At 58.6% G+C, this 57,671-nt stretch carries 47 protein-coding genes and 1 pseudogene (2 of these 48 only partly in view); 35 read left to right on the forward strand and 13 right to left on the reverse strand.

The window, feature by feature from the left end:
* From ftsE to rpoH, 3 genes are all read left to right on the forward strand, one after another.
* A protein-coding gene (ftsE, locus tag ABLV64_RS20855; protein WP_004202097.1) for a cell division ATP-binding protein FtsE crosses the window boundary here: on the forward strand, nt 1–427 show its 3' portion. 242 nt of this gene lie to the left of the window's left edge; only the last 427 of its 669 coding nucleotides appear in the window; the start codon falls outside the window, past its left edge; the stop codon is at nt 425–427.
* Nucleotides 420–1,472: a permease-like cell division protein FtsX gene (gene ftsX / locus ABLV64_RS20860; protein ID WP_040178039.1), complete on the forward strand. Its 1,053-nt coding sequence runs from the start codon at nt 420–422 to the stop codon at nt 1,470–1,472. The genes ftsE and ftsX overlap by 8 nt, the downstream gene beginning before the upstream one ends.
* Nucleotides 1,473–1,740: 268 nt before the next feature.
* Nucleotides 1,741–2,595 (forward strand): RNA polymerase sigma factor RpoH, encoded by an 855-nt coding sequence (gene rpoH / locus ABLV64_RS20865; protein ID WP_002920815.1) that lies wholly within the window; start codon nt 1,741–1,743, stop codon nt 2,593–2,595.
* A gap of 45 nt (nt 2,596–2,640) precedes the next feature.
* On the opposite strand, the gene ABLV64_RS20870 is transcribed toward rpoH, so the two are convergent.
* Nucleotides 2,641–4,164 carry a PLP-dependent aminotransferase family protein gene (locus ABLV64_RS20870; protein WP_348842975.1) on the reverse strand — a complete coding sequence of 508 codons (1,524 nt, stop codon included), beginning with the start codon at nt 4,162–4,164 and terminating at the stop codon, nt 2,641–2,643.
* 118 nt (nt 4,165–4,282) lie between these two features.
* On the opposite strand from ABLV64_RS20870, the gene ABLV64_RS20875 reads away from it, so the two are divergent.
* The 3 genes from ABLV64_RS20875 (at nt 4,283) to livJ (ending at nt 8,301) form a co-directional block, all read left to right on the forward strand.
* Nucleotides 4,283–5,548: a 4-aminobutyrate--2-oxoglutarate transaminase gene (locus ABLV64_RS20875; protein WP_023319267.1), complete on the forward strand. Its 1,266-nt coding sequence runs from the start codon at nt 4,283–4,285 to the stop codon at nt 5,546–5,548.
* A 147-nt stretch (nt 5,549–5,695) separates the two neighbouring features.
* Nucleotides 5,696–6,940 carry an amino acid permease gene (locus ABLV64_RS20880; RefSeq protein ID WP_017899980.1) on the forward strand — a complete coding sequence of 415 codons (1,245 nt, stop codon included), beginning with the start codon at nt 5,696–5,698 and terminating at the stop codon, nt 6,938–6,940.
* A 257-nt stretch (nt 6,941–7,197) separates the two neighbouring features.
* Nucleotides 7,198–8,301 carry a branched chain amino acid ABC transporter substrate-binding protein LivJ gene (gene livJ / locus ABLV64_RS20885; protein WP_002920812.1) on the forward strand — a complete coding sequence of 368 codons (1,104 nt, stop codon included), beginning with the start codon at nt 7,198–7,200 and terminating at the stop codon, nt 8,299–8,301.
* A gap of 72 nt (nt 8,302–8,373) precedes the next feature.
* Here livJ and panM read toward each other — a convergent pair whose 3' ends face one another.
* Nucleotides 8,374–8,757, reverse strand: a complete 384-nt coding sequence (gene panM / locus ABLV64_RS20890) for an aspartate 1-decarboxylase autocleavage activator PanM (protein WP_004202106.1) — start codon at nt 8,755–8,757, stop codon at nt 8,374–8,376.
* Between the two features lie 423 nt (nt 8,758–9,180).
* On the opposite strand from panM, the gene livK reads away from it, so the two are divergent.
* The 10 genes from livK to ugpQ all read left to right on the forward strand — a co-directional run bounded on the left by livK (nt 9,181) and on the right by ugpQ (nt 19,264).
* Complete coding sequence (gene livK / locus ABLV64_RS20895; RefSeq protein ID WP_032456690.1) at nt 9,181–10,290, forward strand: high-affinity branched-chain amino acid ABC transporter substrate-binding protein LivK; 1,110 nt, start codon at nt 9,181–9,183, stop codon at nt 10,288–10,290.
* 61 nt (nt 10,291–10,351) lie between these two features.
* Complete coding sequence (gene livH, locus ABLV64_RS20900; RefSeq protein ID WP_002920807.1) at nt 10,352–11,278, forward strand: high-affinity branched-chain amino acid ABC transporter permease LivH; 927 nt, start codon at nt 10,352–10,354, stop codon at nt 11,276–11,278.
* Nucleotides 11,275–12,552, forward strand: coding sequence for a branched chain amino acid ABC transporter permease LivM (livM, locus tag ABLV64_RS20905; RefSeq protein ID WP_004202111.1), 1,278 nt, complete (start codon nt 11,275–11,277; stop codon nt 12,550–12,552). Before livH ends, livM begins: the two co-directional genes overlap by 4 nt.
* A complete protein-coding gene (gene livG, locus ABLV64_RS20910; RefSeq protein ID WP_002920803.1) occupies nt 12,549–13,316 on the forward strand; it encodes a high-affinity branched-chain amino acid ABC transporter ATP-binding protein LivG in 768 nt (255 codons plus the stop codon). Before livM ends, livG begins: the two co-directional genes overlap by 4 nt.
* Nucleotide 13,317: 1 nt before the next feature.
* On the forward strand, nt 13,318–14,031 hold the full coding sequence (gene livF / locus ABLV64_RS20915) for a high-affinity branched-chain amino acid ABC transporter ATP-binding protein LivF (RefSeq protein ID WP_004145133.1): 714 nt from the start codon (nt 13,318–13,320) through the stop codon (nt 14,029–14,031).
* 271 nt (nt 14,032–14,302) lie between these two features.
* The gene (ugpB, locus tag ABLV64_RS20920; protein WP_004174008.1) at nt 14,303–15,619 is read left to right on the forward strand and encodes a sn-glycerol-3-phosphate ABC transporter substrate-binding protein UgpB; all 1,317 of its coding nucleotides are present in this window, start codon (nt 14,303–14,305) and stop codon (nt 15,617–15,619) included.
* Between the two features lie 106 nt (nt 15,620–15,725).
* Nucleotides 15,726–16,613 (forward strand): sn-glycerol-3-phosphate ABC transporter permease UgpA, encoded by an 888-nt coding sequence (ugpA, locus tag ABLV64_RS20925; RefSeq protein ID WP_002920792.1) that lies wholly within the window; start codon nt 15,726–15,728, stop codon nt 16,611–16,613.
* On the forward strand, nt 16,610–17,455 hold the full coding sequence (ugpE, locus tag ABLV64_RS20930) for a sn-glycerol-3-phosphate ABC transporter permease UgpE (protein WP_004202115.1): 846 nt from the start codon (nt 16,610–16,612) through the stop codon (nt 17,453–17,455). The genes ugpA and ugpE overlap by 4 nt, the downstream gene beginning before the upstream one ends.
* A gap of 1 nt (nt 17,456) precedes the next feature.
* Nucleotides 17,457–18,527, forward strand: a complete 1,071-nt coding sequence (locus ABLV64_RS20935; protein WP_004150074.1) for a sn-glycerol-3-phosphate import ATP-binding protein UgpC — start codon at nt 17,457–17,459, stop codon at nt 18,525–18,527.
* The gene (ugpQ, locus tag ABLV64_RS20940) at nt 18,524–19,264 is read left to right on the forward strand and encodes a glycerophosphodiester phosphodiesterase (protein WP_004202117.1); all 741 of its coding nucleotides are present in this window, start codon (nt 18,524–18,526) and stop codon (nt 19,262–19,264) included. Before ABLV64_RS20935 ends, ugpQ begins: the two co-directional genes overlap by 4 nt.
* Nucleotides 19,265–19,288: 24 nt before the next feature.
* On the opposite strand, the gene ABLV64_RS20945 is transcribed toward ugpQ, so the two are convergent.
* A complete protein-coding gene (locus ABLV64_RS20945) occupies nt 19,289–19,609 on the reverse strand; it encodes a DUF2756 family protein (protein ID WP_004202118.1) in 321 nt (106 codons plus the stop codon).
* A gap of 123 nt (nt 19,610–19,732) precedes the next feature.
* On the opposite strand from ABLV64_RS20945, the gene ggt reads away from it, so the two are divergent.
* Nucleotides 19,733–21,475, forward strand: coding sequence for a gamma-glutamyltransferase (gene ggt / locus ABLV64_RS20950; protein ID WP_348842976.1), 1,743 nt, complete (start codon nt 19,733–19,735; stop codon nt 21,473–21,475).
* 89 nt (nt 21,476–21,564) lie between these two features.
* Here ggt and yhhY read toward each other — a convergent pair whose 3' ends face one another.
* Nucleotides 21,565–22,041 carry an N-acetyltransferase gene (gene yhhY / locus ABLV64_RS20955; RefSeq protein WP_231793161.1) on the reverse strand — a complete coding sequence of 159 codons (477 nt, stop codon included), beginning with the start codon at nt 22,039–22,041 and terminating at the stop codon, nt 21,565–21,567.
* Between the two features lie 239 nt (nt 22,042–22,280).
* Nucleotides 22,281–22,922 carry a polymer-forming cytoskeletal protein gene (locus ABLV64_RS20960; RefSeq protein ID WP_017899974.1) on the reverse strand — a complete coding sequence of 214 codons (642 nt, stop codon included), beginning with the start codon at nt 22,920–22,922 and terminating at the stop codon, nt 22,281–22,283.
* A gap of 264 nt (nt 22,923–23,186) precedes the next feature.
* On the opposite strand from ABLV64_RS20960, the gene ABLV64_RS20965 reads away from it, so the two are divergent.
* The 5 genes from ABLV64_RS20965 (at nt 23,187) to gntU (ending at nt 28,329) form a co-directional block, all read left to right on the forward strand.
* Nucleotides 23,187–24,224 (forward strand): oxidoreductase, encoded by a 1,038-nt coding sequence (locus ABLV64_RS20965; RefSeq protein ID WP_348842977.1) that lies wholly within the window; start codon nt 23,187–23,189, stop codon nt 24,222–24,224.
* Between the two features lie 121 nt (nt 24,225–24,345).
* Nucleotides 24,346–25,041, forward strand: coding sequence for a pirin family protein (locus ABLV64_RS20970; RefSeq protein WP_002920779.1), 696 nt, complete (start codon nt 24,346–24,348; stop codon nt 25,039–25,041).
* Between the two features lie 239 nt (nt 25,042–25,280).
* On the forward strand, nt 25,281–26,276 hold the full coding sequence (gene gntR / locus ABLV64_RS20975) for a gluconate operon transcriptional repressor GntR (RefSeq protein ID WP_002920777.1): 996 nt from the start codon (nt 25,281–25,283) through the stop codon (nt 26,274–26,276).
* 182 nt (nt 26,277–26,458) lie between these two features.
* On the forward strand, nt 26,459–26,989 hold the full coding sequence (gene gntK / locus ABLV64_RS20980) for a gluconokinase (protein ID WP_004202126.1): 531 nt from the start codon (nt 26,459–26,461) through the stop codon (nt 26,987–26,989).
* The gene (gntU, locus tag ABLV64_RS20985; protein ID WP_004202127.1) at nt 26,989–28,329 is read left to right on the forward strand and encodes a gluconate transporter; all 1,341 of its coding nucleotides are present in this window, start codon (nt 26,989–26,991) and stop codon (nt 28,327–28,329) included. Before gntK ends, gntU begins: the two co-directional genes overlap by 1 nt.
* Here the strand turns inward: gntU and ABLV64_RS20990 are convergent.
* Nucleotides 28,326–28,688 (reverse strand): annotated as a pseudogene (locus tag ABLV64_RS20990) (hypothetical protein). The gene gntU and the pseudogene ABLV64_RS20990 overlap by 4 nt on opposite strands.
* A 103-nt stretch (nt 28,689–28,791) precedes the next feature.
* Here ABLV64_RS20990 and asd point away from each other — a divergent pair.
* The 6 genes from asd (at nt 28,792) to glgP (ending at nt 39,568) form a co-directional block, all read left to right on the forward strand.
* The gene (asd, locus tag ABLV64_RS20995; protein WP_017899971.1) at nt 28,792–29,898 is read left to right on the forward strand and encodes an aspartate-semialdehyde dehydrogenase; all 1,107 of its coding nucleotides are present in this window, start codon (nt 28,792–28,794) and stop codon (nt 29,896–29,898) included.
* Between the two features lie 237 nt (nt 29,899–30,135).
* A complete protein-coding gene (gene glgB, locus ABLV64_RS21000) occupies nt 30,136–32,322 on the forward strand; it encodes a 1,4-alpha-glucan branching enzyme (protein WP_017899970.1) in 2,187 nt (728 codons plus the stop codon).
* A complete protein-coding gene (gene glgX / locus ABLV64_RS21005; RefSeq protein WP_023319259.1) occupies nt 32,319–34,295 on the forward strand; it encodes a glycogen debranching protein GlgX in 1,977 nt (658 codons plus the stop codon). Before glgB ends, glgX begins: the two co-directional genes overlap by 4 nt.
* A gap of 79 nt (nt 34,296–34,374) precedes the next feature.
* Nucleotides 34,375–35,670 (forward strand): glucose-1-phosphate adenylyltransferase, encoded by a 1,296-nt coding sequence (glgC, locus tag ABLV64_RS21010; RefSeq protein ID WP_002920566.1) that lies wholly within the window; start codon nt 34,375–34,377, stop codon nt 35,668–35,670.
* Nucleotides 35,670–37,103, forward strand: coding sequence for a glycogen synthase GlgA (gene glgA, locus ABLV64_RS21015; RefSeq protein WP_004202133.1), 1,434 nt, complete (start codon nt 35,670–35,672; stop codon nt 37,101–37,103). The genes glgC and glgA overlap by 1 nt, the downstream gene beginning before the upstream one ends.
* A 17-nt stretch (nt 37,104–37,120) precedes the next feature.
* Complete coding sequence (glgP, locus tag ABLV64_RS21020) at nt 37,121–39,568, forward strand: glycogen phosphorylase (RefSeq protein ID WP_004202135.1); 2,448 nt, start codon at nt 37,121–37,123, stop codon at nt 39,566–39,568.
* An 89-nt stretch (nt 39,569–39,657) separates the two neighbouring features.
* On the opposite strand, the gene glpD is transcribed toward glgP, so the two are convergent.
* Nucleotides 39,658–41,166 (reverse strand): glycerol-3-phosphate dehydrogenase, encoded by a 1,509-nt coding sequence (gene glpD, locus ABLV64_RS21025; protein ID WP_004202136.1) that lies wholly within the window; start codon nt 41,164–41,166, stop codon nt 39,658–39,660.
* A 204-nt stretch (nt 41,167–41,370) separates the two neighbouring features.
* Here glpD and glpE point away from each other — a divergent pair, with 204 nt between their 5' ends.
* From glpE to ABLV64_RS21040, 3 genes are read left to right on the forward strand one after another with little or no spacing between them, the layout of a single operon-like run.
* Complete coding sequence (glpE, locus tag ABLV64_RS21030; RefSeq protein WP_004202138.1) at nt 41,371–41,700, forward strand: thiosulfate sulfurtransferase GlpE; 330 nt, start codon at nt 41,371–41,373, stop codon at nt 41,698–41,700.
* Between the two features lie 50 nt (nt 41,701–41,750).
* Complete coding sequence (glpG, locus tag ABLV64_RS21035) at nt 41,751–42,581, forward strand: rhomboid family intramembrane serine protease GlpG (RefSeq protein ID WP_264975641.1); 831 nt, start codon at nt 41,751–41,753, stop codon at nt 42,579–42,581.
* A gap of 49 nt (nt 42,582–42,630) precedes the next feature.
* Entirely contained in the window at nt 42,631–43,389 is a 759-nt protein-coding gene (locus ABLV64_RS21040; RefSeq protein ID WP_002920548.1) for a DeoR/GlpR family transcriptional regulator, read from the forward strand.
* A 15-nt stretch (nt 43,390–43,404) separates the two neighbouring features.
* Here the strand turns inward: ABLV64_RS21040 and malT are convergent, their stop codons facing one another.
* Nucleotides 43,405–46,110, reverse strand: a complete 2,706-nt coding sequence (gene malT / locus ABLV64_RS21045) for an HTH-type transcriptional regulator MalT (RefSeq protein WP_004202139.1) — start codon at nt 46,108–46,110, stop codon at nt 43,405–43,407.
* Between the two features lie 624 nt (nt 46,111–46,734).
* Here malT and malP point away from each other — a divergent pair.
* Together malP and malQ are read left to right on the forward strand one after the other, a co-directional pair.
* On the forward strand, nt 46,735–49,125 hold the full coding sequence (gene malP / locus ABLV64_RS21050; protein WP_004202140.1) for a maltodextrin phosphorylase: 2,391 nt from the start codon (nt 46,735–46,737) through the stop codon (nt 49,123–49,125).
* 10 nt (nt 49,126–49,135) lie between these two features.
* Nucleotides 49,136–51,229, forward strand: coding sequence for a 4-alpha-glucanotransferase (malQ, locus tag ABLV64_RS21055; protein ID WP_348842978.1), 2,094 nt, complete (start codon nt 49,136–49,138; stop codon nt 51,227–51,229).
* Nucleotides 51,230–51,331: 102 nt separating this feature from the next.
* On the opposite strand, the gene gntT is transcribed toward malQ, so the two are convergent.
* The 3 genes from gntT to gntX all read right to left on the reverse strand — a co-directional run bounded on the left by gntT (nt 51,332) and on the right by gntX (nt 54,293).
* Nucleotides 51,332–52,648 (reverse strand): gluconate transporter, encoded by a 1,317-nt coding sequence (gene gntT / locus ABLV64_RS21060; protein ID WP_004202142.1) that lies wholly within the window; start codon nt 52,646–52,648, stop codon nt 51,332–51,334.
* 336 nt (nt 52,649–52,984) lie between these two features.
* Nucleotides 52,985–53,560 carry a Fe-S biogenesis protein NfuA gene (nfuA, locus tag ABLV64_RS21065; RefSeq protein ID WP_004202143.1) on the reverse strand — a complete coding sequence of 192 codons (576 nt, stop codon included), beginning with the start codon at nt 53,558–53,560 and terminating at the stop codon, nt 52,985–52,987.
* 58 nt (nt 53,561–53,618) lie between these two features.
* Nucleotides 53,619–54,293 (reverse strand): DNA utilization protein GntX, encoded by a 675-nt coding sequence (gene gntX / locus ABLV64_RS21070; RefSeq protein ID WP_048295667.1) that lies wholly within the window; start codon nt 54,291–54,293, stop codon nt 53,619–53,621.
* 39 nt (nt 54,294–54,332) lie between these two features.
* Between gntX and bioH the strand changes: the two genes are divergently transcribed.
* Together bioH and ABLV64_RS21080 are read left to right on the forward strand one after the other, a co-directional pair.
* Entirely contained in the window at nt 54,333–55,106 is a 774-nt protein-coding gene (gene bioH / locus ABLV64_RS21075; protein ID WP_004202147.1) for a pimeloyl-ACP methyl ester esterase BioH, read from the forward strand.
* Nucleotides 55,107–55,226: 120 nt separating this feature from the next.
* Nucleotides 55,227–55,496, forward strand: coding sequence for a YdgH/BhsA/McbA-like domain containing protein (locus ABLV64_RS21080; RefSeq protein WP_004202149.1), 270 nt, complete (start codon nt 55,227–55,229; stop codon nt 55,494–55,496).
* Between the two features lie 87 nt (nt 55,497–55,583).
* Here ABLV64_RS21080 and feoC read toward each other — a convergent pair whose 3' ends face one another.
* Nucleotides 55,584–55,823: a [Fe-S]-dependent transcriptional repressor FeoC gene (gene feoC / locus ABLV64_RS21085; RefSeq protein WP_004202151.1), complete on the reverse strand. Its 240-nt coding sequence runs from the start codon at nt 55,821–55,823 to the stop codon at nt 55,584–55,586.
* A gap of 9 nt (nt 55,824–55,832) precedes the next feature.
* On the reverse strand, nt 55,833–57,671 hold the 3' portion of the coding sequence (gene feoB / locus ABLV64_RS21090; RefSeq protein ID WP_117263978.1) for a Fe(2+) transporter permease subunit FeoB. 480 nt of this gene lie beyond the right edge of the window; the window shows 1,839 of its 2,319 coding nt (coding positions 481–2,319); its start codon lies off the right edge, out of view; its stop codon occupies nt 55,833–55,835.

The following is a 57,671-nucleotide window of genomic DNA, read 5'->3' on the forward strand; positions in this document are numbered from 1 at the left end:
CGGCATGATTTTCCAGGACCACCATTTGCTGATGGATCGCACCGTGTATGACAACGTGGCGATCCCGCTGATTATCGCCGGCGCCAGCGGCGATGACATTCGTCGCCGCGTCTCGGCGGCGCTGGACAAGGTCGGGCTGCTGGACAAAGCGAAGAACTTTCCGATTCAGCTCTCCGGCGGCGAGCAGCAGCGCGTGGGGATCGCTCGCGCGGTGGTCAACAAGCCGGCGGTACTGCTGGCGGATGAACCGACCGGTAACCTCGACGAGGCGCTCTCGGAGGGGATTTTACGTCTGTTTGAAGAGTTTAACCGCGTCGGGGTGACGGTACTGATGGCCACGCACGATCTGGGGCTTATCTCCAGCCGTCCGTACCGCGTGCTGACGCTCAGCGACGGCCATCTGCATGGAGGCATTCGGGGTGAATAAGCGCGACGCAATGAACCAAATCCGCCAGTTCGGCAGCAAGTTCGATCGCCTGCGCAACGCGGCGGGCGGCGGCGGCGGGCGCAATGCGCCAAAACGGCCGAAAGCGGCGCCTAACCCGGCCTCGCGTAAGAGCAACGTGTTCAACGAGCAGGTGCGCTACGCCTGGCACGGCGCGCTCCAGGATTTAAAAAGCACACCGCTGGCCACCTTCCTGACGGTGATGGTTATCGCCATCTCGTTGACCCTGCCAAGCGTCTGCTACATGGTCTACAAAAACGTCAGCAGCGCGGCGTCACAGTACTATCCCTCGCCGCAGATCACCGTGTATCTGGAAAAAACGCTGGATGACGACGCCGCGGCGCGGGTGGTAGGTCAGCTGCAGGCGGAGCAGGGCGTCGACAAGGTGAACTATTTGTCACGTGACGAGGCATTGGGTGAATTCCGTAACTGGTCCGGCTTTGGCGGCGCCCTGGATATGCTGGAAGAGAACCCGCTGCCGGCGGTCGCCATCGTGGTGCCGAAGCTGGATTTCCAGAGCACGGAAGCGCTGAATACCCTGCGCGATCGGGTATCGCGGATCCAGGGGGTCGATGAGGTGCGGATGGACGACAGCTGGTTTGCCCGCCTCTCCTCGCTCACCGGGCTGGTGGGCCGCGTGTCGGCGATGATTGGCGTGCTGATGGTGGCGGCGGTGTTCCTGGTGATCGGCAACAGCGTGCGCCTGAGCATCTTCGCCCGCCGCGATACCATTAACGTGCAGAAACTGATCGGCGCTACCGACGGCTTTATCCTGCGTCCGTTCCTCTACGGCGGGGCGATGCTGGGCTTCTCCGGCGCGTTTTTATCGCTGATCCTGTCGGAGATTCTGGTGATGCGTCTCTCGTCGGCAGTGACCGAAGTGGCGAAGGTGTTCGGCACCCAGTTTGAGCTAAGCGGCTTAGGCTTTGACGAGTGTCTGCTGATGCTGATCGTCTGCTCGATGATCGGCTGGGTAGCCGCCTGGCTGGCGACAGTGCAACATTTACGTCACTTTACTCCCGATTAAAAAAAGCGTGATATAATCTTTCCCTGCTGCAATGAGTTCCTGTTCGCAGGGAAAGATACGCAAGCTTGTTCTCCTTTTCCTGCCCTCACTTTTTCATCGTGGTGTCACATTTTGTGCGTAATTTATTCACACCGTTGCATGGAACTTGTGGATAAAATCACTGTCTGATACTAATGTGAGTGATATTCTCGTTGCTCATAAATGCTGGCATGCTTGTTGCCTGATGGGGACAAGACCACGTCAGAAGATATCAATTGAGAGGATTTGAATGACCAAAGAAATGCAAACTTTAGCTTTAGCCCCCGTTGGTAACCTGGAATCGTATATCCGGGCCGCTAACACTTGGCCGATGCTGTCGGCTGATGAAGAGCGGGAGCTTGCTGAAAAGCTGCATTACCAGGGCGATCTGGAAGCAGCGAAAAAGCTGATTCTGTCTCACCTGCGCTTTGTTGTTCACATTGCTCGTAACTACTCGGGCTATGGCCTGCCGCAGGCGGATCTGATCCAGGAAGGCAATATCGGCCTGATGAAAGCCGTGCGTCGCTTCAACCCGGAAGTGGGTGTGCGCCTGGTCTCCTTCGCCGTGCACTGGATTAAAGCCGAAATTCACGAATACGTGCTGCGCAACTGGCGTATCGTGAAGGTCGCTACCACCAAAGCACAGCGTAAGCTGTTCTTTAACCTGCGTAAAACCAAACAGCGTTTGGGTTGGTTCAACCAGGATGAAGTGGAAATGGTGGCCCGTGAGCTGGGCGTGTCGAGCAAAGACGTCCGCGAGATGGAATCCCGTATGGCGGCCCAGGACATGACCTTCGACATGTCGTCCGACGATGAGTCCGACAGCCAGCCGATGGCGCCGGTCCTGTATCTGCAGGACAAAACGTCAAACTTTGCCGACGGCATCGAAGACGATAACTGGGAAGAGCAGGCGGCGAATAAGCTGACTGACGCGATGCAGGGCCTGGACGAGCGTAGCCAGGATATCATCCGCGCCCGCTGGCTGGACGAAGACAACAAGTCCACGCTGCAGGAGCTGGCTGACCGCTACGGCGTCTCCGCAGAGCGCGTGCGTCAGCTGGAAAAGAACGCCATGAAAAAACTGCGTGCGGCGATCGAAGCCTGATACGCCACCCCTGCCTGACGCCAGGCAACCCGATAACGCCCCGCCTCAGGTTGGGGCGTTTTGTTTTTCTGCGCCATCCATGGGCCGCAGCACCTCTGGACAGTGCGTCCGCAGGCAGCCGATCAGCACGCTGAATGCCGGCGCCATCTGCTCCTCGGGCTGGCTGGCAAATCCCATCAATAATCCTTTCTTACGCGCCGCCGTCAGGTAGTAGCGCGAGAGCGGCCGCACCAGAATGTGGCGCGCATTGGCCTCGCGGGCGATCGCCACATCGTCAGCCTCTTCCGGTAAATTGAGGATCAAATGCAGCCCGGCATTATCGCTGAAGTCCGACAGGGCGTCGGGCATACAGTGCCGCTGAATCAGCTCGGTTAAAAAGGCGCGGCGACGGCTGTAGAGCAGGCGCATGCGGCGGATATGGGCCGAGTAGTGACCAGCGGTAATAAACTCCGCCAGCGCCATCTGGATCAGCGAATGGCCGCCGCGGTAAAGCTCGGCGTGGGCGTGCTTCAGATCGCTGACCAGCGGACGGGGGATCACCACATAGCCCAGACGCAGGCCGGGATAGAGCGTTTTACTGAAGGTGCCGATATAGACCACCGGCGCGTCGGCCACCAGCCCCTGCAGGGCGGGGATGGGCTGGCCGGAAAAGCGAAACTCGCTGTCATAATCATCTTCGACGATCCAGCTCCCCTGCTGGCGGGCGAGCGCCAGCAGCCGCTGACGACGTTCAAGGCTCATCACTGCGCCCAGCGGATACTGGTGAGAGGGGGTGACAAAGATGAGCCGCGGCGCATCGTCAACCTTTTCCGGCGGACACAGGCCGTTGGCATCGACGGTCAGGGGCTCCGCCCGGACGTCGTTCATCGCCAGCAGGTGGCGAATGCCCCAGTAGGAAGGCTCCTCCACCCACGCCAGATCGCCGCTGTCGCACAGCATGCGGGTGACCAGATCGATAGCCTGGTGGATCCCCTCGGTGATAAGAATTTGATCTGCCTGACAGTGGACGCCGCGCGATACCCGCAGATAATCCACCAGCGCCTGCTGCAGCTCCGGGGTACCGCCGTTGCAGCTGTAGCTGAGCCGCTCCGGCTTTGGCCGACGGCTGATGCGCGCCTGGATCTTGCTGAACAGCGGATGGGGAAAGGCGTTAACGTCCGGTACGCCGGGAATAAACGCTCCCCACTGGCGCGGGCTGGCGCTGACCTGGCCGAGCAGGTGCTGGCCGCGGCGTGAAAGGTGCGCCGTCGATGTCGCGATGCTGCTGTTTTCCCGCTCACCCTTAGCGGTCAAGGAACTTTCAGAGGCGGTTTGGGCAACGAATGTTCCGCTTCCCCGACGGGAAACCACATATCCTTCCGCCAGTAATTGTTCATAAGTTGTTAATATAGTGTTTCTTGATACGCCGAGTTCTCCCGCCAGGTCCCGCGACGGCGGCAGGCGGCTTTGCGGTGCCAGCGAACCGTCAAGGATCGCGCGGCGAAGCGCGTTGTATAAGCGTTTGTGCAGAAGAGGGTCGCGCTCTTCCTGCAGACGGACCAGCACCAGGTCACCCACCAGCGAACGCAATTGGATCCCTCAGATATTCAAAATTGGTACTCGATTATAGGGCCAACTCCTGTGTAAATAAACGACATCGTTTCTAATTTGTTGCGATAACGTGACATACACGACAGGAGATTCGCAGGTGAAAAGCTCAGAACTGAATCAACGTCGCCAGCAGGCGACGCCGCGCGGCGTAGGCGTAATGTGTAACTACTTTGTCGAGAAGGCGGAGAACGCCACGCTTTGGGATATCGAAGGCAATGAGGTGATCGATTTCGCCGCCGGTATCGCCGTGTTAAATACCGGTCACCGTCATCCGAAGGTGGTTGCCGCGGTCGCTGACCAGCTGCAGGCGTTCACCCACACCGCCTATCAGATTGTGCCGTACGAAAGCTATGTCACGCTGGCGGAACGTATCAACGATCTGGCGCCGATTGACGGGCCGGCAAAAACGGCCTTCTTCACCACCGGCGCGGAAGCGGTCGAGAACGCGGTGAAAATTGCCCGCGCTTACACCGGTCGTCCGGGGCTGATAACTTTCGGCGGCGGTTTCCACGGCCGTACCTTTATGACCATGGCCCTCACCGGTAAGGTCGCACCCTACAAAATCGGCTTCGGGCCGTTCCCGGGCTCGGTGTATCACGGTGTCTACCCGAATGCGGCGCATGGCGTGACCACCGCGGATGCGCTGAAAAGCCTGGAGCGCATTTTCAAAGCGGATATTGCGCCGGATCAGGTCGCGGCCATCATCCTCGAGCCGATCCAGGGGGAAGGCGGCTTTAACGTCGCGCCGGCCGATTTCATGCAGGCGCTGCGCGACCTGTGCGATACCCACGGCATTCTGCTGATCGCCGATGAAGTGCAAACCGGTTTCGCTCGTACCGGCAAGCTGTTCGCCATGCAGCATTATGATGTGAAACCGGATCTGATGACGATGGCGAAAAGCCTCGCCGGCGGTTTCCCGCTGTCGGGCGTCGTTGGTCGCGCCGAGGTAATGGATGCCCCAGCGCCAGGCGGACTGGGCGGGACCTATGCCGGTAACCCGCTGGCGGTGGCCGCGGCGCACGCGGTGCTGGATGTGATTGCCGAAGAGCAGCTGTGCCAGCGCGCTGAGCAGCTGGGTAGCCATCTGCAGGAAGTGCTCAACCAGGCGCGCGCCACCTGTCCGGCGATTGTCGATGTCCGCGGCCGGGGGTCGATGGTGGCAGTGGAGTTTAACGATCCGCAAACTGGCGAGCCGTCGCCGGAGTTCACCCGCCAGGTGCAACAGAGAGCGCAGGAGAACGGCCTGCTGCTGCTGAGCTGCGGCGTCTACGGCAACGTGATCCGCTTCCTCTATCCGCTGACGATTCCGGACGCCCAGTTCTCGAAAGCGCTGGATATTCTGGCGCGCGTACTGAAGAGCTAACGTCTCACCGGCGGGCTGCGGCGGCAGGGAAGCCGAACAGAAACAGGACGCCGCAGCCGGCTGTTTATGCTCAGCGTGAGTGGTTTATCACCCTGATATCACCTTTTTTCCGGCGGTGAAAACCGCCGGAGTAAAACGGAAAGTATTATGTCTGAAAACTCCACCTTTTCTCCCGTCCTCACCGGCCGGGAACGTACGGCTGTCCCTGCAAAATCTCTGAGCTTCGTCGAAGGGGTATCGATGATTGTCGGTACCAATATTGGCGCGGGTGTCCTCTCTATCGCCTATGCGTCAAGCAAAGCGGGCTTTTTACCACTGCTGTTCTGGCTGGTGCTGGTGGGCAGCCTGACCACGGTGACCATGCTCTATGTCGCGGAATCCACGCTCCGTACCCGAAAACATCTGCAGCTCAGTGGATTATCGAAGCGCTACGTCGGCGGCTTCGGCGCGCTAATGATGTTCCTCTCCGTCTGCGTCAACAGCGTCGGGGCATTGACGGCTTATATGACCGGCAGCGGCAAGCTGCTGCACTCGCTGTTTGGCATCTCGCCAGCGCTGGGCAGCGTGCTGTTTTTTGTCCCGGCGGCAGGGGTGCTCTATCTGGGGCTGAAGGCGATCGGCCGCGGCGAGAAATTTATCAGCATCGGCATGGTGGTGATGATCTCGGTGCTGGTGATTGCCACGCTGCTGAAAGAGACCACCCGCGTGGGCTATCTGCTCGACGGCAACTGGCTGTATATGGTTCCGGTCTTCAACGTCGTGGCGTTCTGCTTCTCGGCACAGTATATCGTCCCGGAAATGGCGCGGGGCTTCGCCGACAAACCGGAAAAATTGCCTAAAGCCATTATGGTCGGCATGGCGCTGACCTTTACCCTGCTGGCGCTGGTGCCGCTGTCGGTGATCTCGCTTAACGGCCTGGAGAATATTTCGGATGTGGCCACCATCTCCTGGGGCAGGGCGCTTGGCGAATGGGCCTTCTTCTCCGCCAACCTGTTTGCGCTGTGCGCGATGTTGACCTCCTACTGGGGACTGGGCGGCAGCTTCCTGACCAATATCTTCGATCAGTTCCGCCTGGGGAATGACGAACAGCCCGCCCGTCGCCTGATGGTGCTGCTGGTGGTGGCGATCCCGCCGTTCGCGCTGGCCTACAGCGGCATGGTCTCCTTCGTCAACGCGCTCTATTTTGCCGGGGTGTTCAGCGGCGTTATTTTATCGATTATGCCGATCCTGATGCTCAAGGGCGCCCGCCAGCGTGGCGACCTGACGCCGGGCTGGACCTGTCCGGCCTGGATGACCCATCCGCTTATCCAATGCTTCATTGTGTTGTTGTATCTTTGCAGCGCCGTCTACGCGATAGCGTCCGCGGTAGGCTACCTGCCCGCTGGCTGGTAATTAGGGCCTGTTTTGCACCGCGTCCGGTTCATGCTGGCGCGGTTTTTTTATTTGTCACTTATCTGTTACATAGCCCGCAATTTAGTCGTTTCAAATTCCTCAGAATGACGGTATGTTTAGCATAGTGTGCTGCAAAAGCGCGAGCAGCCCCCGGTAGATTAGCTATCATATGCTTTTCCTATCGATATAAAAAAAATAATGCGCTAACAAACAACATCACAACAAATGCAAAAACCATAATAATGGGGAGCCTCAGGATGAATATGAAGGGTAAAGCGTTACTGGCAGGATGTATTGCCTTAGTTATGAGCAGCGCGGCGCTGGCGGAAGATATCAAAATCGCGGTAGTCGGGGCGATGTCCGGCCCGGTGGCCCAGTACGGCGATCAGGAATTTACCGGCGCCGAGCAGGCGGTAGCGGATATCAATGCTAAGGGCGGCATTAAGGGCAATAAGCTGCAGATCGTAAAATATGATGACGCTTGCGACCCGAAACAGGCGGTAGCGGTCGCCAACAAAGTGGTCAACGACGGGATCAAATACGTTATCGGCCACCTGTGCTCCTCTTCCACTCAGCCGGCGTCTGATATCTATGAAGACGAAGGCATTCTGATGATCACCCCGGCAGCAACCGCGCCGGAGCTGACCGCGCGCGGCTATAAGCTGATCCTGCGCACCACCGGACTGGACTCCGACCAGGGACCAACCGCGGCGAAATACATTCTCGACAAAGTGAAGCCGCAGCGTATCGCAGTGGTGCATGACAAACAGCAGTATGGCGAAGGTTTGGCCCGTGCGGTGCAGGATGGCCTGAAAAAAGGCGGGGCGAACGTGGTCTTCTTCGACGGGATCACCGCCGGTGAGAAAGACTTCTCCACGCTGGTAGCGCGCCTGAAGAAAGAGAATATCGACTTCGTCTACTATGGCGGCTATCACCCGGAAATGGGCCAGATCCTGCGTCAGGCCCGCGCTGCCGGTCTGAAAACCCAGTTTATGGGCCCGGAAGGCGTAGCGAACGTCTCCCTGTCTAACATCGCCGGCGAGTCGGCGGAAGGTTTGCTGGTGACCAAGCCGAAGAACTACGACCAGGTGCCGGCGAACAAACCGATTGTGGATGCGATCAAGGCGAAAAAACAGGATCCGAGCGGCGCCTTCGTCTGGACCACCTACGCGGCGCTGCAGTCGCTGCAGGCGGGCCTGAATCAGTCTGACGATCCGGCGGAAATCGCTAAATACCTGAAAGGCGCGACCGTGGACACCGTGATGGGCCCGCTGTCATGGGATCAGAAAGGCGACCTGAAAGGATTCGAGTTCGGTGTCTTTACCTGGCATGCGAATGGTACGGCGACCGACGCCAAATAATTTAACCGGCGCCTTTCACGCTGCAAATGCGTTGTCTGACCCCGGTTGCGCTGCGCTTACCGGGGCTACAGCTTAATGCTTTTCCCAACCGGTGTGCTGGGCGCTAAAGCCGAGCGCCTGCATAAAGGCCGCCATCACGCCGCGGTCTTCCACCCCACGGTCGGCGACGCGCCAGCTATTGATCGTCGGGTTATCCCGTAAGGTCTCTTCCACTAAGTATTGCCCGACGCCGCGGCGGCGGGTCACTTCACGCACGCACAGATCGCTGAGCTCACCTTCGACGCCGCGCAGGGTAACGCGCACGGCGCCCAGCAGGCGCTCGTTAAAGCGGGCGGCGTAGAGACGATGGTTTTCATCAAGGGTCAGCGTCGACAGATCCTGCGACGGCCAGATTTTCCCCAGATCAATGCGATCCTGATCGCTGAAGTGCTGTAAACGGATAATGGTCAGTTTCATGGGCGGCAAGTCCAGTGCAAAACAGAGGCGCCAGTGTACCCAAAATTGCTGTCTGGCGGAGCGCTGTTTTTTGCGCATACATCAGGGGATTCGTTTTCCTGGCGTTGTTGGGGTAGCGCAATCCGTCATGGATCGAAAAATAAGCAGAATTTTAACCTAATGTGCAGCGTTTTATTCCGCCTTATGTGTCGTTATTTTATGCTGCCGCATGGACTTTTTTTTGTTTATCTTCAGCAAAATACAGAATATTATCTTTTCTTAATCGACTGAAAAATAGAGATTTTAATCTGTTTTTTAGTGAAAAGCTGCGCTAAACCATTAAACTCAATGGTAAAAATGGCGTTGTTTAATAAAAGCACAGAATGCTTTTTAACCATAAAAATACAAAACATTTACACCACATCACGAACGGGGTTCTGCAGCATGAAAAGGAACGCGAAAACCATCGTCGCGGGCATTGTCGCATTAGCGATGTCGCACGCGGCGATGGCCAAGGATATTAAGGTCGCCGTGGTCGGCGCGATGTCGGGCCCAGTGGCCCAGTGGGGCGACATGGAGTTCAATGGCGCGCGTCAGGCGATTAAAGACATCAACGCCAGCGGCGGCATTAAGGGCGACAAGCTGGTGGCCGTCGAATACGACGATGCCTGCGATCCGAAGCAAGCGGTCGCGGTAGCCAACAAAATCGTCAACGACGGTATTCAGTACGTTATCGGCCACCTGTGCTCCTCTTCCACCCAGCCGGCTTCCGATATCTATGAGGATGAAGGCATCCTGATGATCTCCCCGGGAGCGACCAACCCGGAGCTGACCCAGCGCGGCTATCAGTACATCATGCGTACCGCCGGCCTCGACTCCTCGCAGGGGCCGACCGCGGCAAAATATATCGTCGAGAAAGTGAAACCGCAGCGTATCGCCATCATTCATGACAAGCAGCAGTACGGCGAAGGGCTGGCGCGTTCGGTGCAGGACAACCTGAAAAAAGCCGGCGCCAACATCGTCTTCTTTGACGGCATCACCGCGGGGGAAAAAGATTTCTCCGCCCTGCTGGCGCGCCTGAAGAAAGAGAACATCGACTTCGTCTACTACGGCGGCTACTACCCGGAAATGGGCCAGATGCTGCGCCAGGCGCGCTCCGTCGGGCTGAAAACCGTGTTTATGGGGCCGGAAGGGGTCGGCAACGCCTCGCTGTCCAATATCGCGGGCGCCGCGGCGGAAGGGATGCTGGTGACAATGCCAAAACGCTACGATCAGGACCCTGCCAACAGCACCATCGTCAACGCGCTGAAAGCGGAGAAGAAAGATCCGAGCGGGCCGTATGTCTGGATCACTTACGCCGCGGTTCAGTCGCTGGCGCAGGCGATGGACAGAACCGGCAGCCAGCAGCCGCTGGATTTAATCAAAGATTTGAAAGCGCACGGGGCGAAAACCGTGATTGGGCCGCTGACCTGGGATGAAAAAGGCGATCTGAAGGGATTTGAGTTTGGTGTCTTCCAGTGGCACGCCGACGGCTCTTCGAGCGCGGCGAAATAAGCGCTGAAGACGAGTTATCCCTCCGCCCGCGAACCGCGGGCGGTTTGAAAAAGGTTACCTTATGTCCGAGCAGTTTCTCTATTTTCTGCAGCAGATGTTTAACGGCGTCACGCTGGGCAGTACCTATGCGCTGATCGCCATCGGCTATACGATGGTGTACGGCATTATCGGCATGATCAACTTCGCCCACGGCGAGGTCTATATGATTGGCAGCTATGTCTCCTTCATGATCATCGCCGCGCTGATGATGATGGGCATCGACACCAGCTGGCTGCTGGTCGCCGCCGGCTTCGTGGGCGCCATTGTGATTGCCAGCGCCTACGGCTGGAGCATTGAGCGCGTGGCCTATCGGCCGGTGCGTAACTCCAAACGTCTTATTGCGCTGATCTCCGCTATCGGGATGTCTATCTTCCTGCAGAACTACGTCAGCCTGACCCAGGGCTCCCGCGACGTGGCGCTGCCGAGCTTGTTTAACGGCCAGTGGGTTGTCGGCCACAGCGACAGCTTCTCCGCGACGATCACCACCATGCAGCTGGTGATCTGGGTGGTGACTTTTATCGCCATGCTGGCCCTGACGCTGTTCATTCGCTACTCGCGGATGGGGCGCGCCTGCCGCGCCTGTGCCGAAGACCTGAAAATGGCCAGCCTGCTCGGGATTAACACCGACCGCGTTATCGCCCTGACCTTTGTCATCGGCGCAGCGATGGCGGCGGTGGCCGGCGTGCTGCTGGGGCAGTTCTACGGCGTGATTAACCCCTACATCGGCTTTATGGCCGGGATGAAGGCCTTCACCGCCGCCGTGCTCGGCGGTATCGGCAGTATTCCGGGCGCGATGATCGGCGGCCTGATCCTGGGTATTGCCGAAGCGCTCTCTTCTGCCTATCTCAGCACTGAATATAAGGACGTGGTTTCCTTCGCGCTGCTGATTCTGGTGCTGTTAGTAATGCCGACTGGCATTCTGGGCCGCCCGGAGGTTGAAAAAGTATGAAACCGATGCAAATTGCAATGGCGCTGCTCTCTGCTGCGATGTTCTTCATTCTGGCGGGCGTCTTTATGGGCGTGCAGCTGGAGCTGAACGGCACCAAACTGGTGGTGGATACCGCCGCCGATATTCGCTGGCAGTGGATCTTCATCGGCACCGCGGTGGTCTTTTTCTTCCAGCTGCTGCGGCCGCTGTTCCAGAAAGCGGTTAAGAACGTCTCCGGGCCGAAGTTTATTATGCCGGCGATTGACGGCTCAACGGTGAAGCAGAAGCTGTTCCTGATCGCCCTGCTGGTCATTGCCGTGGCCTGGCCGTTTATGGTGTCGCGCGGCACGGTGGATATCGCCACCCTGACGATGATCTATATCATCCTCGGTCTCGGGCTGAACGTGGTGGTCGGGCTTTCCGGCCTGCTGGTGCTGGGCTACGGCGGGTTCTACGCCATCGGCGCCTACACTTTCGCGCTGCTGAACCACTATTACGGTCTCGGTTTCTGGACCTGTCTGCCGCTGGCCGGCCTGGTCTCCGCGGCGGCTGGCTTCCTGCTCGGCTTCCCGGTACTGCGTCTGCGCGGCGACTACCTGGCGATTGTGACCTTAGGCTTTGGCGAGATCGTGCGTATTCTGCTGCTCAACAATACCGAAATCACCGGCGGGCCGAACGGCATCAGCCAGATCCCGAAACCGACCTTCTTTGGCCTCGAGTTTAGCCGTAGCGCCCGCGAAGGCGGCTGGGATACCTTCAGCAACTTCTTCGGCGTCAAATACGATCCCTCCGACCGGGTGATTTTCCTCTACCTGGTGGCGCTGCTGCTGGTGGTGCTGAGCCTGTTCGTTATCAACCGCCTGCTGCGGATGCCGCTGGGGCGGGCGTGGGAAGCGCTGCGTGAAGATGAAATCGCCTGTCGTTCGCTGGGCCTGAGCCCGACGCGCATTAAGCTGACCGCCTTTACCATCAGCGCCGCGTTTGCCGGCTTTGCCGGGACGCTGTTCGCCGCGCGCCAGGGTTTCGTCAGTCCGGAATCCTTTACCTTCGCCGAGTCCGCCTTCGTACTGGCGATCGTCGTGCTGGGCGGGATGGGCTCGCAGTTCGCGGTGATCCTGGCGGCTATTCTGCTGGTGGTGTCGCGTGAGCTGATGCGTGACTTTAACGAATACAGCATGTTAATGCTCGGCGGCCTGATGGTGCTGATGATGATCTGGCGTCCGCAGGGACTTCTGCCAATGACGCGCGTGCAGTTGAAGCTGAAAAACGGTCAGGCGAAAGGAGAGCAGGCATGAGTCAGCCATTATTATCCGTCAGCGGCCTGATGATGCGTTTCGGCGGTCTGCTGGCCGTCAACAATGTGTCTCTGGAGCTCAGAGAGCGCGAGATCGTCTCGCTGATCGGCCCCAACGGCGCCGGGAAGACCACGGTCTTTAACTGCCTGACCGGTTTCTACAAGCCTACCGGCGGCACCATTCTGCTGCGCGACCAGCATCTGGAAGGGCTGCCGGGCCAGCAGATTGCCCGGATGGGCGTGGTGCGGACCTTCCAGCACGTGCGTCTGTTCCGCGAAATGACGGTGATTGAAAACCTGCTGGTGGCGCAACATCAGCAGCTGAAAACCGGACTCTTCTCCGGTCTGCTGAAAACGCCGGCCTTCCGTCGGGCGCAGAGCGAAGCGCTGGACCGCGCGGCCACCTGGCTGGAGCGTATCGGCCTGCTGGAGCACGCTAACCGCCAGGCCAGCAACCTGGCCTATGGCGACCAGCGCCGGCTGGAGATTGCCCGCTGCATGGTGACCCAGCCGGAAATTCTGATGCTCGATGAACCCGCGGCGGGGCTGAACCCGAAAGAGACCAAAGAGCTGGACGAGCTTATCGCCGAGCTGCGTAACCATCACAACACCACCATCCTGCTTATCGAACACGATATGAAGCTGGTGATGGGCATTTCCGATCGCATCTACGTCGTGAACCAGGGGACACCGCTGGCCAACGGGACGCCGGAAGAGATTCGTAATAACCCGGACGTGATCCGCGCATACCTTGGTGAGGCATAAGATGGAAAACGCGATGTTAACTTTTGACAACGTCAGCGCCCACTACGGCAAGATTCAGGCGCTGCACAACGTCAGCCTGCATATCAAACAGGGCGAGATTGTGACGCTTATCGGCGCCAACGGCGCGGGGAAAACCACCCTGCTCGGCACGCTGTGCGGCGATCCGCGCGCCTCCAGCGGGCGCATTGTCTTTGACGGTAAGGATATTACCGACTGGCAGACGGCGAAGATCATGCGCGAGGCGGTGGCGATCGTCCCGGAAGGGCGGCGCGTCTTTTCGCGTATGACGGTGGAAGAGAACCTGGCGATGGGCGGTTTCTTTGCCGACCGCGATCAGTTCCAGACCCGCATCAAATGGGTGTATGAGCTGTTTCCGCGTCTGCACGAGCGCCGTATCCAGCGCGCCGGCACCATGTCCGGCGGCGAACAGCAGATGCTGGCGATCGGTCGCGCTCTGATGAGCCAGCCGCGTCTGCTGCTGCTGGATGAACCGTCATTAGGGCTGGCGCCGATCATTATTCAGCAGATCTTCGATACCATTGAGCAACTGCGCGAGCAGGGGATGACTATCTTCCTCGTCGAGCAGAACGCCAACCAGGCGCTGAAGCTGGCCGACCGCGGCTACGTGCTGGAGAACGGTCACGTGGTGCTGGAGGATACCGGCGACGCGCTGCTGGCCAACGAGGCGGTGCGCAGCGCCTATCTCGGCGGTTAATTCATCGCAACCCGGCGTCGTTCAGTTCGCCGGTTTGTAGCCCGGGCGAGGCGCTTGCGCCGACCCCGGGAGCCGATCGCACAACTATTATCCGTGTCTCAGCTCCCACTTTACTTCCCCCGTCCTTTCATCGGCTTGTCATCTCTCTGACCCGTTACTATCTTTTTTTTGTAATAAAAAAGTTATTTTTCTGTAATTCGAACATGTCATGTTACCCCGCGAGCATAAAACGCGTGAAATCGCGCATCCGGCACAACAAGAGAGATAACCGATGATATCGTTACGACATACAGCTTTAGGACTGGCGCTGAGCCTGGCTTTTGCCGGTCAGGCCCTGGCGGTTACCACCATCCCGTTCTGGCACTCAATGGAAGGCGAACTGGGTAAAGAAGTGGATTCTCTGGCGCAACGCTTTAACGCGGCCAATCCTGATTACAAAATCGTTCCGGTATACAAGGGCAACTATGAACAGAGCCTGAGCGCCGGTATCGCCGCCTTCCGTACCGGCAACGCGCCGGCGATCCTGCAGGTGTATGAAGTGGGCACCGCCACCATGATGGCGTCGAAAGCCATTAAGCCGGTCTACCAGGTGTTTAGCGAGGCGGGCATCAAGTTTGATGAATCGCAGTTTGTGCCGACGGTCGCCGGGTATTACACCGATTCGAAAACCGGCCATCTGCTCTCCCAGCCGTTTAACAGCTCCACCCCGGTGCTGTACTACAATAAAGACGCCTTCAAAAAAGCCGGTTTAGATCCAGAGCAGCCGCCGAAGACCTGGCAGGATCTGGCGGCCTACACCGCGAAGCTGAAAGCTGCCGGGATGAAGTGCGGCTACGCCAGCGGCTGGCAGGGCTGGATCCAGATCGAGAACTTCAGCGCCTGGCATGGTCTGCCGGTGGCGACGAAAAATAATGGCTTTGACGGCACCGACGCGGTTCTTGAGTTCAATAAGCCGGAGCAGGTGAAGCATATTGCGCTACTCGAAGAGATGAACAAGAAGGGCGATTTCAGCTACTTCGGGCGTAAAGACGAGTCCACTGAAAAGTTCTATAACGGCGATTGTGCCATTACCACTGCCTCGTCCGGCTCGCTGGCCGATATCCGCCAGTACGCCAAATTTAACTACGGCGTCGGCATGATGCCTTACGATGCCGATGTGAAAGGCGCGCCGCAGAACGCTATCATTGGCGGGGCCAGCCTGTGGGTGATGCAGGGCAAAGACAAAGAGACCTACACCGGCGTGGCGAAGTTCCTCGACTTCCTGACCAAACCGGAAAACGCCGCCGAGTGGCACCAGAAAACCGGCTATCTGCCGATCACCACCGCGGCCTACGATCTGACCCGTCAGCAGGGCTTCTATGATAAGAACCCGGGCGCCGATATCGCCACCCGCCAGATGCTGAACAAGCCGCCGTTGCCGTTCACCAAAGGCCTGCGCCTGGGCAACATGCCGCAAATCCGCACCATCGTCGATGAAGAGCTGGAGAGCGTGTGGACCGGCAAGAAAACCCCGCAACAGGCGCTGGATTCCGCCGTTCAGCGTGGGAATCAGCTGCTGCGCCGCTTCGAACAAGCGACCAAATCGTAATCTGTAACTTGCCCGGTGGCGCTGCGCTTACCGGGCCTACGATGTGCCCTATGTAGGCCGGGTAAGGCGTAGCCGCCACCCGGCATTGTTCAGGAACCCAATCTCCATGTCATCATCCCGTCCGGTATTCCGCTCGCGCTGGCTGCCCTACGTGCTGGTCGCGCCGCAGCTGATTATCACGCTGATTTTCTTTATCTGGCCCGCGGGCGAAGCGCTGTGGTATTCGCTACAGAGCGTCGATCCCTTTGGCCTTTCCAGCCAGTTCGTCGGCCTGGATAACTTCGTTGCGCTGTTCCACGATCCGTACTACCTGGACTCGTTCTGGACGACTATAAAATTCAGCGCCCTGGTGACCGTCAGCGGCCTGCTCATTTCGCTGTTTTTCGCCGCGCTGGTCGACTACGTGGTGCGCGGCAGCCGCTTCTATCAGACCCTGATGCTGCTGCCGTACGCCGTGGCCCCCGCCGTGGCGGCGGTATTGTGGATCTTCCTCTTTAACCCCGGGCGCGGGCTGATCACTCACTTCCTTGGCGAGCTGGGCTACGACTGGAACCACGCGCAAAACAGCGGCCAGGCGATGTTCCTGGTGGTCTTTGCCTCGGTATGGAAGCAGATAAGCTACAACTTCCTGTTTTTCTTCGCCGCGCTGCAGTCGATCCCGCGTTCGCTGGTTGAGGCCGCCGCCATCGACGGCGCCGGACCAATCCGCCGCTTCTTCAAGCTGGCGCTGCCGCTGATTGCGCCGGTAAGTTTCTTCCTGCTGGTGGTCAACCTGGTTTACGCCTTCTTCGACACCTTCCCGGTGATCGATGCTGCCACCGCCGGCGGGCCGGTGCAGGCGACCACCACCCTGATTTACAAAATCTATCGCGAAGGTTTCGCCGGGCTCGATCTTTCCGCTTCCGCCGCGCAGTCGGTGGTGCTGATGTTCCTCGTCATTATCCTGACGGTGGTGCAGTTCCGTTACGTTGAAAGTAAGGTGCGTTACCAATGATTGAGAACCGTCGCGGGCTGACGATTTTCAGCCACACCATGCTGATTTTGGGCATCGCCGTCATTTTATTCCCGCTGTATGTTGCCTTCGTGGCGGCGACGCTGGATAACCAATCGGTGTTCGAAACGCCGATGACGCTGATCCCCGGCGGACATCTGCTGGAGAACATGAAGACCATCTGGGTGAACGGCGTCGGCGTCAACAGCGCGCCGTTCTGGCTGATGATGCTCAACAGCTTCATCATGGCGTTCGCCATTACGGTGGGCAAAATCGTGGTGTCGATGCTTTCGGCGTTCGCCATCGTATGGTTCCGCTTTCCGCTGCGTAACCTGTTCTTCTGGCTGATCTTTATCACCCTCATGCTGCCGGTCGAGGTGCGTATTTTCCCGACGGTGGAAGTGATCGCCAATCTCAACATGCTCGACAGCTATGCCGGGCTTACGCTGCCGCTAATGGCCTCGGCCACCGCCACCTTCCTGTTCCGCCAGTTCTTTATGACCCTGCCGGACGAGCTGATTGAAGCGGCGCGTATCGATGGCGCTTCGCCGATGCGCTTTTTTCGCGACATCGTGCTGCCGCTGTCGAAAACCAACCTCGCGGCGCTGTTCGTCATCACCTTTATCTACGGCTGGAACCAGTATCTGTGGCCGTTGCTGATTATTCAGGATGTGAATCTTGGCACCGCCGTCGCCGGCATCAAAGGCATGATCGCCACCGGCGAAGGCACTACCCAGTGGAATCAGGTGATGGCGGCGATGCTGCTGACCCTGATCCCGCCGGTTGTCATCGTTTTAGCCATGCAGCGCGCGTTTGTGCGTGGCCTGGTCGATAGTGAGAAATAAAATGGCTGGTTTAAAACTACAGGCAGTAAGCAAAAGCTGGGATGGCAAAACCCAGGTGATTCAACCGCTGACGCTGGACGTGGCGGACGGGGAGTTTATCGTCATGGTCGGCCCGTCGGGCTGCGGGAAATCAACGCTGCTGCGGATGGTTGCCGGACTGGAGCGGGTGACCAGCGGCGATATCTGGATTGATCGTAAACGGGTGACCGAGATGGAGCCGAAGGATCGCGGCATCGCCATGGTGTTCCAGAACTATGCCCTTTATCCGCATATGAGCGTGGAAGAGAACATGGCGTGGGGGTTGAAGATCCGCGGCATGGGTAAGGGATTGATCGCCGAACGGGTGCAGGAGGCGGCGCGTATTCTTGAGCTGGACGGCCTGCTCAAGCGCCGCCCGCGCGAGCTCTCCGGCGGCCAGCGCCAGCGCGTGGCGATGGGCCGCGCCATCGTGCGCGACCCGGCGGTATTCCTCTTCGACGAACCGTTGTCAAACCTCGACGCCAAGCTGCGCGTGCAGATGCGTCTTGAGCTGCAGCAGCTGCATCGCCGCCTGAAAACCACCTCGCTGTACGTTACCCATGACCAGGTGGAGGCGATGACCCTCGCCCAGCGGGTGATGGTGATGAACAAAGGCGTTGCCGAGCAGATCGGCACCCCGGTCGAAGTATATGAGAAACCGGCCAGCCGCTTTGTGGCGAGCTTTATCGGCAGCCCGGCCATGAACCTGCTGGAAGGGCGCATCAGCGATGACGGCGGTCGCTTTGAGCTGGCGGGCGGCATGCAGCTGCCGACGAATCATGAGCATCGGCGCCACGCCGGGCGTAAAATGACGCTCGGTATCCGCCCGGAGCATTTTATCTTAAGCTCGCAGGCGCAAGGCGGCATTCCGCTGCTGATGGACACCCTGGAAATTTTAGGTGCCGATAACCTCGCCCACGGGCGCTGGGGCGAACAGAAGCTGGTGGTCAGACTGCCGCACCAGCAGCGTCCGGCGGCAGGCAGCACGCTATGGCTGCATCTGCCTTTGGAACATCTGCACCTCTTTGATGGTGAAACAGGACAACGCGCATGAGTAACTGGCCTTATCCCCGTATCGTCGCCCATCGCGGCGGCGGTAAACTGGCGCCGGAGAACACCCTGGCGGCTATCGATGTTGGCGCCCGCTACGGGCACACGATGATTGAATTTGACGCCAAGCTGTCAAAGGACGGGCAGATCTTTCTGCTGCATGACGATAATCTCGAACGCACCAGCAACGGCTGGGGCGTGGCGGGGGAGCTGCCATGGGACGATCTGCTGAAGGTCGATGCCGGCAGCTGGTTCAGCCGTGAATTTAAGGGCGAGCCGCTGCCGCTGCTCTCCCAGGTGGCGGAGCGCTGCCGCCGTCACGGCATGATGGCGAATATCGAAATTAAACCGACCACTGGCCTTGGGCCGCAGACCGGCAACGTGGTGGCCCTGGCGGCACGGGAGCTGTGGGCGGGAATGACCGCGCCGCTGCTATCGTCGTTTGAAATCGATGCCCTGGAGGCGGCGCAGGAAGCCGCTCCCGAGCTGCCGCGCGGGCTGCTGCTGGATGAGTGGCGCGATGACTGGCGGGAGTTGACCACCCGGCTGGGCTGCGTGTCCATTCACCTCAACCACAAGCTGCTGGACGCCGGGCGTGTGGCAAGCCTGAAACAGGCCGGCCTGCATATCCTGGTGTATACCGTTAACAAACCCCAGCGCGCCGCCGAGCTGCTGCGCTGGGGCGTAGACTGCATCTGCACCGATGCCATTGACGTCATCGGGCCGGATTTCCAGCCTTAATATCCACTGCGCGGCGGCTGGCCTTTACGGGTTGGTCTGCCGCAGCATCCCTCCATTATTGTTCGGCAGTACCTGCTGCGGCGGATTGATATTCCCGCCCTGTGCGGCACGCTGCTGATTGGTCTGCAGCTGGTTTTGCAGATGCTGCTGCTGGGAGCGAGTCTGATTGTTCAGATTCTGCTTCAGCATGCTCTGCTGCTGCTGTTGCTGCACCTTCATCTCATTTTGCATGCGCTGCTGGCTGGGGACCACGTAACCCGGCTGATTGGGGTTGTTATCAATATTGATTGGCTGGGCTAAAACGCCGAGCGGCATCAGCGCCGCCAGAAATAACATCGCTTTCATGGTTTTCTCCTCCCGTGCGTGGGATCACTTAAGTGTACCTCGAATCCGCCATAACAATGATTTTTTAGGAGTTATCAACCAGGCTTAAGCGGGGAATGAAACCTACCTATCAGGAGTAAGACAATGATAAAAACAACAATCTGGCGTCAGGTGGTCATCGCTGCGTTGCTGGCGGGCGGGAGTTTTACCGTTGCCGCCAGTCCGCCGCCGCCGCCGGTCTCTTATGGCGTAGAGGAGGATGTATTCCATCCGGTGCGCGCCCGGCAGGGCATGGTGGCCTCGGTGGATGCCCTGGCCACCCGCGTCGGGGTGGATATTCTGCGCCAGGGCGGCAACGCCGTCGATGCGGCGGTGGCGGTTGGCTACGCGCTGGCGGTCACTCATCCGCAGGCGGGGAATATCGGCGGCGGCGGTTTTATGATGCTGCGGACGAAAGACGGCAAGACTACGGCGATCGATTTCCGCGAAATGGCGCCAGAGCAGGCTACGCGCGACATGTTCCTCGACGACCAGGGTAACCCGGACAGTAAAAAATCGCTCACCTCGCATCTGGCCTCCGGTACGCCAGGCAGCGTGGCGGGCTTCTCTCTTGCCCTGGAAAAATACGGCACCATGCCGCTGAACAAAGTGGTCCGCCCGGCAATCAAGCTGGCGGAAGAGGGCTTTATTGTTAACGATGCGCTGGCGGACGATCTGAAGACCTACGGCAGCGAAGTGATCCCGCAGCACGAAAACAGTAAAGCGATCTTCTGGAAGAACGGCGAGCCGCTGAAGAAGGGCGACCGGCTGGTACAGAAGAACCTGGGGAAAAGCCTCGAGCTGATTGCCGAGCACGGTCCGGATGCCTTCTATAAAGGCGCCATCGCCGACCAGATCGCGGACGAGATGAAAAAGCACGGCGGGCTTATCACCAAAGCCGACCTCGCTAACTATAAGGCCGTGGAGCGCACGCCGATTAGCGGCGAATATCGCGGGTATGAGATCTACTCTATGCCGCCGCCCTCCTCCGGCGGGATCCACATCGTGCAGATCCTCAATATCCTCGAAAACTTCGATTTGCAGAAATATGGCTTTGGCAGCGCCGACGCTATGCAGGTGATGGCGGAGGCGGAGAAACACGCCTATGCCGACCGCTCTGAATATCTCGGCGACCCTGACTTCGTCAAAGTGCCGTGGCAGGCGCTGACCAGCAAAGCCTACGCCAAAGCGATTGCCGCCGAGATCGACGTCAATAAGGCGAAGCCTTCCAGCCAGATCCGCCCGGGCAAACTGGCGCCCTATGAAAGCAACCAGACCACCCATTTCTCGGTGGTGGATAAAGAGGGCAATGCGGTGGCGGTGACCTATACGCTGAATACCACCTTCGGTACCGGCATTGTGGCCGGCGACTCCGGCATTCTGCTGAATAACCAGATGGATGATTTCTCGGCGAAGCCCGGCGTGCCTAACGTCTATGGCCTGGTGGGCGGCGACGCCAATGCGGTGGAGCCGAAAAAACGCCCGCTGTCGTCGATGTCGCCGACCATTGTGGTGAAAGACGGCAAAACCTGGCTGGTGACGGGCAGTCCCGGGGGCAGCCGGATCATCACCACCGTACTGCAGATGGTGGTCAATACCATCGATTTCGGGATGAACGTCGCAGAAGCCACCAACGCCCCGCGTTTTCACCATCAATGGCTGCCGGATGAGCTGCGGGTAGAGAAAGGCTTTAGCCCGGATACCCTGAAGCTGCTGGAGGCGAAGGGACAGAAAGTGGCGCTGAAAGAGGCGATGGGCAGTACCCAGAGCATTATGGTGGGGCCGGACGGGATGCTGTATGGTGCCTCCGATCCGCGTTCGCCGGATGATTTAACGGCGGGGTATTGATATGTTGCCCGGTGGCGCTGTTGCGCTTACCGGGCCAACCACGGCACGAAAGTAGGCCGGGTAAGGCGAAGCCGCCACCCGGCAATAAGCTACTTCATTCTCGCCATATAATACGCATCCACATACTCACCGTTGCGCAGCGCGTAAAGCTTGCCGGTGCCTTCGATCTCAAATCCGTGTTTTTTGTACACCGCAATCGCTGGCTCGTTATCGGCGAACACCGTCAGCTCAATGCGGTCAACGCGCAGCCAGTTATCGCACAGGTCGATCATCTCGCGCATCAGGGCGCTGCCGATACCGCGGCCCTGATGGCCTGCTGAAACCGCCATACCAAAGGTCGCAACGTGGCTGCGACGAGGGCGCGGCTCGACATGGAGCGACAGATGCCCGGTAACCCGATCGTCCAGCGTCGCTACCAGGTGGAAGGTATGGGGTTTGGGCTGTAGCTTCTCCTGCCAGGCTTCCATGGCGGGGTAAGGGATCTGTAGCGTGTCATGATAGACCTCCGGGTGCGCCATCAGCATACGTAAAGGTTCAGCATCGCGCGGTTCGGCATGGCGTATCACTATGTCACTCATTCCCCTATCCTCTTTTTGGTGGTTGATTCCCCTTCACCATCTCTGACGGCAGCCGGGGAGTCAATGTTGTTTTTTGCAAAAAAAGATAGACAAGTGCGAATGAGAATGATTATTATTGTCCTGCATTCAGGAAGACCCCTGCGGAAAGCCTGAAAGCACGACATTGCTCACATTGCTTCCAGTATTACTTTAGCCAGCCGGGTGCTGGCTTTTTTTTTGCTGCAATCTCAGGCGCTTTGCGGCCTGGCGGACGTCACGCCGTCTTCCGCAACCAGGCCGATGAGATGACTTTTGCTTTCCGCCGCGGCCAGCACCTCGGCGCTGCCGGTGAACAGGCCCCCCTTTTTAATCGCCAGCGAGCGATAGGTGAGGGTGCCATCCAAATTGCCATGCTCCTCAATGCTGATGCTGTCGCCGCGACACTGGCCCTGCACCTTGCCGTCAATAATCAGCTCCCGGCAGCTGATGTTGCCCTCCACCTGGCCTTCACGCATCACCTTAATCAGATGTTCTTTAGCCTCAATGTTGCCGGTAAGCTGGCCGTGAATGTAGACATGGCCGCTGGCGACAATATTGCCGACGAAATGCACCCCGCTGGCGATGACCGTGGTCTCTTGTTTTTTACTGGCGACCGTTGGGGATTCTGGGTTATTTGCCGGAGGCGTGACCACTTCTGAAGTCTGGGGTTCCGTTTTATTTTTCTTGATAAACATCGCGTTAATCTTGTTCCGTTGGCTATGGAGGAGGAAGGCAACCAGCGCGCAGGCGGCCGCCAGGCGCGCCGGCACGATCGCATTGACAGACCAGGCGATCAGCGCGAGAAGCCAGAAAAAAAGGGCGCCGTTTAAGGCGAGATACTGTTTGTCCATTAGCAGCGGCTGGCTACTCCGTTAGTCATCAGCAACGTCCTGGTTTGCCCTCCACTTATCCGCAGTTTCGCCATTGAGATCAAGAGGTTTAGCCGGAAAGTGGTGATTTAATCACTTATTAATCAAGTAGTTATTAATAATTACGTATAAGTAGTGCACTACCTATTTTTTTGACGAATCTTCACGGAAAACGGACTGAGAGGATGAAGTCATGTCCCGGCTTGCGCTATGGTTGAAGGTAGTTCATTCACTAAGGACAGCGTTATGACTCTGCACTGCGCATTTATTGGCTTCGGCAAAAGCACCACCCGCTACCATCTTCCTTACGTATTACACCGCCAGGACCGCTGGCAGGTGGCGCACATCTACCGCCGTCGGGCGAAGCCCGAAGAGCAGGCGCCGCAGTATTCCCACATCCATTTCACCAGCGATCTCGATGAAGTATTTAACGACCCGCAGGTCAGGCTGGTGGTGGTCTGCACCCATGCCGACAGCCATTTTGAATATGCGAAAAAGGCGCTGGAGGCGGGGAAAAATGTGCTGGTGGAAAAGCCGTTCACCCCGACGCTGGAGGAAGCCAAAACCCTGTTTGCGCTGGCGAACAGCAAATGCCTGACGGTGACGCCCTACCAGAACCGCCGCTTCGATTCCTGCTTCCTGACCACCAAGAAGGTGATTGAGAGCGGCAAGCTTGGCGAACTGGTGGAGATCGAAAGCCATTTTGACAACTACCGCCCGCTGGCGGAGACCAACCCTGGCGGTCCGCAAAACGGCGAGTTCTATGGCCTTGGCGTACATACCCTGGACCAGATTATTTCGCTGTTCGGCCGCCCGGACCATGTTGCTTACGATCTGCGCTCGCTGCGCAACAAAGCTAACCCGGACGATACCTTTGAGGCCCAGCTGTTCTACGGCGATCTGAAGGCTATCGTTAAGACCAGCCATCTGGTGCAGATCGACTACCCGAAATTCATCGTCCACGGCCATAAAGGCTCGTTTGTGAAATATGGTATCGACCAGCAGGAAACCAGCCTGAAAGCCAATATCATGCCGGGCGAGCCGGGCTTTGGCGCGGATGACAGCGTCGGCGAGCTGGTGTATGTCAACGACGCGGGGGAGACGGTGCGCGAAGCGGTCCCGCTGGAGAGCGGCGACTATGGCCGGGTATACGACGCGCTGTACGATACCCTCGTCAACGGCCAGCCAAATTACGTCAAGGAATCTGACGTTCTTACCAATATGGAGATCCTGCAGCGCGGCTTTGAGCAGCCATCACCGGCCACTATTACCCTGGTGAAATAAGCCCAATCGGCTCCTCTGCGCTTGTTCATATTTTTTGAACAGAGGAGTCAATTTTCACCCTCTATGATCGTTGGCGAAATGGGTCCACACTGACTCCATCGAAAACATATGGGGGTGCAACATGATCTACTTACGCAAAGCGAACGAACGTGGCCATGCTAACCATGGCTGGCTGGATTCCTGGCATACTTTCTCTTTCGCCAACTATTACGACCCGAACTTTATGGGCTTCTCCGCCCTGCGGGTGATTAACGATGACGTCATCGACGCCGGTCAGGGCTTCGGTACCCACCCGCACAAAGACATGGAGATCCTGACCTATGTGCTGGAAGGGGCGGTGGAGCACCAGGACAGCATGGGCAACAAAGAGCAGGTGCCGGCGGGCGAGTTTCAGATCATGAGCGCGGGTACCGGGGTGCGTCACTCTGAGTACAATCCGAGCAAAACCGATCGTCTGCGTCTGTACCAGATCTGGATTATTCCGGAAGAAACCGGCATTACCCCGCGCTACGAGCAGCGCCGCTTCGACGCCGCCCAGGGCAAACAGCTGGTGCTGTCGCCGGATGCGCGAGATGGCTCGCTGAAGGTGTACCAGGATATGGAACTGTATCGCTGGGCGCTGCTGAAAGATGAGCAGTCGGTTCACCAGATTGCTGCGGAACGCCGCGTCTGGATCCAGGTCGTCAAAGGCGAAGTGACCATCAACGGTACCAAAGCTACCACCAGCGATGGTCTGGCCATCTGGGATGAGCAGGCGATTTCGGTTCATGCCGACAGCGATAGCGAAATCCTGCTGTTCGATCTGCCGCCGGTTTGATAGTTATCTGAGGTAGTCTATACCCAAAATAATGCGATTTGCAGGAAGGCGGCGACGCAGCGAATCCCCAGGAGCTTACATAAGTAAGTGACTGGGGTGAGCGAGGAAAGCCAACGCGCATGCAACTTGAACTATGATGGGTATAAATAAATTGCGCAACCTTCCCTAACATGAGGGAAGGTTGCGCTTTGTCCGTGATAAACTGAGAAAATGTTTCCCCGTTGATCACAGTCAGGACGATGAAAAAGAAAAGACCCGTACTTCAGGATGTAGCCGATCTTGTCGGCGTGACCAAAATGACGGTCAGTCGCTATTTACGCAACCCGGAGCAGGTCTCCGAAGCGCTGCGTGGCAAGATTGCCGTTGCCCTCGATGAACTGGGTTATATTCCCAATCGCGCCCCTGACATTCTCTCCAACGCCACCAGCCGCGCGATTGGCGTGCTGCTGCCATCGTTAACCAACCAGGTGTTCTCGGAAGTGCTGCGCGGTATTGAAAGCGTCACCGACGCCTTCGGCTATCAAACCATGCTGGCGCACTACGGCTACAAGCCGGAAATGGAAGAGAAACGCCTCGAATCAATGCTCTCCTGGAACATTGACGGCCTGATCCTCACCGAACGCACCCATACGCCCCGCACCCTGAAGATGATTGAAGTCGCCGGCATTCCGGTGGTGGAGCTGATGGACAGCCGGTCGCCATGCCTCGATATTGCGGTCGGGTTTGATAACTTTGAAGCTGCCCGGCAGATGACCGCGGCGATCATCGCCCGCGGCCACCGCCACGTCGCCTATCTGGGGGCGCGTCTTGATGAACGTACTATCATCAAACAGAAGGGGTACGAGCAGGCGATGCTCGACGCCGGTATGACGCCCTACAGCGTGATGGTGGAGCAGTCCTCGTCCTATTCATCCGGGATTGAGCTGATGCGCCAGGCGCGTCGCGAATACCCGCAGCTTGACGGCATCTTTTGCACCAACGATGACCTCGCGGTCGGCGCGGCCTTTGAGTGCCAGCGCCTGGGGCTGAAGATCCCCGATGATATGGCAATTGCCGGTTTCCACGGCCACGATATCGGCCAGGTGATGGAGCCGCGGCTGGCCAGCGTCCTGACTCCGCGTGAGCGGATGGGGCGCATCGGCGCCGAACGTCTGCTGGCGCGCATTCGTGGCGAAGCGATTACCCCTAAGATGTTAGATTTAGGTTTCACATTGTCACCGGGCGGATCAATTTAAACTGACAAGTTTGAAGTAGATCACACATATTCACATCTGGCACGAATGGATATTGCTTCTCCACAGGTCCGGCATGACAATGTTACCGATAACAGTTACCCGTAACAATTAACCGATACGCCGCCTTCGCGCTCAATGAGTCTCAGCCACGGCGCGGCGTACCTGTCCGGTGGGAGGATGCTTTGAGCACGACTAATCATGATCACCACGTCTACGTTCTGATGGGCGTTTCCGGCAGCGGAAAATCCGCTGTCGCCAGCGAAGTGGCGCATCAGCTGCATGCCGCGTTTCTCGACGGCGACTTTCTGCATCCGCGCAGCAATATCACCAAGATGGCTTCCGGTGAGCCGCTCAACGATGACGACCGTACCCCGTGGCTGCAGGCGTTAAATGACGCCGCGTTTGCCATGCAGCGTACCAATAAGGTGTCGCTGATCGTCTGCTCGGCGCTGAAGAAGAGCTATCGCGACATTCTGCGCAAGGGCAACCCGAACCTCTCCTTCATCTACCTGAAAGGCGACTTCGAGGTGATCGAAAACCGTCTGAAGGCGCGTAAAGGGCACTTCTTCAAAACCCAAATGTTGGTGACGCAGTTTGAAACGCTGCAGGAACCAGGCGCCGACGAGAGCGATGTGCTTATCGTCGATATCGACCAGCCGCTGGAAGGCGTGGTGGCCAGCACCATTGAGGTGATCAACAAAGGCAGTCACTAGTGAGTACTTTAACGCTTGTTTTAACAGCTGTCGGCTCGGTATTGCTGCTGCTGTTTTTAGTCATGAAGGCGCGGATGCACGCCTTCGTGGCTTTGATGGTGGTTTCTATTGGTGCAGGTCTCTTCTCCGGCATGCCGCTGGATAAAATCGCGGCGACGATGGAGAAGGGGATGGGCGGTACGCTGGGCTTCCTGGCGATCGTCGTCGCGCTGGGCGCGATGTTCGGTAAGATCCTGCATGAAACGGGGGCGGTCGATCAGATTGCCGTCAAGATGCTCAAATCCTTCGGCCACAATCGCGCGCACTATGCGATTGGTCTCGCCGGCCTCATCTGCGCGCTGCCGCTGTTTTTCGAAGTGGCGATCGTACTACTGATCAGCGTCGCCTTCTCGATGGCGCGCCATACCGGCACTAACCTCGTGAAGCTGGTGATCCCGCTGTTTGCCGGGGTGGCCGCCGCCGCAGCGTTCCTGCTGCCGGGACCGGCGCCGATGCTGCTGGCGTCGCAAATGCACGCCGACTTTGGCTGGATGATCCTGATTGGCCTGTGCGCGGCAATTCCGGGGATGATTATCGCCGGGCCGCTGTGGGGCAACTTCATCAGCCGCTACGTTGAGCTGCATATTCCTGACGACGTGACCGAGCCGCATCTCGGCGAAGGCAAAATGCCCTCCTTCGGCTTCAGCCTGTCGCTGATCCTGCTACCGCTGGTGCTGGTAGGCCTGAAAACCATCGCCGCGCGCTTTGTACCGGTGGGGTCTACCGCTTACGAATGGTTCGAATTTATCGGTCACCCGTTCACCGCGATCCTGGTGGCCTGCCTGGTGGCGATCTACGGCCTGGCGGTACGTCAGGGGATGGCGAAAGACCGGGTAATGGAGATCTGCGGCCATGCGCTGCAGCCGGCGGGAATTATCCTGCTGGTGATCGGGGCTGGCGGCGTCTTCAAGCAGGTGCTGGTTGACTCCGGCGTCGGCCCGGCGCTTGGTGAAGCGCTGACCGGCATGGGGCTGCCGATCGCCATTACCTGCTTCGTGCTGGCGGCGGCGGTGCGTATCATCCAGGGATCTGCCACCGTGGCGTGCCTGACGGCTGTCGGCCTGGTGATGCCGGTGATTGAGCAGCTGAACTACAGCGGCGCGCAGATGGCGGCATTATCTATCTGTATCGCCGGAGGCTCGATTGTGGTGAGCCACGTGAACGACGCCGGCTTCTGGTTGTTCGGTAAATTTACCGGCGCCACCGAAGCCCAGACGCTGAAAACCTGGACGATGATGGAAACCATCCTCGGCACCACCGGGGCGATTGTCGGCATGATTGCCTTCCAGCTTCTGAGCTAAGTCTGTTCGTCACCCGCTCGCGGGAGGCCAAAAGCCAGGGTAACGCCGTTTACCCTGGCTTCCCGGCAATAAGCCGCGCTTTTTCCCTCTTTTCTCTTCCGGCTCCTCGCCCTTATTAGCGCTACGACGATGCTCGTATCCTTCGGCAAGCCTTGCTGCACCTGGGTTTGTTGCTTCTTTTTGGCAAGGGGAAAATCAGCCGATTTCGTGCTTAATCCATAATCAGGATCAATAAAATCGCAACGGAAAATGTTCCATTCCCTGGGTGATTTCCCCGATAATCATTGCGCTTTTGACGACTACCAGCGACGGTGGACAATGCGCAGGATAAGTTGCTTTTCTGATTGTTCAGCAATCATTGATTAATTTCACTTGCGACTTTAGCTGCATTTTGTAAGGTGAGGGATAATCCAGTTGGAAACTGGTCAGGCACAAACAGCACACACCTCGCAGGAATACGTTATGAAAAATGTTGGTTTTATCGGCTGGCGCGGAATGGTCGGCTCTGTTCTCATGCAACGCATGGTTGAAGAGCGCGATTTCGACGCCATTCGCCCGGTGTTCTTCTCTACCTCCCAGCTGGGACAGCCAGCGCCGTCATTCGGCGGTAGCACCGGTGGCACGCTTCAGGATGCGTTCGATCTGGACGCGCTGAAGGCACTGGACATTATTGTCACGTGCCAGGGCGGCGATTACACCAACGAGATTTACCCGAAGCTGCGCGAAAGCGGCTGGCAGGGTTACTGGATTGACGCGGCCTCTTCGCTGCGCATGAAGGACGATGCGATCATTATCCTCGACCCGGTTAACCAGGACGTGATCACCGCCGGCCTGAACAACGGCGTAAAAACCTTTGTCGGCGGCAACTGTACCGTCAGCCTGATGCTGATGTCCCTCGGCGGCCTGTTTGCCCAGGATCTGGTGGAGTGGGTCAGCGTGGCGACATACCAGGCGGCTTCCGGCGGCGGCGCGCGTCATATGCGCGAACTGCTGAGCCAGATGGGCCAACTGCACAACCACGTCGCGACAGAGCTGGCGGACCCGGCTTCCGCCATTCTGGAAATCGAGCGCAAAGTGACGTCGCTGACCCGCAGCGGCGAGCTGCCGGTGGATAACTTCGGCGTTCCGCTGGCGGGCAGCCTGATCCCGTGGATCGACAAACAACTGGATAACGGCCAGAGCCGCGAAGAGTGGAAAGGCCAGGCGGAGACCAACAAGATCCTCGCCACCTCGTCCGTTATCCCTGTAGACGGCCTGTGCGTCCGCGTTGGCGCGCTGCGCTGCCACAGCCAGGCGTTCACCATCAAGCTGAAAAAAGATGTCTCTATCCCGACCGTTGAGGAGCTACTGGCCGCGCACAACCCGTGGGCCAAAGTGGTACCGAACGATCGCGACATTACCATGCGCGAGCTGACCCCAGCCGCGGTGACTGGCACCCTGACCACCCCGGTCGGACGCCTGCGTAAACTGAATATGGGACCGGAATACCTGTCGGCCTTTACCGTTGGCGACCAGCTGCTGTGGGGCGCCGCCGAGCCGCTGCGCCGGATGCTTCGCCAGCTGGCGTAAGCACAGGATGAACAGAAAGGGGGTCTTCGAGCCCCCTTTTTTTTTGCGTAATACAAGGAGTAAACGCGGATGTTAGATTTTTCCCCACGGAGGTAACTCAGCCTTGGCTATGCTTTAAGTAAGGAATTCCTTACCTGAAGGTGGGACGGAGCAGAAGGATGCAAAAAGCGCTGCGCCGTTCAGGTCAAAAAAGTCGCCAGTTACAGGAATGAGCGACACTTACAACAGGATGAAAGCATGTCTAATCATATCGATAGAGACGTGATTAATGCGCTAATCGCCGGTCATTTCGCGGACCCTTTTTCCGTGCTCGGCATGCACCGTACCGACGCCGGGCTGGAAGTGCGCGCATTATTACCCGATGCCACCGATGTGTGGGTTATTGAACCAAAAACCGGACGCAAAGTCGGCAAGCTCGAATGCCTCGACTCGCGTGGTTTTTTCAGCGGCGTTCTGCCGCGGCGTAAAAACGCCTTTCGCTATCAGCTGGCCGTCACCTGGCACGGACAGCAGAATCTGATTGATGACCCTTATCGCTTTGGTCCGCTGCTGCAGGATCTTGACGTCTGGCTGCTGTCGGAAGGGACCCACCTGCGCCCTTACGAAACGCTGGGCGCGCATGCCGCCACCATGGACGGCGTTACCGGCACCCGTTTCTCGGTGTGGGCGCCGAACGCCCGCCGCGTCTCGGTGGTGGGGCAGTTTAACTACTGGGACGGCCGACGCCACCCGATGCGATTCCGCAAAGAGTCCGGGATCTGGGAGCTGTTCGTTCCCGGCGCGCACAATGGCCAGCTGTATAAATTCGAACTGATTGACGCCCACGGCCACCTGCGGGTCAAAGCCGATCCTTATGCCTTTGAGTCGCAAATGCGTCCGGAAAGCGCCTCGCTTATCTGCGACCTGCCGCCCAAAGTGGAACAGCCGGCGGACCGCAGAGCGGCGAACCAGTTTGATGCCCCGATCTCTATCTATGAAGTGCATCTCGGCTCCTGGCGCCGCCATACCGACAATAATTTCTGGCTGAGCTACCGCGAGCTGGCCGACCAGCTGGTCCCCTACGCGAAATGGATGGGCTTCACCCATCTCGAGCTGCTGCCGGTTAACGAACACCCGTTCGACGGCAGCTGGGGCTATCAACCTACCGGCCTCTATGCGCCGACCCGCCGTTTCGGCACTCGTGACGATTTCCGTTACTTTATCAACGCCGCGCACGCCGCCGGGCTGAACGTCATTCTTGACTGGGTGCCCGGCCACTTTCCGGCGGATGATTTTGCCCTTGCCTCGTTTGACGGCACTTCGCTGTATGAGCACAGCGATCCGCGCGAGGGATATCACCAGGACTGGAATACCCTGATCTACAACTACGGACGTCGGGAAGTCAGCAACTACCTGGTGGGTAACGCGCTGTACTGGATCGAACGCTTCGGCATCGATGCGCTGCGCGTCGACGCGGTGGCCTCGATGATCTATCGCGACTACAGCCGCAAGGCGGGGGAGTGGATCCCTAACGAATACGGCGGCCGGGAAAATCTGGAAGCCATTGAGTTTCTGCGCAACACCAACCGCATCCTTGGCGAACAGACGCCGGGCGCGGTCACCATGGCGGAAGAGTCCACCGATTTCGCCGGGGTAACCCGTCCGCCAGCCGGCGGCGGCCTCGGTTTCTGGTTCAAATGGAACCTCGGCTGGATGCATGACACCCTGGATTACATGAAGCTCGATCCGGTGCATCGCCGCTACCATCACGACAAAATGACCTTCGGCATGCTCTACAACTACACCGAGAACTTTGTGCTGCCGCTCTCCCACGATGAAGTGGTGCACGGCAAAAAATCGATTCTCGACCGCATGCCGGGGGATGCCTGGCAGAAGTTCGCTAACCTGCGCGCCTACTACGGCTGGCTGTTCGCCTTCCCGGGGAAAAAGCTGCTGTTTATGGGCAATGAGTTCGCTCAGGGCCGCGAGTGGAACCACGACGGCAGCCTCGACTGGCATCTGCTGGAGGGCGGCGACAACTGGCACCACGGCGTTCAGCGGCTGGTGCGCGACCTGAACCATACCTATCGCCACCATAAGGCGCTGCACGAGCTGGATTTCGACCCGTACGGCTTCGAATGGCTGGTGGTCGACGACCATGAGCGCTCGGTGTTTGTCTTTGTGCGCCGCGACCGGGCCGGGAACGAGATTATCGTCGCCAGCAACTTCACGCCGGTACCGCGCCATGACTACCGCTTCGGCATCAACCAGCCGGGCCGCTGGCGCGAGGCGTTGAATACCGACTCAATGCACTATCACGGCAGCAACCAGGGCAACGGCGGCGTGGTGGAAAGCGATGCTATCCCCAGCCACGGTCGCGAACATTCGCTGTCCCTGACCCTGCCGCCGCTGGCGACGATCTGGCTGGTCCGGGAGGCGCAATGACCAACCTCGCGGCAGGCAAACCTGCGCCGTTGGGCGCCAGCTATGACGGCAAAGGGGTGAACTTCGCCCTCTTCTCCGCCCACGCTGAGCGGGTGGAGCTGTGCGTGTTCGACGAGCAGGGCAACGAGCAACGCTTCGATCTCCCGGCGCGCAGCGGCGACATCTGGCACGGCTGGCTGGCTGCCGTCGGGCCGGGCCTGCGCTACGGCTACCGGGTGCATGGTCCCTGGGATCCGGCGCAGGGACACCGCTTTAACCCGGCCAAGCTGCTGCTCGATCCCTGCGCGCACCGGGTGGAAGGCGAGCTGCCGGACGACGAACGCCTGCACGGCGGAATGTGGCAGCCGGATCATCGCGACAGCGCCGCGATAGCGCCAAAATCGCAGGTCGTGGATCTGCATTACGACTGGCTGGGCGATCAACCGCCGCGTACCCCGTGGGGGGAAACGGTGATTTATGAGGCGCACGTGAAAGGGCTCACCCTGCTTAATCCGCAGCTGCCGGAAGCTATTCGCGGAACTTATAAGGCGCTGGGCCACCCGGTAATGATCGCTTACTTCAAATCGCTGGGCATTAGCGCCCTTGAGCTGTTGCCGGTGGCGCAGTTCGCCAGCGAGCCGCGACTGCAGCGGATGGGGTTGAGCAACTACTGGGGCTACAACCCACTGGCATGGTTCGCGCTGGATCCGCGCTATGCCAGCGACCCGACGCGCGCCCTGGATGAGTTTCGCGATGCGGTTAAGGCGCTGCACGCCGCCGGTATCGAAGTGATTCTGGATATCGTGCTCAACCATAGCGCGGAAATCGATCTTGAAGGTCCCACCGTCTCCCTGCGCGGAATCGACAACCGTAGCTATTATTGGGTAAGGGAAGATGGCGATTATCACAACTGGACCGGGTGCGGGAATACGCTCAATCTCAGCCACCCGGGGGTAGTGGAACTGGCGCGCCAGTGTTTGCGCTTCTGGGTGGATGAGTGCCATGTCGACGGTTTTCGCTTCGATCTCGCCTCAGTGATGGGGCGGACACCGGAATTCCGCCAGGATGCGCCACTGTTCGAGGCTATCCGCCACGACAGCGTGCTGTCGCAGGTGAAACTGATCGCCGAACCCTGGGATATCGGCCCGGGGGGCTACCAGGTGGGCAATTTTCCCCCGCTGTTCGCCGAGTGGAACGACCATTTTCGCGATAGCGCCCGCCGCTTCTGGCTGCAGCAAAACGTCTCCCTGGGGGATTTCGCGCAACGCTTCGCGGCCTCCAGCGATCTCTTTGCCCGTGATGGCAAGCCGCCATCGGCGACGGTCAACCTGGTGACGGCCCACGATGGATTCACGCTGCGCGACTGCGTTTGTTTCAATCAGAAACACAATGAGGCAAACGGGGAGGAGAATCGCGATGGGACTAACAATAACTACAGCAACAATCATGGTATAGAAGGATTAGAAGCTAATTTTGCGGTGATTGAACGGCGACGCGCCAGCGTGCATGCGCTGCTGACGACGCTGCTGCTGGCTCAGGGGACGCCGATGCTGCTGGCGGGCGATGAGCAAGGCCACAGCCAGCACGGCAACAATAATGCTTACTGCCAGGACAATGCCCTGACGTGGCTGGACTGGCGCCAGGCGAACCCGGGATTAACCGCCTTTACCGCGGCGCTGATCCACCTGCGCCGGCGCATTCCGGCGCTCACCCGCAACCGCTGGTGGCAGGAGGGGGATGGCAGCGTCCGTTGGCTTAATCGCAATGCCCAGCCGCTGACTGCCGGGGAGTGGCAGCAGGGGGCAGCGTGTATGCAAATCCAGTTGTCGGATCGCTGGCTGCTCACGCTGAACGCCACCGCAGAGGTGGTCGATATGGTTTTACCCGAGGGGGAATGGCGCGCCGTTCCTCCATTCGCCGGAGAGGATAATCCGGTCATCATGGCTGTCTGGCATGGGCCCGCGCACGGAGTGTGCGTATTTCAAAGGTCGTAAGCCCTGAAGCTTCCGGTAAACCCGTGGCGGCGGCGCGGCGGGATGAGCAGGAAAGCGGGGGTGTAAAAAGGAGTTAATCATGGTTAGGCTTGAAAAAAACGATCCGCTGATGCTGGCGCGTCAATTACCCATCAAATCCGTGGCGTTGATCCTCGCGGGCGGCCGTGGCACCCGGCTTAAGGATCTCACCATTAAGCGTGCGAAACCTGCCGTTCACTTCGGCGGCAAGTTCCGTATTATCGATTTCGCATTATCTAACTGCATTAACTCAGGGATCCGCCGCATCGGCGTTATTACCCAGTATCAGTCGCATACGCTGGTGCAGCACATCCAGCGCGGCTGGTCTTTCTTCAGCGAAGAGATGAACGAGTTTGTCGATCTGCTGCCGGCTCAACAGCGCGTACACGGCGAAAACTGGTATCGCGGCACGGCGGATGCGGTGACGCAGAACCTGGATATCATCAGCCGCTACAAGGCCGAGTACGTGGTGATCCTCGCGGGCGACCATATTTATAAGCAGGACTACTCGCGCATGCTGATCGACCATGTCGAAAAAGGGGCGCGTTGCACCGTGGCCTGCATGCCGGTGCCCATTGAAGAGGCATCCGCCTTCGGCGTCATGGCGGTCGACGAAAACGAAAAGATCATTGAGTTTGTCGAGAAACCCGCCAACCCGCCGGCGATGCCGACCGACCCGACCAAATCGCTGGCCAGCATGGGCATTTATGTCTTTGACGCCGCCTATCTTTATGAGCTGCTGGAAGAAGACGATCGCAACGAGAACTCCAGCCATGATTTCGGCAAAGACATCATTCCGAAGATCACTGAAGCTGGCATGGCTTATGCACATCCTTTCCCGCTCTCCTGCGTTCAGTCCGACCCGAACGCCGAGCCGTACTGGCGCGACGTGGGGACGCTGGAAGCCTACTGGAAGGCCAACCTCGATCTGGCGTCAGTCACGCCGGAGCTGGATATGTACGACCAGAACTGGCCGATCCGTACCCATATGGAATCGCTGCCGCCGGCGAAGTTCGTGCAGGACCGCTCCGGTAGCCACGGCATGACCCTGAACTCGCTGGTTTCCGGGGGGTGCATTATCTCCGGGTCGGTGGTGGTGCAGTCGGTGCTGTTCCCGCGCGTGCGGGTGAACTCATTCTGTAACATTGATTCGGCAGTCTTGTTGCCAGATGTCTGGGTGGGGCGCTCATGCCGCCTGCGTCGCTGCGTGATTGACCGCGCCTGCGTCATCCCGGAAGGTATGGTGATTGGTGAGAACGCGGAAGAGGATGCACGCCGCTTCTATCGCTCAGAGGAAGGTATCGTGCTGGTGACCCGCGACATGCTGCGGAAATTGGGGCACAAACAGGAGCGCTAATGCAGGTCTTACATGTATGTTCTGAGATGTTCCCGCTGTTAAAGACGGGCGGTCTGGCGGACGTCATCGGCGCGCTGCCGGCGGCGCAAATCGCGGAGGGTATCGATACGCGCGTGCTGTTGCCGGCGTTTCCTGATATCCGCCGCGGCGTGGTGGATGCCCAGGTGGTGACCCGCCGGGATACGTTCGCCGGGCGGATCACGCTGCTGTACGGCCACTTTAACGGCGTGGGGATCTATCTGATAGACGCCCCGCATCTCTATGACCGGCCGGGGAGCCCTTACCACGATACCAACCAGCACGCTTATACCGACAACGTTCTGCGCTTTGCGCTACTGGGCTGGGTGGGAAGCGAAATGGCCAGCGGACTGGATCCATTCTGGCGACCGGATGTGGTCCATGCCCACGACTGGCACGCCGGCCTGACGCCGGCCTACCTGGCGGCGCGCGGCCGCCCGGCTAAATCGGTCTTTACCGTGCATAACCTGGCGTACCAGGGGATGTTTTACTCCTGGCATATGAATGATATCGAACTGCCGTGGTCGTTTTACAACATGCATGGCCTAGAGTTTAACGGCCAGATCTCGTTTCTGAAGGCCGGTCTTTACTACGCCGATCATATTACGGCGGTGAGCCCGACCTACGCGCGCGAGATCACCGAGCCGCAGTACGCCTACGGCATGGAGGGGCTGCTGCGTCAGCGCCATCATGAAGGACGGCTGTCGGGAATTCTCAACGGCGTTGACGACGGTATCTGGAGCCCGCAAAACGACCTCCTGCTGCCGATGCGCTACGATCGCGACACGCTGGAGGAGAAGGCGGAGAACAAGCGTCAGCTGCAGATCGCCATGGGCCTGAAGGTCGATGATAAAGCGCCGCTGTTTGCTGTCGTCAGCCGTCTCACCAGCCAGAAAGGGCTGGATCTGGTGCTCGAAGCGCTGCCGGGCCTGCTTGAGCAGGGCGGCCAGCTGGCGCTGCTGGGCGCCGGCGATCCGGTGCTGCAGGAAGGGTTTCTCGCCGCCGCCGCCGAACATCCAGGCAAAGTGGGTGTGCAGATTGGCTACCATGAGGCCTTCTCCCACCGCATTATGGGGGGCGCCGACGTCATTCTGGTCCCGAGCCGCTTTGAACCCTGCGGCCTGACCCAGCTGTACGGTCTGAAGTACGGTACGCTGCCGCTGGTGCGCCGCACCGGCGGTCTGGCGGACACGGTCTCAGACAGTTCGCTGGAGAACCTTGCCGATGGTCTGGCGACAGGTTTTGTCTTTGAGGACAGCAATGCGCTGTCATTGCTGCGCGCTATTCGTCGCGCCTTTGTCCTCTGGTCGCGCCCATCGCTCTGGCGCTATGTGCAGCGTCAGGCGATGAATATGGATTTTAGCTGGCAGGTTGCCGCGAACTCCTATCGCGAACTTTATCAACGCTTGATGTAACCACTGGAGTCATTGTTATGAATGTACCCTTTAGCTATGCATCACCGACGCTGAGCGTTGAGGCGTTAAAGCATTCTATTGCCTATAAGCTGATGTTTATCATCGGTAAAGATCCGGCCATCGCCAACAAGCATGAATGGCTTAACGCCACGCTGTTTGCCGTTCGCGATCGCATGGTGGAGCGCTGGTTGCGCTCCAACCGCGCGCAGCTCTCGCAGGAAGTGCGCCAGGTATACTATCTGTCGATGGAGTTCCTGATCGGCCGTACCCTCTCGAATGCCCTGCTGTCGCTCGGCATCTATGACGATGTGAGCAGCGCGCTGGCGGAGATGGGGCTCGATCTCGAAGAGCTGATCGATGAAGAGAACGACCCCGGGCTTGGCAACGGCGGTCTGGGCCGCCTGGCGGCCTGCTTCCTTGACTCCCTGGCGGCGCTAGGCCTGCCGGGACGCGGCTATGGGATCCGCTACGACTACGGGATGTTTAAACAGAATATCGTCGATGGCCGGCAAAAAGAGTCCCCTGACTATTGGCTGGAGTACGGTAACCCGTGGGAGTTTGAGCGCCACAATACCCGCTATAAAGTGCGCTTCGGCGGCCGCATTCAGCAGGAGGGGAAGAAAACCCGTTGGATTGAGACGGAAGAGATCATCGCTGAAGCCTACGACCAGATTATCCCCGGCTTTGACACTGACGCCACCAACACGCTGCGTCTGTGGAGCGCACAGGCCAGTAGCGAAATAAACCTCGGTAAGTTCAATCAGGGTGACTATTTCGCCGCGGTAGAGGATAAGAACCACTCCGAAAACGTCTCCCGCGTGCTCTATCCGGACGACTCAACCTACTCCGGCCGCGAGCTGCGCCTGCGCCAGGAGTATTTCCTCGTCTCGGCCACGGTGCAGGATATCCTGAGCCGCCATTACATGTTGCATAAGACCTATGACAACCTGGCGGACAAGATTGCCATTCATCTGAATGATACCCACCCGGTGCTATCGATACCGGAGCTGATGCGCCTGCTTATCGATGAGCATAAATTCAGCTGGGACGAGGCGTTCGAGGTGACCTGCCAGGTCTTCTCCTATACCAACCATACCCTGATGAGCGAAGCGCTCGAGACCTGGCCGGTGGATATGCTGGGTAAAATTCTCCCGCGCCATCTGCAGATTATCTTTGAGATTAACGACTACTTTCTCAAGACTCTGCAGGAGCAGTATCCCAACGATACCGCGCTGCTCAGCCGTACCTCGATCATTGACGAGTCCAACGGGCGTCGCGTGCGGATGGCCTGGCTGGCGGTGGTGGTCAGTCACAAAGTCAACGGGGTGTCGGAGCTCCATTCCCGGTTGATGGTGGAGTCGCTGTTTGCCGAATTCGCTAAAATTTTCCCGATGCGCTTTACCAACGTGACCAACGGCGTCACGCCGCGCCGCTGGCTGGCGCTGGCCAACCCGCCGCTGTCGAAAGTGCTGGATGAGCATATCGGCCGCACCTGGCGGACCGATCTGAGCCAGCTTGACGAGCTGAAGCAGCATATCGACTATCCGACGGTCAACCAGGCGGTGCGTCAGGCTAAACTGGAAAACAAACAGCGGCTGGCCAGCTATATTGCGCAGCAGCTCAATGTGGTGGTGAATCCGAAGGCGCTGTTTGATGTGCAGATCAAACGCATTCACGAGTACAAACGCCAGCTGATGAATGTGCTGCACGTTATTACCCGCTATAACCGGATCAAAGCCGATCCGCAGGCCGAGTGGGTGCCGCGGGTGAATATTTTCGCCGGTAAGGCGGCTTCAGCCTACTACATGGCCAAGCATATTATTCACCTGATCAACGATGTGGCAGCGGTGATCAATAACGATCCGCAGATTGGCGACAAGCTGAAGGTGGTCTTTATCCCCAACTACAGCGTCAGCCTGGCGCAGCTGATCATTCCGGCAGCAGACCTGTCGGAACAGATCTCCCTCGCAGGCACGGAAGCTTCCGGCACCAGTAATATGAAGTTTGCCCTTAACGGCGCGCTGACTATCGGCACCCTCGACGGGGCGAACGTGGAGATGCAGGAGCACGTGGGCGAAGAGAATATCTTTATCTTCGGTAACACCGCGGAAGAGGTGGAGGAGCTGCGTCGCAGCGGCTATAAACCGCGCGAATACTACGAGCAGGATGAAGAGCTTCACCAGGCGCTGACGCAGATCGGTACCGGCGTTTTCAGCCCGTCGGAACCGGGGCGCTACCGCGACCTGCTGGATTCGCTGATTAACTTTGGCGACCACTACCAGGTGCTGGCGGACTATCGCAGCTATGTGGACTGCCAGGATCGCGTCGACGAGCTGTATCAACATCCGGAAGAGTGGGCCTATAAGGCGATGCTGAATATTGCCAACATGGGCTACTTCTCTTCCGACCGGACGATCCAGGAGTACGCGAAATATATCTGGCATATCGACCCGGTAAGGCTGTAAGCCAGTCAACGCAACACATCGGGGCCATTTGGCCCCGTTGTTTCATTATTGCGGTTGAACCTGGCCTCAGGCGTTTCCGCCGGGCAGCGTTACGACGCTAACGACAGCTCAGACTTTCCCGCATGCTGCGCCAGCCATTCGCTGATGCGCGCCTGCTGCTCGCCATTCAGCCACATGCCCTGTTTGGTACGGCGCCAGATGGCGTCATCCAGGCTGCGCACCCATTCATGCTCAACCAGATACTTCAGCTCGGCTTCATAAAACTCATGGCCAAAATCTTCTCCCAGATCGCTCAGGGCGCTGGCTTCCTTCAGGATCCACTCGCTGTTGCTCCCGTAGGTGCGGGCATAATGGCGGGCCAGTGATTCGCTGATGAACGGGAAGCGACGGCGCAGTTTTGCCGCGTAGTCGTCGCGGTCGCCGCCGATATCGCCGCCGGGGAGCACCGCGGTTTTGGTCCATGCCGGGCCGATCCCTTTGTAATAGGGGGTCAGTTTTTCCAGCGCGTGCTCTGCCAGTTTGCGATAGGTGGTCAGCTTCCCGCCGAAGACGGAGAGCAGCGGCGCCTGGCCGTTCTCATCGTGAATATCCAGCGTGTAGTCGCGGGTGATCGCCTGCGGCGAATCCGACTCGTCGTCGCACAGCGGACGGACGCCGGAGTAGGTCCAGACGATATCGTCCCGGCTGAGGGTCTTTTTAAAGTGCGCGTTATAGACGTTCAGCAGGTAGTTAATCTCTTTATCATCAATGGCCACCGCTTTCGGATCGCCCTTATACTCGACGTCCGTCGTGCCGATGATGGAGAACTCATCCATCCACGGGATAACAAACACAATACGTTTATCTTCGTTTTGCAGAATGTAGGCCTGCTTCTGGGTATGTACCCGCGGCACCACGATGTGGCTGCCCTTAATCAGGCGGATACCGTAAGGCGAGCGCAGATGCATCCCTTCGTCGAAGAACTGTTTGACCCATGGACCGGTGGCATTAACCAGACCGCGCGCCTTCCAGGTAAACTTCTCGCCGCTATCAATATCTTCCGCTTCCACCACCCACAGGCCATTCTCTCGTTTTGCCGAGATGGCGCGAGTGCGGGTGCGTACTTCGCCGCCTTTGCGGACGACCATCTGCGCGTTGGCCAGCACCAGGCGGGCATCGTCGACCCAGCAGTCGGAATATTCGAAACCGCGCACAATTTCCGGCTTAAGTACCGACTCTGCGCCAAAACGCAAGCCGGTGGATCCCGGCAGGCTGGTGCGTTTGCCCAGATGATCGTACATAAATAAGCCGATACGGATCATCCATGCCGGACGCAGATGCGGGCGATGCGGGAGACGAAAGCGCATCGGGAAGGCGATATGCGGGGCCATTTTTAACAGCACTTCGCGTTCGGCCAGCGCTTCGCTGACCAGGCGGAACTCATAGTGTTCGAGGTAGCGTAGCCCGCCGTGGATCAGTTTGGAACTGGCGCTGGAGGTGGCGCAGGCGAGATCGCGCGCTTCCAGCATCAGTACGGATAAACCACGCCCGGCGGCATCTGCCGCGATACCGGCACCGTTGATGCCTCCGCCTATCACAATCAGATCTTTGGTTTCCACGTTCTTACCCTCTCACACTTTCGTTTAAGCTCACAAATGCTCGATATCGCTCACTATAGCAAACAAACGCGCTTTTGGTAACATCAAAAAAACATTTTGGAGTGATGGGTGTAACATATTGGCGTTTCTTTACCGCCTGACGGTACACTACAGGGTAAAATTGGGCCGGCCATCGCCCGTCATGACGAGTAAGAGAAGAGAACCATGGAACAGTTTGAATGTATCAACGTTGAAGAAGCGCACCAGAAACTGCATCAGCAGACGGCGGTTTTGGTCGATATCCGCGATCCGCAAAGCTATGCGATGGGCCATACGCCGGGCGCGTTTCATCTGACCAACGATACGCTGGGCGCGTTTATGCGTGACCACGACTTTGACACGGCGGTGATGGTGATGTGCTATCACGGCAACAGCAGCAAGGGCGCCGCGCAATATCTGCTGCAGCAGGGGTTTGATAAGGTCTACAGCGTTGACGGCGGGTTCGACGCCTGGCATCGCCATTTCCCGGCGGAAGTGGCGCACGGGACGTTTTAACGACTGGCAGGTATACTATCTCCCTTTGTGTGGAATAAGCGATTCGCTGCATGTTAATGATTACCTCTTTTGCCAACCCGCGCGTGGCCCAGGCGTTTGTCGATTATATGGCGACGCAGGGGATTATCCTGACTATCCAGCAGCACACCCAGAGCGACGTCTGGTTGGCTGATGAGAGCCAGGCCGGGCGCGTCAGGGCTGAGCTGGCGCGTTTTCTCGAAAACCCGGCGGACCCGCGCTATCTGGCGGCGAGCTGGCAGTCCGGACAGACCAATAGCGGGTTGCGCTATCAGCGCTTTCCTTTCTTTGCCACGCTGCGGCATAACGCCGGCCCGTTCACCTTGGCGATTCTGCTAATCTGCATCGCGGTATTCATCCTGCAAAATCTGGTGGGCGATCAGCCGGTGATGATTTGGCTGGCCTGGCCCTACGATCCTTCGCTGCAGTTCGAAGCCTGGCGCTATTTCAGCCATGCTTTCATGCATTTCTCGCTGATGCATATTCTCTTCAACCTGCTATGGTGGTGGTATCTCGGCGGCGCGGTGGAAAAGCGCATCGGCAGCGGCAAGCTGGTGGTGATCACCGTCATCAGCGCCCTGCTGAGCGGCTTTGTGCAGCACCAGTTTAGCGGCCCGTGGTTTGGCGGCCTGTCGGGCGTGGTCTACGCGCTGATGGGCTATGTCTGGCTGCGGGGCGAGCGCGATCCGCAGAGCGGTATTTATCTGCAGCGCGGGTTAATACTCTTCTCTTTAGTGTGGTTAATTGCTGGCTGGTTTGATGTTTTCGGCATGGCGATCGCCAACGGCGCGCACGTGGCTGGTCTGGCGACCGGTCTGGCGATGGCGTTTGTCGATACCTTGCATGGGCGAAAACGCGCATAAAGACTTACCGACAGGGGTCGGGTAGGCGACATTTTTCCAGGGATATTTCATGAAACAAACACAACGTCATGACGCCATTATCGAGCTGGTAAAAAAACAGGGTTACGTCAGCACGGAAGAGCTGGTTGAGCAGTTTGCGGTCAGCCCGCAGACCATCCGCCGCGACCTGAACGATTTAGCCGAACAGAAAATGATCCTCCGCCACCACGGCGGCGCGGCGCTGCCCTCCAGCTCGGTGAACACCTCCTGGCACGATCGCAAAGCGACCCAGACGGCGGAGAAAGAGCGTATCGCCCGGCGGGTGGCCAGCGAGATCCCGGACGGGGCGACGCTGTTTATCGATATCGGCACCACGCCGGAAGCGGTGGCGCACGCCCTGCTCGATCACAACGATCTGCGGATTGTGACCAATAACCTTAACGTCGCCAACACGCTGATGGTGAAAGAGGACTTCCGCATTATTCTTGCCGGCGGCGAACTGCGCAGCCGCGACGGCGGGATCATCGGAGAAGCTACCCTCGACTTTATCTCGCAGTTCCGTCTCGACTTCGGCATTCTCGGCATCAGCGGCGTCGACAGCGATGGCTCGCTGCTGGAGTTTGATTATCATGAAGTGCGCACCAAGCGCGCGATCATTGAGAATTCACGCCACGTGATGCTGGTGGTGGACCATACTAAGTTTGGCCGTAACGCGATGGTCAACATGGGAAGCATCAGCATGGTCGATGCGGTCTATACCGACGTGCTGCCCCCGGCGGGCGTGCTGAAGGTCATTACCGATAACAACCTCCAGCTCGAGCTGTGCTAAACGGCAACGGCGTCGTCAGACGCCGTATCCCATCATCTTAAGCAACTGCTGGGCATGCTGCACCGCGTCCTGACGGTGGGCGACGCCCAGTTTCTGATACAGATTGCGAATGTGGGTCTTGATGGTGGTGGCCGCCACGTCAAGCTCGCCGGCAATCTGCTCGTTGCTGTAGCCGGAATAGATTAAGCCAAGCACCTGCCATTCGCGCTGGGTCAGCGGGCTGGTGCGGATAAGCTCTGGCACCTCCGGGTGATTCAGCAGCCGCTCGACGAACCCTTCGTCAAAGTGGGCGAATTTGTGGCGATGATGTTGGTTGATGTCGCGCAGAATACGCTGGGCGCGATGCTGCTCCAGCTCCGGCAGGGTGTTCAGCTGGATCAGCTGGCGCAGCTGCTGGGCCATCGCCTCGCCCTCAATCACAAAGTGGTTGATAAAGCCGGTGCGGTTGGCGAGCGTCAGGGCTTCCAGCAGGGCTTTCTGCGCTTCGCTCTTGCGTCCTGCCTGCCAGTACAGCTGGTTGAGCAGCAGCAGGTTGCGGTTGAGATCGCTCATCAAACGCAGCGAACGCGCATTTTCGTTCAGCTCTTCCAGCACCATTTCCGCGGGTTCGAAATCGCCCAGCAGGATCTGCGCGCGGGCAATATTGCGCCATTGGCTCTGCAGGAAGTGGTTATTGGCGAATTCCGGCTTCGGCGTCTGGCGCAGCCAGTTGGCCGCCGCGGTTTTATCGCCGGTCATCTGCCAGTAGATCACCCGCACCTTGTCGGCGTTGGAGACCCAGTCGCTGTGATAGTGACCATTACCGAGCAGGTTCTCCAGTCGGTTCAGGTGGCTGCGGGCATTATCCAGATCGCCGCGCGCCAGCGAGCATTGCACCATGAGCGCCAGGCACTGTAGCTGCTGCTGTGGTTGATAAGTTGAGAGGACCTCCATCCCCTGACGGGCGCAGGCTTCAGCTTCGTCGAGGCGCGCCCATGCCCACAGCAGCTGAGAGCGGATGCGCAACAGGAACTCATGCATCGGCAGCTGCTCAAGATGCTGTTCGCGTACCAGCTGGAAGGCTTTCTCCTGGCTCTCCCAGGCGGCCTGCAGGAAGCCCTGGGCGAACAGAATTTCGCTTTGCTGAATGATGCTCCACAGGGCGTAATGCCACACGTCGTGACGGCGGGCCATCTGTTCGGTCTGCTGCATCACGGCGAGAGATTTGGTCAGTTTACCCTTACAGTGGAGGACTTCGCCATGTACCGAGGTGGCGACGATGCGGCTGTAATAGTTGGCCAGCGGCAGCTCTTCCAGGGCCACCATCGACAGACGTTCCGCCTCGTCCTGGTCGCCGTCGTTAATCGCCACCTGCGCGCGCAGGGCGTTGAAATCGCCATGCATCGCGGTATCCATTTCGACGCTCATCTCCTGCTCGGCGCGCGCCAGCAGGGTGTTGACTTCGCTGTAGCGATGCTGGCTCTGCATCAGCCAGGCCTGCAGCAGGATCAGGCGCGGATTTTCCAGCAGATTTGACCAGGGCAGCGCCGACAGCGACTGCTCCAGCAGACCCAGTTCGCTATGGTTAAACATGCCCCAGGCGTGATTGAGCAAGATATCGCGCAGCATTTTGGCATCGCCGGCCGCCAGCGCATGGTGGATGGCCTCGCTGGGGAAGCCTTGCGCCATCCAGCTCTCCGCCGCGGCGCGGTGGATCTCCGGCAGTTCAACCGCCAGCTCCCACTGACAGCGCTGGCGCAGGAAACTGCCAAACAGCGGGTGATAGCGGAACCATTCGCCGGAATCATCCATCCGCTGCAGGAACAGCCCCTGACGTTCGATCTCCTCCAGCTGCATCTGGCCATTCTCTTCGCCGGTGACGCGAACGATTAACGCGTCGTTCATTGAGCGCAGCAGCGAACTCTTCAGCAAAAAGTTGCGCGTGCGGGCGTCGACGTTATCCAGCACTTCATCCACCAGATAATCCGACAGATGGCTGGCGTTAATCCCGGCGAGTCGGCGGGCGGAGTGTTGGGCGGAGGAGTTATTCTGGCGGGCGGAGAGGGCGATGAGCTGCAGCGCGGTGGCCCACCCGGCGACGTCGTCGCACAGCCGGCTGCTGTCGTCGGCTTCGATAGGCGACGTCAGACGGCAGTCGAAAAATTGTTTCGCTTCCTGGTGGGTAAAGGCCAGCTGCTGGCTGCCAATCTCCAGCAGCTGATCGCGGACGCGCAGGTTGGCAATCCCCAGCTGCGGCAGGTTCCGCGACAGGACCACGAGGGTCATATTCTCCGGCTGATGGCGGAGGAAAAAGCGCATCGCGTCATGGATCACCGGATTATTGATCAGATGGTAATCATCAATGACGAGGTACAGCGGGCGCTGCCAGTCGGCGAGTTCAATAAACAGCTGCGCAAAAAGAGAGGAGAGGCTGGCGTACTGGCGCTTTTGCACCATCGCTTCACTGGCCGCGCAGTGGTTGCCGGTGGCCTGCTGGATCGCCGCGATCAGATAACTGGCAAAACGCTCCTGCTGGTTGTCGCCTTCGTCCAGCGAAAACCACCCAAGATCGTTTTTACCTGCGGCCCACTGAGAAATGAGCGTTGTTTTACCGTACCCGGCAGGACTGGTGATCAGCACGAGACGATAATTGTTCGCGCCGGAAAGTTTCGCCAGTAAACGCTCACGAACCACGGTGTGTTCAAGGCGGACCGGACGACTTAATTTGGACGGAATCAACATAGTTCTACATTTCGCTGTGCAAGAGAGAGGTTGCGATTTTTTTTGCGCTTCGTAATTAATATCTAATAAGGTCGGTGATTATGAAATTTATTGCAAGTTATGTCCGAAGTTTATGCTCTTGAATTTGCTCTATGTCACAAATTTCGACATTGGTTGCGAATGGGGAAAAATCGCAGGCAGGACTCGTCATCAGCGGTTTTTAGCCGGTGGTGAGCGGAGCGGGGAGAGATTAATTTTATGTCTGAAGTAGTTGTTTGTTTTTATTAAATTATTGTCAGTGATTTCTTAGAAGTAATCTTTTTTGCGGGTTAATGTGATGAAATGTGCTTATTTTCCCGGAGGTCTCTATTTATTTTTTTAATAACCCTGCGAAGGGCGGGAAAATTTTTGCCGCGTATTGGCCTGTAACAAATTTTTGGTCGGCAGAAATGGCATCTCGACTGTCATACTGCGGTGATTTTTACAGCATATTTTGGCCTTCTCACCCACACTATAGTGGTCAGGATCACACTTTTCGCTCATCCCCGGCACTCCTCCCTGTCTAATCCCCGTCGGGATGAGGACGATGAATCGGGAGGTCGGCACACTAGCGCCATCGTTTTAGTAAAGGACCCGGATCTCATTATGTCACAGACTTCATTTAACAAAGCTCAGTTTCAGGCTGCACTGACGCGTCAGTGGCAGCGTTTTGGTTTACAGTCCGCTTCCGAGATGACGCAGCGTCAATGGTGGCGCGCCGTCAGCGGAGCGCTGGCGGAACTTCTGTCGGCGCAGCCGGTGGCAAAACCAGCGCAAGGACAGCGTCACGTTAACTACATCTCGATGGAGTTTCTGATTGGCCGCCTGACCGGCAACAACCTGCTCAACCTGGGCTGGTACGAGGGCGTGAGCGACGCGCTGAAAGGCTATGACGTCAACCTCACCGATCTGCTGGAAGAAGAGACCGACCCGGCGCTGGGTAACGGCGGCCTGGGCCGTCTGGCAGCCTGCTTCCTCGACTCCATGGCGACCGTGGGGCAGTCGGCGACCGGTTACGGCCTCAATTACCAGTATGGTCTGTTCCGCCAGTCCTTTGACGACGGCCAGCAGAAGGAAGCTCCGGACGACTGGGGCCGCAGCAGCTACCCGTGGTTCCGCCATAACGACGCGCTGGATGTCCAGGTCGGTATCGGCGGCAAAGTCAGTAAAAACGGCGAGTGGCAGCCGGCGTTCGTCATTACCGGCGAAGCCTGGGACCTGCCGGTGCTAGGCTATCGCAACAACGTCGCCCAGCCGCTGCGTCTGTGGCAGGCCAAACATGCTCATCCGTTTAACCTGACCAAATTCAACGACGGCGATTTCCTGCGCGCCGAGCAGCAGGGCATCGACGCGGAAAAACTGACCAAGGTGCTGTACCCGAACGACAACCATCAGGCCGGTAAAAAACTGCGCCTGATGCAGCAGTACTTCCAGTGTGCTTGCTCAGTGGCCGATATCCTGCGTCGTCATCATCTGGCAGGCCGCAAGCTGGCCGAGCTGGCGGATTACGAAGTGATCCAGCTGAACGATACGCACCCGACCATCGCCATCCCGGAGCTGCTGCGCGTGCTGATCGACGAGCACCAGTTGAGCTGGGATGACGCCTGGGCGATCACCAGCAAAACCTTTGCTTACACCAACCATACCCTGATGCCGGAAGCGCTGGAGTGCTGGGATGAGAAGCTGGTGAAAGCGCTGCTGCCGCGCCATATGCAGATCATTAAAGAGATTAACGACCGCTTTAAACTGCTGGTGGACAAAACCTGGCCGGGCGATAAGCAGGTCTGGGCGAAACTGGCGGTGGTGCATAACAAGCAGGTGCGGATGGCCAACATGTGCGTGGTGGGCGGTTTTGCCGTCAACGGCGTAGCGGCGCTGCACTCGGACCTGGTGGTGAAAGATCTGTTCCCGGAATATAACCAGCTGTGGCCGAACAAATTCCATAACGTGACCAACGGCATCACACCGCGCCGCTGGATCAAGCAGTGCAACCCGGCGCTGGCCACGCTGCTGGATGAGACGCTGAAAAAAGAGTGGGCCAATGACCTTGACCAGCTGATCAATCTGGAAAAATACGCTGACGATGCGGCATTCCGTCAGACCTATCGCGATATTAAGCAGGCCAACAAAGTTCATCTGGCCGAGTTTGTGAAGCAGCGTACCGGGATTGAGATCAACCCGCAGGCGATTTTCGACATTCAGATCAAACGTCTGCACGAGTACAAGCGTCAGCACCTCAACCTGCTGCATATCCTTGCGCTGTACAAAGAGATCCGCGAAAACCCGCAGGCCGATCGCGTACCGCGCGTCTTCCTGTTCGGCGCGAAAGCGGCGCCGGGCTACTATCTGGCGAAGAACATTATTTTCGCCATCAACAAGGTAGCGGAAGCGATCAACAACGACCCGAAAGTCGGCGATAAGCTGAAAGTGGTCTTCCTGCCGGACTACTGTGTTTCGGCTGCGGAAAAACTGATCCCGGCGGCAGATATCTCCGAGCAGATCTCCACCGCGGGCAAAGAAGCCTCTGGCACCGGCAACATGAAACTGGCGCTGAATGGCGCGCTGACCGTCGGGACGCTGGATGGCGCCAACGTGGAAATCGCCGAGCAGGTCGGTGAAGAGAACATCTTTATCTTCGGCCACACGGTAGAAGAAGTGAAAGCCCTGAAAGCGAAAGGCTACGATCCGCTGAAATGGCGTAAAAAAGACAAACTGCTTGATGCGGTGCTTAAGGAGCTGGAGAACGGCACCTATAGCAACGGCGACAAGCATGCCTTCGACCAGATGCTGCACAGCCTGCTGCAGGGCGGCGACCCGTATCTGGTGTTGGCCGATTTCGAAGCCTACGTGGCGGCGCAAAAACGGGTAGATGAGCTGTATCGCGACCAGGAGGCCTGGACCCGCGCGACAATTCTCAACACCGCGCGCTGCGGCATGTTCAGCTCCGACCGCTCGATCCGCGATTATCAGCAACGTATCTGGCAGGCGAAACGCTAAAGGAAGGCCTATGGAGAGTAAACGCCTCGATAATGCCGCGCTGGCGGCGGGCATCAGCCCCAGCTATATCAACGCGCACGGCAAGCCGCAGTCTATCGCGGCTGTCACCAAACAGCGTCTACTGGATGCGATGCATCGCTCAACCGCCGCCACGAAAGTGGCGGTTAACCCGCTGCCGAACGTGAAGATCTTCACCCACGGCAAAAAAATGTCGCTGCCGGTGGCAGGACGCGGTGAGTATCAGTGGATCCTGACCACTGAGGACGGTAAGCAGTATCAGGGTAAAACCCGCGGCGGCGAGACGCTGCCGCTGCCGGCCAAACTGCCGGAGGGGTATCACTCCCTGACGCTCACCCAGGAGGGGGAGCGCTGGCACTGCCGGACCATCGTCGCTCCGGCCCGCTGCTATGAGCCGCAGCCGCTGAAAGAGGGGAAAAAGCTGTGGGGCACCTGCGTGCAGCTGTATACCCTGCGTTCGGAGAAAAACTGGGGGATCGGCGATTTTGGCGATCTGCGCGCCATGCTGCCGGAAATCGCCCGCCGCGGCGGGTCGTTTATTGGTCTCAACCCGATCCATGCCCTCTATCCGGCGAACCCGGAGAGCGCCAGCCCCTATAGCCCGTCTTCACGTCGCTGGCTGAACGTTATCTACATCGACGTCAATGCGGTTGACGATTTCCAGCATAGCGAAGAGGCGCAGGCGTGGTGGCAGTCCTCAGCGACGCAGCAGGCCTTGCAGGCGGCGCGGCAAACGGATGATGTGGACTATACCGCGGTCACCACGCTGAAAATGACCGCGCTGCGTATGGCGTGGAAACGATTCTCTCGTCGTGAAGATGAGCAGATGACGGCGTTCCGCGAGTTTGTTCTGCGTGAAGGGGAAAGCCTTTACTGGCAGGCCGCTTTCGATGCGCTGCACGCCTGGCAGGTTCAACAGGACCCGCTGCGCTGGGGCTGGCCGGCCTGGCCGAAGGCCTTTCAGGATATCGACAGCCCGGAGGTCAAAGCCTTCTGCGCCGAGCATGAGGACGACGTCAGTTTCTATCTCTGGCTGCAGTGGCTGGCCTGGAGCCAGTTTGCCGCCTGCTGGGAAACCAGCCAGCGCGATGGGATGCCGATCGGCCTCTACCGCGATCTGGCGGTGGGCGTCGCCGAAGGCGGCTCGGAGACCTGGTGCGACCGTGAGCTGTACTGCCTGAAAGCGTCCGTGGGCGCGCCGCCGGATATTCTGGGTCCGCTGGGCCAGAACTGGGGCCTGCCGCCGATGGATCCGCATATTATTGCCGCTCGCGCCTATGAGCCGTTTATCGACCTGCTGCGCGCCAATATGCAGAACTGCGGCGCGTTGCGCATCGATCACGTGATGTCAGTGCTGCGTCTGTGGTGGATCCCCTATGGTGAAACCGCCGACCATGGCGCTTACGTTCAGTATCCCGTCGACGATCTGCTGTCGCTTCTGGCGCTGGAAAGCCAGCGTCATCGCTGCATGGTGATCGGCGAAGATCTGGGCACGGTACCGGTGGAGATCGTCAGCAAGTTACGCAACAGCGGCGTCTATTCTTATAAGGTGCTCTATTTTGAGAGCGATGCAGAGAAAACGTTCCGCGCGCCGGCGCTGTACCCGGAGCAATCAATGGCTGTGGCGACGACGCACGACCTGCCCACCCTCCGCGGCTACTGGGAAAGCGGCGATCTGACGTTAGGTAAAGCGCTGGGTCTCTATCCTGATGAGGTGGTGCTGCGCGGGCTGTACCAGGACCGTGAGCTGGCGAAACAAGGGCTGCTGGATGCGCTGCATAAGTACGGCTGTCTGCCCAAGCGTGCCGGTCATAAGGCCTCCCTGATGAGCATGACGGGGATCCTCAACCGGGGGATGCAACGTTATATTGCCGACAGCAACAGCGCCCTGCTGGGCCTGCAGCCGGAAGACTGGCTGGAGATGGCGTCGCCGGTCAATATTCCGGGCACCAGCACCGAGTACCCGAACTGGCGCCGGAAGCTTTCCGTCACCCTTGAGCAGATGTTTGCCGATGAACAGGTCAATAAGCTGATTAAGGATCTGGATAAACGGCGCAAGGCGGCGAGCAAAAAAGCCGCCTCCTGATGACTCCCCGCCGCGCGCTCCTCTGCGCGGCGAAGAGGATGTCCGATAAAAAAGGCCGGTCCGCATCATGCGGACCGGCCTTTTTCTGTGGCGGGAGTAACCTTAGACCACCATCCCCAGCAGCAGACAGCCTACCAGGCCGCAGACCGAGATAATGGTTTCCAGCACCGACCAGGACCTGATGGTCTCGCCGATGGTCAGGTTAAAGTACTCTTTGAACAGCCAGAAGCCCGGATCGTTCACGTGGGAGAAGATAACGCTGCCGGAGCCGACCGCGATAACCATCAGCTCCGGGCTGACACCGGTGGTGGCGATCAGCGGCGCGGCGATCCCGCCCGCGGTGATGGCGGCAACGGTCGCCGAACCCAGCGCGATACGCAGTACCGCGGCGATGGACCATGCCATAAACAGCGGAGACATATTCGATTCGTGCATGATAGAAGCGATGTATTTATCCATGCCGCTATCCACCAGCACCTGTTTGAAGGCGCCGCCGCCGCCGATGATCAACAGCATCATGGCGATGATTTTAATAGAAGAGGTCAGGGTATCGTTGATCTGCTCCATGGAGCGGCCGCGGTTCAAACCGAAGGTGAACAGGGCGATCAGTACCGCAATCAGGGTGGCCATCACCGGGTCGCCGAAGAATTCGGCAATCGGCAGGAAGGCGTGGCCCTTCGGCAGGATCATCTCGGCCACGGCGCGCATCGCCATCAGGATCACCGGAACCAGCGAGGTCCAGACGCTGACGCCAAAGCCAGGCATCTCTTCTTCAGTGAACACTTTCGGGTTATGCAGGCCTTCCGGGATCGGCTTATCAATGCCTTTCAGGAAACGGGCGAAAACCGGGCCGGCGAGAATAACCGTCGGGATAGCCAGAATGGTGCCATAGAGCAGCGTCTTACCCATATCGGCGTGGAAGATGGTGGCGATCGCGGTCGGACCCGGGTGCGGCGGCAGGAAGCCATGGGTGACGGAGAGCGCGGCGGCCATCGGTACGCCGACGTACAGCAGCGGAATACGGGCCGAGGCGGCGATGGTAAACACCAGCGGCAGCATCAGCACGAAGCCCACTTCATAGAACAGGGCGAAACCGACGGTGAAGCCCGTCAGGACCACCGCCCATTGAATATGCTTCTTACCGAACTTATTGATAAGCGTGGTGGCGATACGCTGAGCGCCGCCGCAGTCTGCCAGCAGCTTACCGAGCATAGCGCCGAAGCCCATGATCAGCGCGAGGCTGCCAAGGGTGCCGCCAACGCCGTTTTTGATGGAAACGATCACTTTATCCAGTGGCATACCCTGCATTAATCCGACGGCGAGCGCCACCAGAACCAGCGCAATGAAGCCGTTCATTTTGAAACGGATCATTAACAGCAATAACAGGGCAACCCCGATAGCAACGATGACTAATGGCATGATTTACCTGGCCTTAATTTGTTATGGGTAACGTCAAAGTTTGAACCTGTAGAGCATCCGCTCCGTCAGGGAGCAAAATAGTCTGGCACCGTAAACGCTTGCATTATCCTTACCCAGAGAAAGGATAGCTGGCTATTTTTTTGCCGGTGGTGCCTGAAGTGGATGATACGGGTAACATGTGAGGGTTGAGAATCACCTGACCGGGGAAAATGTTAAATATGAGACTTAAGTCATACTCTTTCCCCGGTTTTTGCCGGTCGTTTAGTGGGAGATGTTGCGCGGTAACACAGAAAGGAGCAACGAGAGCCGGCGACAGGGTGCCGCCGGAGGAAAGGCTTAGTAGTAGGAGTGCTCGCCGCGCTGGTGCTCGGTCAGATCGCGAACCCCTTTCAGCTCTGGAAACTCGTTCAGCAGCTGTTTTTCAATACCTTCTTTCAGGGTTACGTCGACCATCGAGCAGCCATTGCATCCGCCGCCGAACTGCAGGATAGCCAGACCGTCGTCGGTGATCTCCATCAGCGACACGCGACCGCCGTGGCCGGCCAGCTGCGGGTTAATCTGCGACTGCAGCAGGTACTCGACGCGCTCCATCAGCGGGGCATCGTCAGCGACTTTGCGCATTTTGGCGTTCGGCGCTTTCAGGGTCAGCTGCGAGCCAAGCTGGTCGGTGACGAAATCAATTTCAGCGTCTTCCAGATAGGGCGCGCTGAGCTCATCGACATAGGCGGTCAGCTGTTCAAATTTCAGCGCCGTGTCGGTGTCTTCCACCGCATCCGGTGGGCAGTAGGATACGCCGCACTCAGCGTTTGGGGTGCCGGGATTAATCACAAATACGCGAATTTGCGTCCCTTCTTCCTGATTTGCCAGCAGTTTGGCAAAGTGCGCTTGTGCAGCATCGGAAATACGGATCATAGCGTTGGCCTAATAGTTGACTATTTTACTGGGTTATAATACGCCCATCAGCGGGGGTCTACAAGGTACGGCATATACACCATACCTGAACCGTCGCGGCGCCGTTTCGCAAAAGCAGGCGGGATATCTCGGCGACGGTGCTGCCGGTCGTGACGACATCATCCACCAGAGCGATATGGAGTCCCTGGACGGCAAATTCAAGCTGAAAGGCATTTTTCAGGTTCTGCCTGCGCAGGCGGGCATTGAGCGAATGCTGCACGGCGCCCGCTCGCTGGCGCGTCAGGCCGTCGCGACGCCAGACGCACCCACGCCAGCGGGCCAACGGTCGGCACAGCTCATCGCACTGATTATAACCCCGGCGCCAGCGGCGGCGATGCCACAGCGGCACGCCGACCAGCGCGTCTACCGGCGGCAAATCGTCGCGCTGTTTAAGGCGCAGCAGCAGCAGGCGCGCCAGGGCGGGGCCCAGTTCCGGACGATGGTGAAACTTCAGCTGCCGCACCAGGTCGCTCAGCGGCGAACGATAGTCATTGACCGCCACCATTCGATGCCAGGGCGGCGGCTTTTGCAGGCAGCGGCCGCAGGGATGCCGGGACATTGCCGCCGGCAGGCCGCACTGCGGGCAGAGCGGGGGGCAGGCGAGCAGGGCGCGGCTGCAGCGAGAGCAGATCCCCCAGCGGGCGACCGCCAGCGGCATTTGGCATAGCCAGCATAAGCTGTGTGCTGTTAGCATATTTGGCCTTCTGTCCAGTAAAAAAGAGAACGGTAACGGATGAACGACATCTGGTGGCAAACAATCGGCGAAGGTGATTGTCATCTTGTGCTGCTGCACGGTTGGGGACTGAACGCTCAGGTCTGGGATTGCATCACGCCGCAGCTGGCTTCGCATTTTACCCTTCACCTGGTGGACCTGCCTGGCTATGGCCGTAGCGGCGGGTTTGGGGCGATGTCGCTGGAGGCGATGGCGCAGCGGGTGCTGGAGCAGGCTCCGCCTCAGGCGGTGTGGCTGGGCTGGAGCCTGGGCGGGCTGGTGGCCAGCCAGGTCGCGATTATGCGTCCGCAACGGGTGCAGGCGCTGGTAACGGTTGCCTCTTCCCCCTGTTTCGCGGCTCATGAGGACTGGCCCGGCATCAAGCCGGAGGTGCTGGCCGGATTTCAGCAGCAGCTGAGCGAGGATTTCCAGCGCACCGTCGAGCGGTTCCTCGCACTGCAAACCATGGGAACGGAGAGCGCCCGTCAGGATGCGCGAGCGTTAAAGCAGGCGGTGCTCTCGCTGCCGATGCCTTCCGCTGAGGCGCTGAACGGCGGTCTGGAGATCCTCAGAACCGTCGATCTGCGCCAGGCGCTGGTCGGGCTGCCGATGCCGTTTCTGCGGCTGTACGGTCGACTGGACGGGTTGGTGCCGCGCAAGATTGTCCCGCTGCTGGATAAGCTATGGCCGGAAAGCGAGTCAATTCTCTTTGACAAGGCAGCGCATGCGCCATTTGTTTCCCATCCCGCGGCCTTTTGCGAGCCGCTGATGGCGCTCAAAAAACGGCTGGGGTAATTTTTTTTGCCGCGCCATGGTAAAAGGGCCATTCACAGCAATACTTAGGTTGTTACGGTGGTTGATTATTTCATTCCGCCACCGTGACCTACAATAACAACCTAATGGAGAGTAGAGGCTATGAAACTTGTTACAGGAATGGTTGCATCTCTGGTGATTGGCTGTCTTTCTTTTGGCGCATTCGCAGCGAAAGAGATCCAAAAAGAGGACGTGGCGAAGATGAATCTGACCAAGGTCGGCAGCATCACGACCTCAAGGACGACCTCGCCGATGGACGCCCGACGCGATCTGTCGAAAAAAGCTGATGAGCTGGGTGGAAAATATTTTGTGGTGATTGCCGGGCAGAAAAACGAAAAAACCGTTCACGCTAACGCTGACGTGTATAAATAATCCAGTCATAAAAAACGGGCCTGTTGGCCCGTTTTTCTCTGCTGTCACACTCGTTTTACCCCATGGCGCTGGCTGGCCTTACTCCCTTCATCGCAGCGCCCACCACTCCTGCTGGCACGCCGCTTTCCCTTCAGGACAGCTTTTACAGCTGCCGGAGAGGCAGCCCTCGCTCGTTTCGCTGATCCGTACCACCTTGCCCATGGCTTCCATGCGTTCGAGCATGGCGTCAATCAGCGGCTGAGGCGTCCGCAGGCGGGCGCTGAGCTGTTTCGCCTCCATGCGGCCCTGCAGGGCCAGCATATCGCGGACTTCCATTAACGACGCCACCGCTCCTCCTTAGTGGCAATCGCCAGCCGGGCTGGAACAGCAGGAGGTCGGCGTTTTCCGGGTGGCCAGCAGCGAGACGTCAACCCGGCTGCGCGCCCGACGCAGCAGACCGAAGAGCACCACGTTGAACAATACCACCGCCAGGATACACGCCAGGCTGTAGCGCGGATGGTCGCTAAAGCTGACGGTCTGGTAGTAGAGCGTCGAGAGCGAATAGGCGATATTCAGTCCCCACAGAATGGAGAAGGTCATCCAGCCGCGGCTCGATTCGCGGGCGATGGCGCCCATCACCGAGATGCAGGGGATGTAGAGCAGAACGAAGATCAGGTAGCTGTAAGCCGCCGCGGCGCTGCCAAATTTACTGCCCATCACGCCCATCGCGCCGGTGCCCATTTCGCCATCGCCTTTGCTGGCTTCGATGGGGTTGGCCAGGACGCTGAGGCTGAAGGTGTCTTTCAGTCCCTGCCATGTCTCGTCGACGGCCGCCAGCAGTTCTTCGCCGAGGCTGAAGGTCTGCGGATTGAACTCCTCGTTCTGGATATCTTCGGCGGTATAGAGGGTGTTCAGCGTACCGACCACCACCTCCTTCGCCATCGCGCCGGTAAACAGGCCCACGGTGGCCTGCCAGTTATCTTCATGTACGCCGATCGGTTTAAACACCGGAGTAATGACCCGGCTCACCGAGGCCAGCGCGGAGTCGTTGATGTTGTCGACGACCTTACCGCTCAGCGAGAAGCTGTTCAGCGCGCTGAGGAAGATGCTGACAATGACGATCACCTTCCCGGCGCGCAGCACAAAGCCTTTCAGGCGCTGCCAGGTCTGGATAATCAGGCTCTTGATATGCGGGACGTGGTACACCGGCAGCTCCATCACGAACGGCGAGGCTTCGCCGCGCATAATGGTGTGCTTCAGCATCAGGCCGGTGAGAATGGCCATCACAATGCCCAGCACGTAGAGCGAGAAGACCGCCAGCGCGCCGTTCTGACCAAAGAACGCGGCCGCGAAGACGGCGAAGATCGCCAGCCGCGCGCCGCAGGACATAAACGGCGCCATCATAATGGTCATCAGACGTTCGCGCGGGGCGTCGAGGGTGCGGGCGCCCATCACCGACGGCACGTTACAGCCGAAACCGACAATCAACGGGACAAAGGATTTTCCCGGCAGGCCGAGGGCTTGCATCAGGCGGTCCATGACAAAGGCGGCGCGCGCCATGTAGCCGGAGTCCTCAAGGAAAGAGAGGAACAGATACATCATGCCGATCTGCGGCACCAGCGGCAGCACGGTGTTGATACCGCCGCCGATCCCCTGGGCGAGGAACACGGTCAGCCAGTCCGGGAAGTGCAGGGTGTAGCCCAGCCATTGAATACCGTGAATAAAGACCGCGACCGAGCCGGCGTCAAAAATCGGCTGCAGCGCGCCGCCGATGTTGATCGCCAGCAGGAACATCAGATACATGACAAAGAGAAAAATCGGCAACCCGAGGAAGCGGTTGAGGATCACCTTGTCCATCGCCGCGGTAAAGCGGCTTGGCTCGGCGGTCAGGGTGTTACTGACGGCGTCGCAAATGGCGGCGATGGTCTGATAGCGCGCGTCAGCGATATGCAGCGCCGGGTCGTCGATCTCGTCGCTAAGATTCGCCAGGGCGATATCCAGTTTATCGGCGGCGTCGCCGGCATAGGCCCGGCTGTAGATGTCGCCCTCCAGCATCTGCAGACCGAGCCAGCGCCGTTGCTTGACCGGGATCTGCGCTGACATCTGCTGCGCCAGCAGGTCAGCTTCGCGCAGCAGCGGCTGCGGATAATGGACCAGCTCAATATCGCTGTTCGCCTGATGACGGTCGAGGGCAAT

Source organism: Klebsiella sp. JB_Kp031 (assembly GCF_040064295.1).
GTDB classification, from domain to species: domain Bacteria; phylum Pseudomonadota; class Gammaproteobacteria; order Enterobacterales; family Enterobacteriaceae; genus Klebsiella; species Klebsiella quasipneumoniae.

Bases quoted from the DNA above. Each gene is read 5' to 3' on its own strand.
- ggt (WP_348842976.1), top strand. From the start codon at position 19,733: ATGATAAAAACAACAATCTGGCGTCAGGTGGTCATCGCTGCGTTGCTG.
- livM (WP_004202111.1), top strand. From the start codon at position 11,275: ATGAAACCGATGCAAATTGCAATGGCGCTGCTCTCTGCTGCGATGTTC.
- ugpB (WP_004174008.1), top strand. From the start codon at position 14,303: ATGATATCGTTACGACATACAGCTTTAGGACTGGCGCTGAGCCTGGCT.
- livJ (WP_002920812.1), top strand. From the start codon at position 7,198: ATGAATATGAAGGGTAAAGCGTTACTGGCAGGATGTATTGCCTTAGTT.
- ABLV64_RS20970 (WP_002920779.1), top strand. From the start codon at position 24,346: ATGATCTACTTACGCAAAGCGAACGAACGTGGCCATGCTAACCATGGC.
- malQ (WP_348842978.1), top strand. From the start codon at position 49,136: ATGGAGAGTAAACGCCTCGATAATGCCGCGCTGGCGGCGGGCATCAGC.
- ABLV64_RS20935 (WP_004150074.1), top strand. From the start codon at position 17,457: ATGGCTGGTTTAAAACTACAGGCAGTAAGCAAAAGCTGGGATGGCAAA.
- glgP (WP_004202135.1), top strand. From the start codon at position 37,121: ATGAATGTACCCTTTAGCTATGCATCACCGACGCTGAGCGTTGAGGCG.
- livK (WP_032456690.1), top strand. From the start codon at position 9,181: ATGAAAAGGAACGCGAAAACCATCGTCGCGGGCATTGTCGCATTAGCG.
- malT (WP_004202139.1), bottom strand. From the start codon at position 46,110: ATGTTGATTCCGTCCAAATTAAGTCGTCCGGTCCGCCTTGAACACACC.
- gntR (WP_002920777.1), top strand. From the start codon at position 25,281: ATGAAAAAGAAAAGACCCGTACTTCAGGATGTAGCCGATCTTGTCGGC.
- rpoH (WP_002920815.1), top strand. From the start codon at position 1,741: ATGACCAAAGAAATGCAAACTTTAGCTTTAGCCCCCGTTGGTAACCTG.
- glpG (WP_264975641.1), top strand. From the start codon at position 41,751: ATGTTAATGATTACCTCTTTTGCCAACCCGCGCGTGGCCCAGGCGTTT.
- ABLV64_RS21080 (WP_004202149.1), top strand. From the start codon at position 55,227: ATGAAACTTGTTACAGGAATGGTTGCATCTCTGGTGATTGGCTGTCTT.
- ugpQ (WP_004202117.1), top strand. From the start codon at position 18,524: ATGAGTAACTGGCCTTATCCCCGTATCGTCGCCCATCGCGGCGGCGGT.
- ABLV64_RS20965 (WP_348842977.1), top strand. From the start codon at position 23,187: ATGACTCTGCACTGCGCATTTATTGGCTTCGGCAAAAGCACCACCCGC.
- glgX (WP_023319259.1), top strand. From the start codon at position 32,319: ATGACCAACCTCGCGGCAGGCAAACCTGCGCCGTTGGGCGCCAGCTAT.
- glpE (WP_004202138.1), top strand. From the start codon at position 41,371: ATGGAACAGTTTGAATGTATCAACGTTGAAGAAGCGCACCAGAAACTG.
- livG (WP_002920803.1), top strand. From the start codon at position 12,549: ATGAGTCAGCCATTATTATCCGTCAGCGGCCTGATGATGCGTTTCGGC.
- ABLV64_RS20880 (WP_017899980.1), top strand. From the start codon at position 5,696: ATGTCTGAAAACTCCACCTTTTCTCCCGTCCTCACCGGCCGGGAACGT.
- glgA (WP_004202133.1), top strand. From the start codon at position 35,670: ATGCAGGTCTTACATGTATGTTCTGAGATGTTCCCGCTGTTAAAGACG.
- ABLV64_RS20945 (WP_004202118.1), bottom strand. From the start codon at position 19,609: ATGAAAGCGATGTTATTTCTGGCGGCGCTGATGCCGCTCGGCGTTTTA.
- nfuA (WP_004202143.1), bottom strand. From the start codon at position 53,560: ATGATCCGTATTTCCGATGCTGCACAAGCGCACTTTGCCAAACTGCTG.
- ABLV64_RS21040 (WP_002920548.1), top strand. From the start codon at position 42,631: ATGAAACAAACACAACGTCATGACGCCATTATCGAGCTGGTAAAAAAA.
- ABLV64_RS20960 (WP_017899974.1), bottom strand. From the start codon at position 22,922: ATGGACAAACAGTATCTCGCCTTAAACGGCGCCCTTTTTTTCTGGCTT.
- livF (WP_004145133.1), top strand. From the start codon at position 13,318: ATGGAAAACGCGATGTTAACTTTTGACAACGTCAGCGCCCACTACGGC.
- asd (WP_017899971.1), top strand. From the start codon at position 28,792: ATGAAAAATGTTGGTTTTATCGGCTGGCGCGGAATGGTCGGCTCTGTT.
- ugpE (WP_004202115.1), top strand. From the start codon at position 16,610: ATGATTGAGAACCGTCGCGGGCTGACGATTTTCAGCCACACCATGCTG.
- glgC (WP_002920566.1), top strand. From the start codon at position 34,375: ATGGTTAGGCTTGAAAAAAACGATCCGCTGATGCTGGCGCGTCAATTA.
- ugpA (WP_002920792.1), top strand. From the start codon at position 15,726: ATGTCATCATCCCGTCCGGTATTCCGCTCGCGCTGGCTGCCCTACGTG.
- bioH (WP_004202147.1), top strand. From the start codon at position 54,333: ATGAACGACATCTGGTGGCAAACAATCGGCGAAGGTGATTGTCATCTT.
- livH (WP_002920807.1), top strand. From the start codon at position 10,352: ATGTCCGAGCAGTTTCTCTATTTTCTGCAGCAGATGTTTAACGGCGTC.
- malP (WP_004202140.1), top strand. From the start codon at position 46,735: ATGTCACAGACTTCATTTAACAAAGCTCAGTTTCAGGCTGCACTGACG.
- gntT (WP_004202142.1), bottom strand. From the start codon at position 52,648: ATGCCATTAGTCATCGTTGCTATCGGGGTTGCCCTGTTATTGCTGTTA.
- panM (WP_004202106.1), bottom strand. From the start codon at position 8,757: ATGAAACTGACCATTATCCGTTTACAGCACTTCAGCGATCAGGATCGC.
- gntX (WP_048295667.1), bottom strand. From the start codon at position 54,293: ATGCTAACAGCACACAGCTTATGCTGGCTATGCCAAATGCCGCTGGCG.
- glgB (WP_017899970.1), top strand. From the start codon at position 30,136: ATGTCTAATCATATCGATAGAGACGTGATTAATGCGCTAATCGCCGGT.